This is a genomic window from Streptomyces laurentii (assembly GCF_040635425.1).
Taxonomy (GTDB): domain Bacteria; phylum Actinomycetota; class Actinomycetes; order Streptomycetales; family Streptomycetaceae; genus Streptomyces; species Streptomyces laurentii.
Map to the genome: position 1 here is coordinate 112,711 of NZ_JBEYHT010000008.1, position 54,061 is coordinate 166,771.

Genomic DNA, 54,061 nt, shown 5'->3' on the forward strand with positions numbered 1-54,061 from the left:
GGCTGCGGGTGCCCGAGGACCTGTCCGTCGTCGGCTACGACGACGTGATGATCGCCCGCTGGTCGAGCCCGGGGCTCACCACCGTCCACCAGCCGCTGCGCGAGATGGGCGAGGAGGCGGTGCAGATGCTGCTCCGGCTCCGGGCCGGCGAGCCCTCGGTGACCCGCATGGAACTGGCGACCAGCCTCGTCGTCCGCAAGAGCACCGCCCCGCCGCCGGACCGCACCGTCCCGCTCGCGCCGCCGCCGGCCCACAGCACGCTGTGAGCGGCGGGGACGGGGGCATGGCCGGGGGTACGGGGTCGGGTACGGGTCCGCGCCCGGACGCGGTGAGCCGTACGGCAGCCGTCCCGGCCCCGGTCGCGGCCCCGGCCCCGTCCTCCACCCCCTCCCGCCGACATGCCGCGCCTCCGCCCCCGCCCTACTCTCGGTTCATGCCCCGCCGCCACATCCATGTGACCGGAGCGGCCGACGCCCCGCTCCGGGCGGCGCTGCGCGCGCTCCGCGGCGAACTGGGCGTCCCCGACGCCTTCCCCGCCGACGTCCAGGCGGAGGCGGAAGCGGCGGCCAAGGCACCCCGGCTGCCCGGCGAGGACGCCACCGACCTGCCGCTCTTCACCATCGACCCGCCCGGCTCCACCGACCTCGACCAGGCCATGCACCTGGCCCGCCGGTCCGGCGGCGGCTACCGCGTCCACTACGCCATCGCCGACATCGCCGCCTTCGTCACCCCCGGCGGCGCCCTCGACGCCGAGGCCCAGCGGCGCGTCCTCACCCTCTACTTCCCCGACGGCAAGGTGCCCCTCCACCCCACTGTCCTCTCCGAGGGCGCCGCCAGCCTCCTCCCCGGCGAACCCCGCCCCGCCCTGCTCTGGCGCATCGACCTCGACGCCGACGGTCGCCGGGTCGCCACCGACGTCCGCCGCGCCCTCGTCCGCAGCGCCGCCCGGCTCGACTACGCCGAGGCGCAGCGCCGTATCGACACCGGTACCGCGCCCGAGTCCCTGGCCCTGCTCCGCGAGATCGGCTCGCTGCGCGCGCTCCTGGAGACCGAACGCGGCGGGATCTCCCTCGACGTCCCTGAACAGGAGATCGTCGAGCACGGCCACACGTACACCCTCGCCTACCGCGCCCCGCTGCCCGCCGACGGCTGGAACGCCCAGATCTCCCTCCTCACCGGCATGGCCGCCGCCGACCTCATGACCGCCGCCGGCACCGGCATCCTGCGCACCCTGCCCACCGCCCCGATCGGCGCCGTCGCCCGGCTGCGCCGCTCCGCGCACGCGCTCGGCGTCGACTGGCCGCACCACGTCCCGTACGCGGACGTCGTCCGCGCCCTCGACCCCGCCGACCCGCGCCACGCCGCCTTCCTCCAGGAGTGCACCACCCTGCTGCGCGGCGCCGGCTACACCGTCTTCACCGACGGCGCCGTGCCCACGCCCGCCGTGCACGCGGCCGTCGCCGACGAGTACACGCACTGCACCGCGCCACTGCGCCGGCTCGTCGACCGGTACGCGGGCGAGCTGTGCGTGGCAGCCGTCGCCGGGCAGGAACCGCCCGAGTGGGTCCGCGCCGCGCTGCCCGGCCTGCCCGCCCGCATGGCGTCCGGCGCACGCCGCGCCGGCGCCGTCGAACGCGAGAGCGTCGACATCGTCGAGGCCGCGCTGCTCAGCGGACGGATCGGGGAACTCTTCGACGCGTACGTGATCGACGTCAAGGAGAACCGGCCCGCCGTCGGCACCGTCCACCTCGACATGCCCGCCGTCGTCGCCCGCATCGAGGGCGGCGACCGGCCGCTGCCGCTGGGGGAGTGGCTGCGGGTCAGGCTGACGCAGGCGGACCCGGGACGGGCGAAGGTGCTGTTCGCGCCCGCGTGACCGTCTCCGCGAGCGCCTGGCCGAGTGCCTGTCCGAGAGCGCGGTGGAGCGCGGCGGAGTCGTCGGCGTGCAGGCGCACGAGCCGTACGGGACGGGGCGCGCCGAACAGCCGGGGCACGTCGACCGGCCCGGTCAGCTCCAGCGTGAGCGAGGTCCGCGAGCCGACGGGCAGGTTCAGCTCGCCGTCGGCCTTCTCGTGCGAGAACAGCGACTCACGCCGTACGGAAGCGATCCGCTCCAGCGGAATCCGTACGTCCACGTGGCCCGCCTGCCGCACCCGCAGCGCCCCGCCGTCCAGTACGTGCGGACGGGTCACGGAGGCCGCGTGCAGACCGAGCACGAACACCACCGTGTACACGTCGAGGACGAGGAAGACGGCGTGCACGACGGGCAGGCCCACCAGCAGATACGCCATGCCGGCGGTCTCGACCACGCAGACGAAGGCGAGGCCGTACATCATCGCCGCCTGATCCCGCGCGTACGGGAACGCCCGCGCGCCCTCGCCCCCGACCCCGTGCGGCCGCCGCGCGACCCACCGGCCGAGGCTCGCGAGCAGCCGCAGCTCGTGCCCGGCCAGCCGCAGCACCGGCTCGGGCACGGTCGCGCGCACGGCGTCCCGCGCGGACCCGTCGCGCCGCCACCGCCGCAGGAACCCGACCAGATGCTCGCCCAGGACCAGGCCCACGGCCGCCTCGGCGGCGACGAGAACGGGCACCGGGACCCGTACCCCGGCCACCAGACAGACCACCAGGGCCAGCTCGCCGGGCAGGACGGCGCAGGCGACGTACGCCCCGTACCGCTTCACGCCGCACGCTCCGCGGCGAGCCGCAGCGCCTGCCGTACGGCGGCGGCCTGGGCGGGCGCGAGATCCGCGAACAGCACGTCCGCGAACCCGTCGCCCGGCACCTCCACCGCCATCCCCGCCGGAATGATCCCGGCGAGGGCCTCGGCCGTCTCGGCGACCCGGGGGTCGTCGGGCGCGGCGTCGGCGAGCGCGTCGAGCCGGGCGTACAGCGCGGCGGCGGCGTCGCCGGCGGTGGCCCGCAGCAGCTCCACCATCCGGGCCCGCTCCGCCTCCGGCACCATGGTGTCGAGCAGGGTCAGCATCTCCCGGTCCCAGGCCGCCGTCGGCGACCCGGCCGCCACTCCGGGATGTCCCAGCTCGCCCAGCTCCGTCAGCCACTCGGCCAGCTCCGGCGACACCGGCCCGTCCGCCGGCAGCCGCCCCGCCCGCGCCTGTGCGAGCAGCTCCGCGAGCCGCGCCCGCCGCTCCCGGACCACCCGCTCCTGCCGCGCCAGGTCCGCGTCCAGTTCCTCCAGCACGTCCACCAGCTCCCGCCCCTCGTCGCCCGCCAGCACGTCCCCGACCTCGTCGAGCCCGAGCCCCAGCTCCGCCAGCCGCCGTATCCGCGCGAGCAGCACGGCGTCCCGTATCCCGTACTCCCGGTACCCGTTCGCCCGCCGTCCCGGCTCGGGCAGCAGCCCCAGCCGGTGGTAATGCCGCACGGCCCGCGGGGTCACCCCGACGAGCGCGGCGATCTCGCCGATCCGCATGCCCTCAGTAGAAACGCTGACGCTGCGACAAGGTCAAGCACCTTCCGCGCCCGCCCCGCGCACGATCGAGGAAACGACAGCCGATCCCGGGGAGGACGGGTGCCCCGGTGCCCGACGATCACAGCATGACTGCCACGCCGCACGAACCACTGACACCGGCGGACATCCTGCTGGAGGGCTTTCTGGCGCTGAAGACGCCGGAGGGCTTCCGGGCGGAGCTGATCGAAGACGAGATCGTCGTGACGCCGCCGCCGGACGGGGACCATGAGCTGTACATCAGCCGTGTCGTGAATCAGGTGATCCGACACACGCAGATTGTCATGGGCGTCTCGGGCAACAAGGGTTTGACGCTGAATGGAGTGGCCGGCGCGCCAAGAGACCGAGTTATTCCCGACGTCACTTTCGCCCCTCTGGAGCGTGACCTCTTCCGTGGCGCCGACTCATGGATGCCGTGCGACGGAGTCGCCATGCTCCTTGAGGTCACCTCCACCCGAGCGTGCGGAGACCGCGACGTCAAGCGTCGCTGCTACGCCCGTGGAGGCATCCCTCTCTACCTCCTGGTTGACCGGGGCGACTCCACGGTCACGCTGTTCGCCGAGCCGGAGAGCCGCGACTACCAGGCGCATCGGAAGGTCTCCTTCGGCAAGCCCCTCTCCCTCCCCGCCCCCTTCGGCCTCGACCTCGAGACCACCGACTTCCTGTGAAGCGCGCCCGCGGCGCCAGGTAGCATGGTCGACACGGCAGACGAGCCGGGCGGGCGGCCGCGTGGGGATCCTCGGATCCTCCCGAGGAACGTCCGGGCTCCACAGGGCAGGGTGGTGGCTAACGGCCACCCGGGGTGACCCGCGGGACAGTGCCACAGAAAGCAGACCGCCGGGGACCTCGGTCCTCGGTAAGGGTGAAACGGTGGTGTAAGAGACCACCAGCGCCTGAGGTGACTCAGGCGGCTAGGTAAACCCCACCTGGAGCAAGGTCAAAAGGGGACACTCCGGTGTCCCTGCGCGGACGATCGAGGGCTGCCCGCCCGAGTTCGCGGGTAGACCGCACGAGGCCGGCGGCAACGCCGGCCCTAGATGGATGGCCGTCACCCCGACGACCGCGAGGTCCCGGGGTACAGAACCCGGCGTACAGCCCGACTCGTCTGCCCCTCAGGCCTCTGAGCTGCGATATCGCAGGCCAGGGGCCTTTTCTCGTGGAGTCGCGGGCGTAGCCCCCGCCCCGTTTCGTACCGGTCCAAACCGAACCTCGCCGCTACGAAGGTTGCCGTGAAGGTGGCCACGCTGGGCGGCTTGGCGTGGGGGTCAGCTGAGCCGAGGAGGCCCTCCGTGTCATGTGTTCGCGTCTCGATGTCTCCCGTTGCCATCCCGGGGCCGGTGGAATTCTGCTCGTCAAGCCAGGCTTGAATGCCGCCAGGGTTCTGCGCGGGCGCGTCGAACGGGATGATCGAAACAGGGGACGATGTGGCCGGCAGAGCCACCGTGTCAGCGAGGAGTACGGCCACTGAGGGTTCAAGCTCCTCGATCTTGGTCAGGAGTCGCTCAGGGCAGTCAGGGCAGTCAGGGCGGCCAGAGCGTAGCGAGTGTCGCGGGCGAGTCATCGGGGCGTCGGAGGCTTCCGATGTCTGCCGGTCCCGGGGCCGAGCTTCGGTGACGCCTCAGCAGTGGCGGCAGCCTCGGTGTGGGGAAACAGGACGCGCCGTGCTTCCACGAGGTTCGCCGCGAAGCCGTGCGGCTCCCACAGATGGCCGTTCCACCGCTGGATCGCACGGGGCGCATCGGGGTTCAGATGCGATGCCCTCGGGCCGTCGCCGGTCACGAGAGGGACGGCGCGGAGCTGCCCGATCCGCGCGTCGCGACGCTCGGCCCATTGGGAGAGCGGTTCGTCGTCCATGTCCGGAGCGTAGTGGGTCAGGCGATCCGGTGCTCCCAGCGTAGGGAGGGGGCCTGGTCGATCCAGTACCGGTGGGACGCGGGCGTCACATGGAGCCGTACGGAGTCGGTCTCCGGCGCCCCGGCGTCCTGCCAGGCGACGAGCGAACGTTCCACGTCGTCCCACAGGCCCACCGGGCCGCCTTGGCGGACGGTCCAGCTTTCGCCGTCGGCGAGGAACTCGGCGAACGACTCCTTCTCCGGATCGAACAGGTACCTCAAAGGCGAGCCGTCACCGCCCGTCGCGCGGACGAACTGAGCGCCGGGCGCCGCCAACTGCGCGAGGAAGGCGGGCATCCACTCCTCCAGGACCAGAGGGGACACCTGGGTGCGCCGCTCACTGTCCGCGTACGCGGTCCGTGCGGAGAGATCGCCGGCCACGTGAGCCACCGCCTGGGCCCGTGCCTGTATGAAGGAGGAGCGCCCGATGATCGAGCCCTCGGCGGTGCCGTCATCGCCGACGGTCAGTTTCGCGAGGCCGGTTCCCCACGGCCACGAGCCGACTGTGCCGAGGACAACGCCTCCGGGTCTCGTCTGCCTGATCCACGCGTACGGGATGCGGCGGACCGCGCAAGTGGCGATGACCCGGTCGTACGGCGCCCGGTACGGGTGGCCGAGGAGCCCGTCGCCCGTCACCGTCCACGTCGAGAAGCCGGCGGCTTCGAGAGCGGCATCGGCGCGTGCGGCCACCTGTGCGTCGACCTCGACCGTGGCGACGTTGTCCTCGCCGAGGTAGTGGCACATCAAGGCTGTGGAGTAGCCGGTGCCTGTGCCGATTTCCAGGACTCGGTGGCCCGTAGCGAGGTCCAAGGCCTCGATCATGCCGACGACGGTGGCCGGGGCGGTCGACGAGGACGTGGGCACGCCCACGACGGGTTCGCCGGCCTGGTCGGCGGTGAGGTGGCCGTCGAGCTGGGTGGTGAGAGTGTCGACACCGTATGCGATCCTCAGCCACTCGTCCGGGGCCGTGTCGGCGGCGGTGACGGGCCGCCAGGTCCGCCCCTCGTCCAGGAAGACTCCCGGGCGGAGGAACCGCTCGCGGGAGACGGTCTCGACGGCCGCACGCAGCCAAGGGGACTTCAGGACGCCTTCGTTCATGAGCACGGTCGCCATGCGGCGTCGCTCGGATGCCGGGTCGGTCATCGGCGGTCTCCTTGTGCGAGTAGGTCGGCGAAGGCGGAGGACATCGGGAGGCCGGTCTCGGTCTCCAGCCACCCCCACTGTCCGTTGGGGTTCAGTTCCAGCCACCAGTAGTCCCCCGCGCGATCGACCGCGAGGTCGAAGCTTCCCGATACCAGATCCAGTCGGTTCAGGTAGGCGCGCAGTGCCTGACCCAACCGGTCGGGTAGATGCTCCATGGTGTAAGCCAGGGCGCTGTAGTCCTTGCGCCAGTCCAGGAGATCGGAGTCGATACGTACGGCGAACGTATGCCGACCTACGAGCAGTACGCGAACATCGGCGACCTTGTCCACGCGGGCCTGGAACAGATGAGGCGCGACCCGAACGCTGTCGTCGATTTCGTCCGGGGTGACGGGGGCAGCCCATCCCGTCACTGGCACGCCATCACGCGTGTAGGGGGTCCATCGCAGTGTCTTGAAGATCGCCTGCCCCTGACCGTGGACGAACTCGCGGGCCTCGTCCGGGTCGTTGGTGACAAGGGTGGGCGGGATGGTGAAGCCGAGCTGCTGGGCGAGAACGAGCTGAGCGGGTTTGTAGTCGGCTGCGGCAACGTGTAGGGGGTGGTTGACCCAGAGCGTGCCGTCCAGAGCGTAGAGCGTGCCACCGAGTCCGTAGCGGACCTGCGCCGCCGCGAACCGGGAGTCGTCAGCGGACAGGTGGGGAAACGTGGGCCACTCCGGGCGACGCCAGTACACCGACCGGACCCGGGTCACATCAGCGGTTCTCGACGGGGTGCGCACCTGCCCGACCAACGGGGCCGGGCAGGTGCCGAACCGAGCCGAGACCGTGAGGTTTTCGCCGATGTCGGCGGGGTTGAACCGGAGCACCGGCACATCGCGCCGGTTGAGCTCGGTGATCACCATGTCGGCGGTGATGTCGTCCGCCTCGGTGGCCACCAGAACCGGCCTCTCCTCGGTCATGGTCATCAGTCCTGAGTGCTGTCCTGGTCGTGACCCTGGTCGTTCCGGGAGTCCGAGTTCGTCGTCGTGGAGGTCTCGGTGCCGGAGCTGGTGCCGTGCTTGCCCATCTCGACCACCTGCCCGACGCGGTCGCGGAACACCCCGAGCTGCGTCGTGGGGTCGATGGCGACCGTGGCGTGGGGGCGGCGGATGACCGTCGGGTAGGGCGCGAGTCGGCCCGCACCCCACGGCCGCGTGGGGGAGGAGGGTGCGACAGAGGCGGTCATGAGACTCCTTGGGGTGAAGGGTGTGGTGCGGGAAACCGTCTGCGCCAGAGGGCGCGGACGGCGATCTGTGGGTGACGTGGCGGCTCAGGGGCGAGCGGCCTGGATGTTGGCGGCCGCGGTCGTCCACTCGACTCCCGACGCGGGTCGGATGTGCGCGATGCGGACCGTGCCGTGGCTGTGGAGCTCGTGTGTGACGGCGACGAGCACACCCTCCCCATGCGAGGCGATGTCACGGACATGCGTGTTCAGGAGCGGGTGGTGCTCGTAGCCGTCGGCACCGACCGGGTTCACTCCCCAGGCTCCTGCCGGGCCTCGATGCGGCGCATGAATCTCTCCCAGCCGCCGGCCGCCCGTACCCGCAGAGCCCGGCTCGGTGCACCCGGCCGGGGCTCCGGCGGCGTGTACGGACGGCCACTGGCGCCATCGTTCCTGCGGGGCAGTCCGGAGGTTGTCACTCGGCCGCTCCTCTCCGTGGGGAGCCGCCCGGAGGGTCCTTCGGCCTCCGAGCGGCATGTGACCAGTGAACGACGATCCGTTACCTTCTCCCAGAGCGGACCTCGCGCAATACCCGGGCGTTTCCCAGGCGTTGGCGCGTGGCGGGCACGAGTACGTGAAAGGGTTCTCGTGAGGGGGAGACCTATGACGTCGAGGCGTAAGCACCTTGCGGAACGGCGCGCGGCCCGGGGTTACTCTCAGGAGGAATTCGCGGAATTGCGGCGCTTCCGCGCACCGCATGATGAGGGGGGCACGTGCATGAACGACGGCCGGATCTTCCGCGAGGCGTGGATCGACGGTGTGAACAAGCACTATCCTGGCGAGCCGAAGCCCGGCTACGTCACGCCGTGGGACGAGACGCCCGCGTGGGAGCGCGAAGCCGCCGCCGCCGTGTACGGGCAGGTGCGCGACTTCATCGAGGTCAGCGGCGGGCATGCGGCACGGCTCACCCGCGAGCAGAAGAGCCGGTTCGTCGCGATCTGCTGGACCGCCCAGATGTTCAGGCACTTCGAAGACCCGAAGCCCGGATATGTTGCCGACTGGTCCGACCTGCCGGTCTGGCAGCGGGAGACGGACGCGGACATCTTCGAACGCATCGAAGGGACCGTCTGATCTCGGGAGCGACGACGTCCCCGTCCGGGCCGATCCAGGCGGGGCGTCTGGCTACATAGCCATCAAAGTAGCCACGGAAGCACCAGCCCTGCACGTTTGCGCGGGTCATAGCGTTGCGCCGACAGTCCCCGGCGTGCAGCCCGACGCGTCTGCCTCTCTACCCCCGCAAGGGGGTGGAGGATTGTCACCCCCTCTGACCTGCTGTTTTGCGGGCGCGTAGGGGGTTTGTCGCTTCCGGGGCCACACTCTGCCCTTCCTGCCTGTCAGCTCGCTATTTCCGACCTGACTCCGGGTGCCGTGTGGCGATCGTGTGGCGGTGAGCGGCAGGGCGAACGGGCCGTACGGCGGCTGCTCGTGTGGCGCGTTCGCGTATGTCGAGTGCCCCTGGCTTTGCTGCACGGCCAGACGCGTCACACTTTTGGCCAGAAGTCGATCAAGTACCTCTCCACGCCGTATGCGACGCCTTCCAGCCGCGTCACCCGCGCCACCTCGTCCCGGCCGGCGCAATGGACACGAACGCGCCACCACCCTGGCTTGCCCAGCCGGATCAGATGGTTCGACCGCCCCAGGGTCATCGTCCACACCGCGACATCCCCGGTCGTCGACTCGAAGCCGACCTCGCCGCGTTCGTCCCACTCGCCCTCTGCGGCAGGAGGCTCGGAAGCCCACACCCTGACGTCCGCAGCGGCCTTGTGGGTGTGGCCGGCGCTGAACAGATCGAACCGGCGCACGTGCTCCCGGAGAAACACTCCCCACTCGTACTCGTCCCCGAACGGGACGGGCACCGCGCTGTCGTCGGACTCCTGAAACCCGAATCCCCGGAATGCCACCTCAATTTCCAGCAACTCATGGTGAAGCACATCGGGCATGATGTCTCTCCTCCCCGTCGGAGCCTCTCGGTGGACCTGTGTCCGTGGGTCTCATGGGTATATGAGGCTCAGGAACCGTCCTCTGGAATCCGCCACGTTCGACTGTGCCGAAGCCGGATCCGGGTGGGGATCCGGCAGCTATGCGGAGACCATTCGGGCGTCGCGGCCAGGAGGTGCGGCGAACATGGGCTGTCCTGCTCAGAGTTTTTCGACGTTGACGCGTACGACGAGGGTGATCCGTTCGCCGCTCGTGATCGGCCGTACGCCGTGGACGTGGTCGCGGGTGGCGGGGAAGGCGACCAGGGTGCCGAGGGGAGGCTTGATCTCCTGGGGAGGGTGCTCGAAGAACAGCTCGCCCCCGCCGTAGGAGTCAGGGGTGCTGAGGCTGATCACGAGGGTGAGGTCGCCGCCGACGACGGGCTGTCCGTTGGTCCGGGCGCGGTGGCGCTCGATGTCGGTGACCTCGTCGTGGTGGGCGACGAAGCCGACGCCGGGGCCGTAGCGGTAGATGACCGCCGACTGGGTGGGGATGCGCATCGGAGCGATCTCGAAGTGGCCGCGGACGTGGGCGGCGCAGTGGGAGATGACCGCCTCCTCCAGGTGCGTCGGCACCTCGACGTACTCGCTCTTGCGCAGCGTTTCGTCGATGACGCCCTGGTAGGTGCGCGGGCGGGCGGTGTGGTTCTTCACGTGGTCCGTCAGCACTTCGCAGAGGCTGAGCGGGATGGCGCTGTCCTCGACGAGCGGCAAGCGGCTTTTCCATGTCATGAGGTGGTCTCCTTCCACCAACGGGTGCCTTCGGGCGAGTCCTCAAGGACGACGCCCTGCTGGGTGAGCTGGTCGCGGATCGCGTCGGCCTCGGCGAACTCCCGTGCCGCGCGGAGTCGGTCGCGTTCCCTGACGAGGTGATCGATGACGGCGTCGCTCTGGGCGGAGCCGGGGATGTCGAAGCATCCGAAGAGACTGTTCACGTCCTCGATCAGCCGCAGTGCGGTCGGACCGGTCGGCTCTTCCGCGCGGTTCTGCTCGCGGATGTACTGGAACAGGACGGCGAGGGCCCCGGGGGCGTCGAAGTCGTCGTCCAGGCATTCCCGCATCGCCTTCCATGCCTCGGCCGCGCGCGCGGTGTTCGCCGGGCTGTCGGTATGCGCGGGGTCGATGGTCCGGGCGAAGTTCTCGATCCGGCGGCGCGCCCCTCGGGCCTGCTCCAGGGTGGAGTCGTTCAGTTCCATGGAGGAGCGGTAGTGCTGGGAGAGGAAGGCGTAGCGCAGGGTTCGGGCGGACGCCCGGGTGAGGGCGTCGCGGATGGTGAGGAAGTTGCCGGTGCTCTTGGACATCTTGTCGCCGTCGACCCGCAGCAGACCGGTGTGCATCCAGTAGCGGGCCAGGGGCTCGATGCCGGAAGCGGCTTCCATCTGGGCGACTTCGGCTTCGTGGTGCGGGAAGATCAAGTCCACCGCGCCGCCGTGCAGGTCATAGGAAGGCCCGAAGAAGGTCTCGGTGATCGCGGTGTCCTCGATGTGCCAGCCCGGCCGGCCCTGGCCCAGTTCGGTCTCCCAGTACGGCTCGCCGTCCTTGCGGCCTTTCCACAGGGCGAAGTCGCCCGGGTTGCGCTTCTTCGAGTGGTCGTCGATCCGCGATACCGAGTCTTCGGGGCGGAGTTCGGTACGGCCGGAGAGCTTGCCGTACGCGGGGAACGAGGCCAGGTCGAAGTACCAGCCGTCATCGAGCTGATAGGCGTGGCCGCGCTCGATCAGCCGCTTGATCTGGTCCACGATCGCGTCGATGTGGTCGTGGGCCCGCGCGTGGATGTCGACGCGGGTGTTGCCCAGCGCGGCCATGTCCTCCAGGTACTGGTTTTCGAAGTGGGCCGCGATCTCCTCCGGCGGGACACCCTCCTCGGCCGACCGCCGGATGATCTTGTCGTCGACGTCGGTGATGTTCTGGAGGTACGTGACCTCGTACCCGCTCGCCACCAGGTACCGGGCGATGAAGTCGAACTGCGTGTACGTCTTCGCGTGCCCGACGTGGCTGGGGCCGTACACGGTGGGTCCGCACACGAACATCCGCACCTCGGCCTCCCGGTCGGGGCGGAACTCTTCCGTGCGGTTGGTCAGCGTGTTGTGGACCTTGATCGACATCATGCCTCCTGTGTCAGCGGATCACGCAGCGTACTGACGCCCGGACCCATGCGCTCACCGGAACCGGCGCGTTCCCTGAAGGGGATGAATCGCGGGGCCGGCTCATTGGCGAAGACCGCCGCCTCGCCGCCGAGGAGGTGGCGGTTGGCCTCCTGGTACGCCCTGCGCACGGCCTCGATCGCCCCGGGGCTGAGGTCCATCCCGACCGTGTGGCAGAACTCGCTCAGGGCCTCGCACCGCCGCTCCAGGTCGACCATCGACAGGGGGTCGCACTGCTGGGCCTCGATCAGCAGGGTCTCCTGCTCGCTGTTGATCAGGCCCAGGGCGCCAAGAGAGTGCAGCTTCCACTTCATGTTCGGCAGCAGTCGGCCCGAGCGGGCGTACATCCAGTCCACGACTTCGTCCAGCGCCCCGGAGAGAACGAAGTGGCCCGTGGGCACGCCGACCCGCCGCGCCATGCGCAGGGGAATCTCTCGCACGTCCCAGGTGATCCGGTTGTGCAGCCGGTGGGCCTCGTGCCCCAGTCGCTCAAGCCGCTCTTGTGTCTTGCGGGCGATCAGCGCGCCGAAGGCGCTCTCGCGGTCGAACAGCGGCTCGCCCTTGTTGCTGTAGGCGTCGCACTTGTCGCTGTTCCACGTCGTGCGCGGGTCAGCCTCGTACGCGAACAGGAGCTGGTGGACGTTGACTTCCATGCGTCCCCAGGGGACCGGCAGGTGGAAGCTGAACTCGGGGATCCAGGAGGGGAGTCGGTCGCGGACCAGGGTGTAGGTGTCCGCCGGTCGCGGCCTCCACTCGTCCACCTTGAGTGGGACGTCGAGGATGACGGCCAGGTCGAAGTCGGAGTCGGTGCTGAACCGGGTGATGTTGCGGGGTGCGATGGCCGAGGAGGACAGGACGTAGAGCGCCTGGACCTCGGGCATTGTCTTGAGCATGTCGAGCAGTCCCCTGGCCGCAGCGCGGGCCTGGGCTTTCAGGTCTCTCACGAGAACTCCTGGTCAGATGATCGGGCGATCCATTACGGAGCGGAGTGCCGGGACAAGCCCCGGCGCGATGCCGCCGTGGGTGCGCTGGATGTGCGCGAGGGACGGGCTGCTGTTGCCCTCGACGACCACCGGTCCGCCGGGCGTGAGAGCGATGTCCCAGCCGATGAAGGGCACTTGCGGAAAGAGGCGGGCGCACCGCTCGGCCAGCTCACGGACTTCCGTCATGCGGGAGATCCGGTGCTCGGCGAACGGCACCGAGCTGACCGGGTGGCGGGTGTGGGCGTTCAGGTACCGGTCGTAGCCATGGCGGTCGAGTCTGCCGTCGGAGTGGACGCGGATCTGCATGCCGCCGCCGGCCGAGTTGTCCGTGGTGCTCTCGGCACCGCCGAGCTTCAGCATCACGTACAAGACCTCGGCGGCGCCTTCGCGCAGCAGGGTGATCACGCGGAACGTATTGAGGCCGTACGGGTTCAGTACGTCCAGGTCGGAGTGCTGCGTGACGTGTTGCTCCACCAGCCACGTGCCCCACCGCCGTGCGTAGGCCGGCAGATCGAAGGCGCTCTCGCCAGGGCGCGTGATCGTGACGCCGGATCCACCGCTGGAGTAGCGGGAAGGCTTGACCACCACGCGCCCGTGCCCGGAGGCGCGGTCCAGGACCGCAGGCAGGGGCACCGGTTCGCCGTCCGAGGTCATGCCCGCCCGGTGGTCGCCGCTCGCGATCATTGCGGGCTGCGGGATGCCGGCGGAGGCGAGGATCTTCTTGCAGGACGTCTTGTCGTCCAGGTCGATCGTGTCCCGGTTCACGCGGGGGAGGAGACGGTGGAACAGGGCGGTCTCCGGCAGGTACGAGCAGGCCAGCTCGGTGGACACTTCACGCCGGTATCCGCCGTAGCGGAAGTAGTGGAAGGGCAGGCAGCGCCATCGCACGGAGACCGTCACCAGGTCCCCGGCGATGCGGGCCATGCTCTTCTTGTCCTCGTCGCGCAGCATCGCGGGGAGGTGTTCGTCCCGTATCTGCCGCACCTGGTAGGGGAGGAATCGCACACAGGAGACGCGGGGGAGTACGCGGGTGCGGAACCATTCCTCGGTCATGGCCTGGCGGTGATTGAAGCCTCGGTTCGCGGGGCTCTGCATGGTGCACTCCAGATGGGCCCGCCCCGGCCGGCAGCCCGGGTGGGAAGGACACCGGGCAGGGTGTGGAAGAGATGCCGGCCTGGGCGGGGGCTTGGGTGTTCCGCGGGGGTGCCCGCCCCGGTACGCCCTGTGTCGGGGGACTGAGAGGCGTACCGGGGCGAGCGTCCGCTCGGGCGGGCGGGAGAGTTCGGCCGCCCACCGGAGCGGAGTCTGTTACGGGCGGACGGGGCGCATCACGGCGAACGTGACCGGCAGCAACCAGACGCCGGGCAGGCCGTCCAGAACGGCGGCCCTGCGGTCCCGGTCGACTTGCCGCAGATCGCGGATTCGGTGCCAGTGGTCCCCTTGCTGGACCAAGTCACCGACGCGGACGCTCTTGGCGTGAGCGCCGACCACCGAATACCCGAGGGGCGTGCGGTTCACCGGCCGCTCCCGATGGCGTAGACCAGGAGAGCGATCAACCCGCCGACGAAGCAGACGTACGCCATCTCGCCCCGGGTCACCGGACCTCCTTGGCGAGGAGAACATGGCCGCGCCGCTTCAGACTGCCGCTCGCCTCTGCTGGCGGAACCCACACCTGCGGAGCGCTGCCAATGAACTGGCGCCGCACGTCGTAGGCCGTGGTTCCGCCTTCGAACCTTCGTGCTCGGCCGGAGCGTGCGAAGGGCCGGCTGGAACGTATGCCGCCGTCTCCTTCGCTCTCGGCCGTCATGCCGTTCAAGCGCCGCAGCAGGTGGGCGAGGTCGCGCATGTGGGCGTGCAGCGAGAAGGCGGTCGCTCGCGGGCCGGGGGTCGCCGCCAGCAGAGCTGCGGCCTGTCGGCGGAACTCGCCGTCCTCACAACTGTGTTCGCCCGGGGTGTCGAGGTACGCCCGGAGGTGCCGAGTGAGCACCGCCGAGTGGCTGTCGAGGTCGGCACGCGTGATGGTGCCGAGCTGGGACGCGAACGCCTTGGCGGCGATCGCGGCCACGGCGTGGGCGGCCTGGGGCGAGGGTCCTTCCGGGCCCTTGATCCGGGTGTGCGTCATGGCTGTCTCCTGTGCCCTGACGCACCTCGGGGGTGGCACGTCAGTGGGGGTGAAGCTCTGGTTGACGAACTCTGGCGCGAGCCTGATCTCGCATGACGGCACATCAGCGTTCGTCAGGCGTCGCTCCGTTGGCGGATTCAACGAATCTCCCGCCATGAGCAACGATGGCGCACGAGAAACGTTGCGGGCAACCCCTCGAAGTTAGAAACGTTGCTACCTTGCTGACTGGCATATGACAGGAGTGGGGTGCGCTGTAACCTGGCGAGCCACCGAGGAGGTGGGGCATGGCCGAATCCCGGCCGAACGTGCACAGGAGACGATTCGGGTCCGCGTTGCGATCGTTGCGCAGAGCGGCTGGATTCAGCATGGAAGAGGCAGCCACACGCCTCGGTCTGCACGGCAAACCCGCTCTGAGCAAGATCGAGAACGGGAAGCAGCGCGTCTCTGGGATTGGCCTGACCGCGATCTTCGAGATCTACGGGGTGGAGTCGGAGGAGACTCGAGCCAAGGTCAAGGCGATGGCCGCCTTGGCGGCTCCAGGAAAGCGGACGAATCTGCTCGACGAGTACCAGGATGCGATCCGGGAGCCCTTCGAGGACTACTTGCTCCTGGAGGGGCTCGCGGAACGGTCGGAGACTCTCTTCCTTCAGGTGATCCCGGGACTGCTTCAGACTCGCGCGTACGCAACCTCGATTGTTGAGCGAAGCAAAGCGTGGAGTTCAAAGCGGGAAGTCGACCGCTTCGTCGACCTCCGACTGCGCCGTCAAGCGGTCCTGACTCGGGAGAATCCGCTGAACTTGTGGTGCATCCTGGATGAAGCTGTGTTGCATCGCGCGGTAGGCGGCCCGGAGGTCATGAGGGATCAGCTCGAATCGCTGTTGAGGGTGACGGAGGAGCATGAGCACGTAGGCATACAGGTACTCCCCTTCGGCGCCGGAGCCCACGCGGCCCCCGACGGCTCGTTCCAGCTTCTAGGATTCCAGATGGGGTCGCCGGTTGTTGTGGTCGAGACTCGGACAACCAGCGTGTACCTGGAAGAAGATGCAGACGTGGAGCGGTACCAGTCCGCGTTTGACGACCTCCGCGCGCAGGCGCTTGACCTGCATGGATCTCGTCACCTCATTCAGCAACTGATCAAGGACGCCAAGACATGATGACCAACGTCGACCTGAGTAACGCCCAGTGGGCGAAGAGCGACCTGTCCAGCGGTGGCGACAACTGCCTCGAAGTGGCTTTCGTCGGCGATGTGGTGGCGCTGCGCGACTCCAAGGACGTCGGCAAGGAAGGCGCTTCCGTCCTGGTCATCAGCCGTGAGGACTACGCGCTCTACACGCAGTCCGTGCAGGCCGGCCAAGCCAACCTTTTGCCGTAGTAGGTAGCGCCAGGCCTCATAGGTGAAGCCCCCCGGCCGCGAGGCCAGGGGGCTTTCTTGTGTCGCCGTGAGGCGGCTCTCATCCTTGTTCTCCCGCGGCTTCCGCAGCCTGCCCCTCCCGCCGGGCGCGAGCGGGGTGCCGTTTCGGAGAGGGGCAGGAGACGAACGTTCTTCCAGCTGCCTACTCGCAGCCCACGCCGTCGCCGTCGCGGTCGAGATGGCGTGCGTACCCGGGGTCGCCTCGGTGGATCGGGGCGGCTCCCGCAGCGCGGACCGCGGTGCAGTTCTTGTAGTAGACGCTTGCGCTTCCGCCTCCCCCCGTGCTTGAGGAGCTACCCGAGGAAGAGCCGCCCGAGGAGGAGTCGTCGGAGGTGTACGAGTCGTCTTCGTCCGGGCTCGGGGCGGGCTTGGGGTGCAGCTCGGTGTCCGGTGTGCTCGGGCACTTGGTGCCGGGCGCGGTGACCTTGAGGTATGCGGTCGTGGTCTTCGGGTGCTGGACCCTCTCGCCTGCCTCGGGCTCCTGGAAGCAGACGGTCCAGTCGTCGACGGAGGCGGGGAGGGAGACGTCGGTGTACGCGCTCTGGGTCTCGATGCGCCGGAGGTGCAGCGGCTTGAGCGTGTCGGACGCCGTGGCGAAGGTCTGGCCCGCGACCTTCGGCATGTTCGGGTACGGAATCGGCTCGCCGTCCTTGGTCGGGCACGGGTCCTCTGTGCGGACCACTCCGAAGTCGAGGGTGGGCATCGTGCCGGCCTTCTTGCCCGCGGGGGTCTGGAAACAGACTTTCCAGTTGTCGCCGTCCCCCTGCCCGGCATCTGCGTCGGAAGCGTCGTGCGAGACGGCGGCGTACCCGACCTTGTACGCGGCGGCCTTCGCCTGCTTGAGGTTCTGGCCGACGTAGTTCGGTGCTTCGGACGGGCTGGGGGTCGGAGTGGGCGTCGGCGACGCACTGGCGCTCCGGGAGTCGACCGGCTTCGGCTTGGCGTCCGCCTCGGCCTTCTCCGGCGGGTCGCTGAGGAAGGGAACGAGGAACCACAGGCCGGCGAGGACGGTGGCGACGATCTTCTGCCCCTTCCCCCACCGGCTGGTCCACGCGAGCGCGATACCGCCGGGCGGGAAGACGACCAGGGCCGCGATGACGAGCGCCGGGTGATGCCACCAGCGCCTGGCCGGTGCCGGGGAATACGGATTCGGGGGATGACCGTATGGCGGGGGCTGCTGGGGAGAGCCGTAGCCGGGCGGCGGCATCGACATCGTGTGCTCCTGGGCGACGTGAAGTTGAGCGCTCAACGTACACAGGAGATTCGCACTCTGTACGCGAATCTACTGAAATGAGATGACCGGCGTCAGGGCTTCAACGAGAACCAGGAGCGGACACCCCTCGGGCCCGGTGCGGGAGTCTCGCGCTACGGGCTGAGTCACGCCGGAAGCCGTGCCTGGAGTGCCGCCCGGCGGGGTCGCGCATTGCTAGTCCGCCCCCGACTCGGGCTTCGCCAGGGAGCGTTCCGCGACGCGGTGGAGGTGGGTGGCGAAGACCTCGGGGGCGGCCGGGGTGAGGGTGCGGAGGGCGACCATCGCCGTGATGATGACGTCGCAGAGTTCGGCCTCGACGTCCTGCCAGGTGTGGCTGTGGCCCTTGCGCGGGTTCTGGCCGGTCGCGCCGATCACCGCCTGGGCCGTCTCGCCGACCTCCTCGGACAGTTTGAGGACCCGCAGCAGCACCTCCTGGCCGGGCGGCAGGGTCTGATGGGCCGTGAGCCAGGCGTGCAGGCGGGTCACGGTGTCCCACGGGTCCAGGGCGTCGGGGATCACCGGAGTCTCCGGGCGGTCCGGGGCGCCGGTCCCTTCGGCTGCTTCAACTGCCTCGACTGCGTCGATTGCCTTGGTGGGGTCGTCGCTCATGGGGGCAAGCTTCCCAGCCCATGCCCCGCCCCTCACCCCCGTCCGATGTACGGCATCGTCGTCGCCATCACCGTCGCGAACTGCACGTTCGCCTCCAGCGGCAGCCCCGCCATGTGCACCACCGTCGCCGCCACGTCCGCCGTGTCCATCAGCGGCTCCGCCGCCGTCTCGCCGTTGGCCTGCAGGACGCCGGCCGCCATCCGGGCCGTCATGTCCGTGGCCGCGTTGCCGATGTCGATCTGCCCGCACGCGATCCGGTACGGACGGCCGTCCAGGGACAGGGATTTCGTCAGGCCCGTCAACGCGTGCTTCGTCGCCGTGTACCCGATCGAGTGAGGGCGTGGGACGTGCGCCGAGATCGATCCGTTGTTGATGATCCGGCCACCCTGCGGGGACTGTTCCTTCATCGTCCGGAACGCCGCCTGCGCGCACAGGAACGCGCCCGTCAGGTTGACGTCCACGATCGCCCGCCAGGTCGCCGGGTCCAGATCCTCGACCGGGGTGCCGCCGCCGGCGAAGGTACCCGCGTTGTTGAACAGCAGGTCCACCCGGCCGAACCGGCCCCGTACCGCCTCGAACAGGGCTGTGACCTGCTCCGATGACGTCACGTCCGTCGGGACGACCAGCCCCCGGCCGGGCGGCAGCGCCGCGGCCGTCTCCTCCAGGGGCGCCCGCCGGCGGCCCGCGAGGGCCACCGACCAGCCCGCCTTCGCGAGGGCCCGCGCCACGCTCCGGCCGATGCCCGACCCCGCTCCCGTCACCACCGCGATGCTCATGGCCGCGCAGCGTACGGCACCGCGCGCACTTCATTCTCACTCGTCCGACACGCGGATGTCCCGCTCGCGACGACACGAGGTCGCTCCGCGTGACTGCAATATCGGAAGGACACCATCCGTCTGGGGAGGGGAACATGACCGACCATCAGACCCACGCCGACGCGTTCCGCGCCGCCGCCCGGAATCTCGGGCGCCGTCGCTTCCTGACCACCACCGGCGCCGCCGCCGCGCTCGCCTTCGCCGTCAACCTGCCGGCCGCCGGTACGGCCGCCGCGGCGGAACTCGACCCCCGCCGCATCCGGGAGGACCCGTTCACCCTCGGGGTGGCCTCCGGAGACCCGCTGCCCGGCTCCGTCCTGTTGTGGACGAAGCTCGCCCCGCGCCCGTACGAGACGGGGAACGGCCTGCCCGCCGGCACGCGGGTCACCGTGCGCTGGGAGATCGCCCGGGACGAGCGCTTCACCAAGGGCGTACGGCGCGGGACCGCGCTCGCGCACCCGGAGTTCGACCACACCGTCCACGTCGAGGTCGACGGCCTGGCGTCCGGCCGCCCGTACTTCTACCGGTTCCGCGCCGGCTCCTGGACCAGCCCGGTCGGCCGGACCCGCACCGCGCCCTCGGCCAGTGCCCGGACCACCTCGCTCCGGCTGGCGGCCGTGTCCTGCCAGGCGTACCACGAGGGCTACTTCACGGCCTACCGCCACCTCGCGGCCGAGGACGTCGACGTCGTGTTCCACCTCGGCGACTACCTCTACGAGTACGCCGTCACCGCCGCCGGCGGCGCCCGCGGCTACACCGACCGCACGCTGCCGGACGTCTTCAACCGGGAGACCGTCTCCCTGGAGGACTACCGGCTGCGCTACGCCCTCTACAAGACCGACGCCGACCTCAAGGCCGCGCACGCGGCCCATCCCTTCGCCGTCACCTGGGACGACCACGAGACCGAGAACAACTACGCGGGGGACACGCCCGAGGACAACGGGCCGTCCGACGCGTTCCTGATCCGCCGCGCCGCCGCCTACCGCGCGTACTGGGAGAACCAGCCGCTGCGCCGGCCGCAGCGCCCCACCGGCCCCGACATGAAGCTGTACCGGCGGCTGCGGTTCGGGCGGCTCGCGCAGTTCGACATCCTGGACACCCGCCAGTACCGCTCCGACCAGGCGTACGGGGACGGCTGGCAGACGCCCGGGCCCGAGTCCGAGAACCCGGCGCGCAGCATGACCGGCGGCACCCAGGAGCGCTGGCTCATCGAAGGCTGGCGCAATTCCCGCGCCCGCTGGAACGTCGTCCCCCAGCAGGTCCTCTTCTCCGAGCGGCGCAGCGTGCCGAACCCCGCGTTCAAGCTCTCCATGGACTCCTGGGACGGCTACCCGGCCTCCCGGCAGCGGATCCTGGCCGGGGCGCTGGCGACCGGCATCGACAACCTGATGGTGCTCACCGGCGACGTCCACGTCTCGTACGCGCTCGACATCAAGGCGGACTTCCGCGACCCTGCCTCCCGGACCGTCGGCACCGAGATCGTCGCCACCTCCATCAGCAGCGGCCTCAACGGCGCCGACCGGCCCTCCAACTACGACTCCCTCACCGCCGCCAACCCGCACATGCGCTTCTTCCACGGGCGGCGCGGCTATGTGACGGTCGCGCTGGGGGAGCGGGAGGCCCGCGCCGACTTCCGTACCGTCGCCTCGGTGACCACCCCGGGCGCGCCCGTCACCACCGCCGCGTCCTTCGTCACTCAGGCGGGGCGGCCCGGTCTGCACGCGGTCTGATTGGGCCGGGCCCGTACCCGGCGTGATTGGGCCGGGCCCGTACCCGGCGTGATCGGGCCGGGCTCGCATCCGGTGTGATGCGGGCCCGGCCGTATCCCCCTTCGAACCGTTCCGGGGCCCACCTACGATAGGGAAGGTTTCAACAAAACGAGCGGATAGCGGACAAGCGAGCGGGCGGGGGAACGATGGAGGAGCACATACCGGGAAGCGGCGGCCGGTCCACGGCGAAGGGGGCCCCGGACCCCACGGTCCTGGAGCCCTCGGTCCCGAAGTCCCGGGTCCCGGAGCCCTCGTCCGTCACCGGACCGGTCGTCGCCTCGCCCGCCGCGCGGCGGGCCGGGCTGCTCCTCGTCCTCGTGCTCGGCGGTCTCACCGCCCTCCCCCCGCTGTCCATGGACATGTACCTGCCGGCCCTGCCGGAGGTCACCGAGGTGCTGCGGGCCCCCGCCGCCACCGTCCAGCTCACCCTCACCGCCTGCCTGGCCGGCATGGCCGCCGGCCAGCTCGTCGTCGGCCCCATGAGCGACAAGTGGGGCCGCCGCCGGCCGCTGCTCGTCGGCATGGTGCTGTACGTCCTCGCCACCGCCGTCTGCGCCTTCGCCCCCACCGTCGAGCTGCTCATCGGCTTCCGGTTGCTCCAGGGCCTCGCGGGCGCCGCCGGCATCGTCATCGCACGCGCCGTCGTCCGTGACCTGTACGACGGCGTCGAGATGGCCCGCTTCTTCTCCACCCTCATGCTGGTCTCCGGTGCCGCGCCGATCGTCGCGCCCCTCATCGGCGGCCAGATCCTGCGGATCACCGACTGGCGGGGCGTCTTCCACGTCCTCGCCGCCGTCGGTCTCCTGCTCACCCTCGCCGTCTGGCGCTTCCTCGGCGAGACCCTGCCGCCCGCACGCCGCCACACGGGCGGCATCGGCCATGCCCTGCGCACCATGCGCGGGCTGCTCGCGGACCGCGTCTTCACCGGCTACACCCTGGCCGGCGGGCTCGCCTTCGCCGTGCTCTTCTCGTACATCTCCGCCTCGCCGTTCGTCGTCCAGGAGATCTACGGGGCCTCGCCGCAGACCTTCAGCCTGCTCTTCGGACTCAACTCGGTCGGGCTCGTCGCCGTCGGCCAGATCAACGGCAAGCTGCTCGTCGGCCGGGTCAGCCTCGACAAGGTCCTCGGCGTCGGCCTCGCCGTCATCCTGTGCGCGGCCCTCGCGCTGCTCGCCCTGACCAGCGGCGTGTTCGGCGACCCGGGGCTCGTGCCGATCGCCGCCGGACTGTTCGTGATGATGTCCGCGATGGGCCTCGCGACGCCCAACACCAACGCCCTGGCCCTTATGCGCACCCCGCACGCCGCCGGCTCCGCCGCCGCGCTGCTCGGCACCTCCTCCTTCCTCATCGGCGCGGTCGCGTCCCCGCTGGTCGGCATCGCCGGCGAGGACACCGCCGTCCCCATGGCCGTCGTCCAGGTCGCCTGCGCCCTCGGCGCGCTCGCCTGCTTCCTGCTGCTGTGCCGTCCGTGGGCGTCCCGCCCCGGGCGCGCCGCTTCCACGAGCTGACCCGGCGATGTGACGATCGTCGGCATGTGTCATTACTGCGGCTGCCGTGACATCCCCCTGATCAAGGAGTTCATCGCCGAGCACGAGGCCGTCACCGACCTCGCGGGCGACGCCGTCCGGGCGCTGGAGGCCGACGACCGCGACCGCGACCGGACCCTGGTGGCGGAGATGACCGCCCGGCCGTACACGCACTGGGCGGGCGAGGAGCAGGGCCTGTTCACGAAGATGGGGGAGAACGAGGAGTACGCCGCCTACATCGGCGCCCTCGTTCGCGAGCACCGCGAACTGGCCGTCTTCCTCGCCTCCCTCGACCTCGACACCGCCGAGCAGCGGTCCGCCTTCGTCCACGCCGTCGACGAGCTCCACGAGCACATCGCCAAGGAGGAGGACGGCCTCTTCCCCGCCTCCCTCACCGAGCTCACCGGCGACCAGTGGAACCGCTCCATGGCCGCCTGGCGCGCCGTCCACGCCGCCGACCCCGGCGGCACCGCCTCCGACCCCGGCGGCACCGCCTCCGGCACCGACGGCCCCGGCTCCGAAGGCCCCGCCCCCACCGCCTGACGTGGCGGAACGGCCGGACGGCGCCCGTCTGGACCCGCCTAGACTGGTCGGGTGAACGTCTCCGCCCCCTCCGCCGACTCCCTGCGCGCCGCGCTCGCCGCCGTCCTCGACGGGCTGCCGCCCCGGCAGGCCGCGCAGGCCGTCGACCGGCTGATCGCCAACTACCGGGGGACCACCCCGACCGACGCGCCCGTGCTGCGCGACCGGTCCGACGTCGCCGCCTACGCCGCGTACCGCATGCCGGCCACCTTCGAGGCGGTACGGAGTGCCCTCGGCGCCCTCGCGGACGCCGCGCCCGACTGGGCGCCGCGCACCCACACCGACCTCGGCGGCGGCACCGGCGCGGCGAGCTGGGCCGTCGCGGAGATCTGGGAGGGCGACGCCCGCACCACCGTCCTCGACTGGGCCGAGCCGGCGCTGAAGCTCGGCGCGGAACTCGCCCGGGGCGTGTTCGACGCGGAGTGGCGGCGCGAGCGGATCGGCACGGCGCTGAAGCTCGCCGACGACACGGATCTGGTGACCGTCTCGTACGTCCTCAACGAACTCACCGAGGCCGACCGCGCCACCCTCGTCGCCGAGGCGGCCCGGGTCGGGCGGGCCGTCGTCATCGTCGAGCCCGGCACCCCCGACGGCTACGAGCGGATCATCGCCGCCCGCACTCTTCTCGTCGAGGCCGGTTTCTCCGTCGCGGCGCCCTGCCCGCACAGCGGCGCCTGCCCGATCGTGCCGGGCACCGACTGGTGCCACTTCGCCGCCCGGGTCAGCCGCTCCTCTCTGCACCGGAAGGTCAAGGGCGGTTCGCTGCCGTACGAGGACGAGAAGTTCGCGTACGTCGCCGCCACCCGGTTCCCGGTGACCCCGGCGCCCGCCCGGATCACCCGCCGGCCGCAGATCCGCAAGGGCCAGGTCCTGCTGGACCTGTGCGGCCCCGACGGGCTCGGCCGCGAGACCGTCACCAAGCGGCACGGGCCCCTGTACAAGCAGGCCCGTGACGCGGAGTGGGGCGACGTCTGGCCGCCGGAGGACCGGGACTAGAACCGGTTCCAAGAGCTAGACGCGCAGCTCCTGGGTGCAGCACTTGACGCTGCCGCCGCCCTTGAGCAGCTCGCTCAGGTCCATCCCGATCGGCTCGAACCCGCGCGCCCGCAGCGGCGCGTACAGGCCCACCGCCGCCTGGGGGAGGAGGACGTGCCGTCCGTCGCTGACCGCGTTCAGGCCGAGGACGGCGGCGTCCTCGTCGGTGACCTTCAGGGCGTCCGGGAACAGCCGCTCCAGGACCGCCCGGCTGCCGCGCGAGAAGGCCTCCGGGAAGTACATGATCTCGTCGCGCGCGTCGTCGAGCACGCACAGCGCCGTGTCCAGGTGGTAGTAGCGCGGGTCGACCAGCTCCAGGCCGATCACGGGGCGGCCGAAGAACTCCTGGGCCTCGTCCGCCGCCAGCGGACTGGACCTGAAGCCCCGGCCGGCCAGGATCCACGAGGCGGTGACGGCGAAGTCGCCCTCGCCCTCGTTGACGTGCTCGGGCAGCCGGAGGTCGAGGTCCGCGTAACCGTGCGCGCGGAACCAGTCCAGATGCGCCGACGCCTCCTCCGAACGCTCCGGATAGGCGAACTTGGCGCCGAGCACCCGGCCGTCCACCACGGTCGCGCCGTTCGCGGCGAAGACCATGTCCGGCAGGCCCCGGGACGGCGTCAGGATCTCGACGGTGTGGCCGAGCGCGAGATAGCGGTCGCGCAGGTCCTCCCACTGCGCGACGGCCAGCGGGACGTCGACCGGCTTCGTGGGATCCATCCAGGGGTTGATGGAGTACGTCACCTTGAAGTGCGCGGGTGGGCACATCAGATAACGGCGGGGCGAGGCCTCGCGCGGAGTGTGGCGCAATGAGGGCTCCTCTACGTCGCTGAGCGCTGATCGTTGGAGCCCATGGTCCGCTGTCAGGGCGGCGAGCGCAGTGGACCGTTCGGGTGATTCGCATGAGGGTCCGGCAGACGGATGGCGAACACGGGGTAGGCGAGATGTCCACGGCGTGGCGAGACGTCGCGTCTCGGTGCTTTGGTACGTTGGCGGCATGCCCGACACCCAGGCCTCCGAGCAGTCCTCCGAGCAGTCCTCCGAGCGGTCTCCCGAGCCGGCCGCCCGCGACGCCAAGGCCCCTGACGTCAAGGTCCCTGACGCCAAGGTCCCCGACGCCTCCCGCCGCAGCGAGCGCTCCCGCCGCGCCATCTACGACGCCGCCCTCGCCCTCGTCTCCGAGAACGGCTACGCCCGGACCACCGTCGAGGGCATCGCCGCCCGCGCCGGTGTCGGCAAGCAGACGATCTACCGCTGGTGGCCCTCCGGCACCAAGGCCGCCGTCCTCCTGGAGGCGTTCCTCGACCTCGCGAGCCACACGGCCGAGGAGGCGGGCGGCGGGGCGGGCGCCGACCTCCCCGACACCGGCGACCTGGCCGCCGACCTCAAGCTGGTGCTGCGCGCCACGGTCGACGAGCTGACCGACTCCGCCTTCGAGCGGGCCACCCGCGCCCTGGCCGCCGAGGGCATCGTCGACGCGGCCCTCGGTGCCGAGTTCACCGCCCGGCTGCTCGAACCCCAGCTCCAGGCGTACATCCGCCGGATCGAGTCCGCCCAGGCCGCCGGCTCCGTCGACCCGGCCGTCGACCCCCGGATCGCCGTCGAACTCTTCGTCGGCCCGCTGCACCATCGCTGGCTGCACCGCACCCTGCCGCTCACCCACGACTACGCCGACGCCCTCGTCGACCACGCCCTGAGCGGCCTCGCCCCGCGCCCCTGAGCCGCTTCCGTACCACCCGACCCGCGTTCGTCATGTCCCCCTCACGCACCCGGTTCCCGACTCCGGTCACCCGGAGCGCGGGATGGTGGGACCATGGATCCGTACGGGCGAGCATGGCCGGCACGAGGTGTGAGGGGATAGATGGGCGACGGCATCGGCCGCAACCGCGGCACGGAGAGCAGACTCGCGCAATGGCTGCGCAAGCGCCCGCGGCGGAGTGCGGCCGGAGCCGAGCACGACCGCGAGAACGACCGCGGGACGATGCTCCTGGCCGCCGCCGCCGCAGGGCTGCCGCTCGCCCCCGCCGCGCACCCCGTGGGCTACCGCTGCTCCTGTGAGCGGATCGGCTGTCCGACCCCCGGCCGGCACCCCGTCTCCTTCGCCTGGCAGACCCAGTCGACCACCGACCGCGCCCAGATCGAGCGCTGGGTACAGGGGATGCCCGAGGCGAACTTCATCACCGCCACCGGCATGGTCCACGACGTGCTCGACGTGCCCCTCCCGGCCGGCCGCGCCGCCCTGGAGCGGCTGCTCGCCGAGGGTGTCGAGGTCGGCCCGGTCGTCGTCTCCGACGCCGCCGAGGACCGGCCGGACGAGGGCCGCATGCTCTTCTTCACCGCCACCCGCGGCACGCCCGAGGACGAGGACGAGTGGTGGCCGTGCGAGCTGGACTGCCATCCGGAGACCATGGACGAGCATCCGGGGCTGCGCTGGCACTGCCGCGGTTCGTACGTGCTCGTCCCGCCGTCCCGGCTCCCCGGCGACGAGGCCAGTCAGCCGGTGCTCACCTGGCTGCGCGGCCCCGGGCACGCCCTGCCCGACCCGCTGAACCTGCTGGAAGCCCTCACCGACGCCTGTGCCCGGCACGCGGCGGCGCAGGAGGCCCAGGGCGCGGCCCCCGAGGTCGCCTGGCCGCTGACCCGCTGAGCCCCCGGACGGCAAGGGGGGCGGTGTTACGAGCCCTCGGCCGCCGTCACGCCCTGGAGCCGGGTCAGCACGGTGACCCCGCCGCGCTCCGCGCCCGCGGGCTTCACCAGCGCCGTCTGGCTGGACACCCACCGCTTGGTGACCGTGTTCTTGACCTCGCCGGTCATCAGCGCCTTGACGTCCTGGCCGACCTTGGGCCGGTAGCCCGCCGCGGCCGTCTGCCGCTCGTAGTAGCGGGTGGCGAAGAAGACCAGCGCGCCGCCGTCCTCGGTGGCCAGCGCCAGCGGGGCGAAGTCGCCGCGGCTCTCGGCCTGGTCGACGTACTGGGTGACGAGCCCGGTCCGGGTGGCCGCCTTCTTCCGCTGGTCCCGCCACAGGGTGGTGTGCGTCCCGGGCGCGAACGGCCCCGGCTGCCCGTCCTTGAGGAACGCCACGTACCGCTCGCCCAGGACACCCGGCGCGACGGCGGCCTCCGTGGAGGTGGCGGCGACCGGCACCGCGTACCCCTGGTCCTGCCGGAAGGCGGGTACCCGGTCGGCGGTCATGATCGACAGGTAGGCGGCCTTCCACTGCTGGGCGGCGCTGTCGCGGACGAAGACGAGGAGCCAGCGGTTGTCGCCGGCGCCCTGGTCGGTGTCGCGGTTGGAGTCGGTGTCCGCGAGGAAGAAGCGCGGCCAGCCGGCCTTGCGCGGGATGACGAACTTCGTGTCGGTGAATTCGAGCGGCCGGTGGTTCGCGTTGCCGTTCGGGCTGGTGACCTTGCGCGAGCGCAGGCCCGCCTGGTTGATCTCCCCGAACGGACCGGTGACCCGGCCCGCGTCGCGGGTCGGGTCGTAGGCCTTGTCGGCCGCGTTGAAGGCGACGGCGAAGTCCTTCAGCGCCTGCTCGGCCTCGGCGGGCGTGGCCGCCGGGATCAGCGCGCTCTCGCCGTGCACCGTCACACAGCCGCTCGTGGTCAGGGTGAGCAGGGCCGCCGCGGCCGCCGCGAGCACGGTGCTCCCCGGCCGCCGCGTGGATCCCCGCCGTACGCGCCGTACGCGCCGTGCGCGCGGGACGAGCTGTAGGGGCGTGTCAGCCGGCTGCTTCCGCCGCCCGGTTCGCCTCAGCCTTCTCATCGGTCTCGGTCGCCTTCTGCTTCGCCACCCGCTTGGACGTCCCCGACCCTATCGGGGCCAGGAAGAAGAAGAGCGTCGGGACCAGATACAGCGCCCACACCGTGACCTGAAGGACCGTCGGGTCCGGCTGGAAGTTGAACACGCCCTTCAGCAGCGTGCCGTACCAGCTGTCCGGCGGGATGGTCTCGGAGATGTCGAACGCCTTGTTCTGCAGACCGCCGAGGAAGCGGCCCTCCTGGAGGTCGTGCACGCCGTACGCGAGGACGCCGGCCGCCACCACGACCAGCATGCCGCCGGTCCAGGTGAAGAACTTGGCCAGGTTGATCTTCAGCGCGCCGCGGTAGAACAGCCAGCCGAGCAGCACCGCCGTGAGCAGCCCGAGGAGCGCGCCGGCCAGCGGCTCGTACGAGCCGTCCGTGGAGGTCCGCACGGACGTCCACATGAACAGCGCCGTCTCCAGGCCCTCGCGGCCGACGGCCAGGAACGCGGTCGCGACGAGCGCGCCCGTGCCCATCTGGAGCGCCGCGTCCAGCTTGCCGTGCAGCTCCGTCTTGAGGTGCCGCGCGGTGCGCCGCATCCAGAAGACCATCCAGGTCACGAGTCCGACGGCGAGGATCGACAGCGAGCCGCCGAGCAGCTCCTGCGCCTCGAAGGTCAGTTCCTGCGAACCGAACTCGAGCCCGGCGCCGAAGGCGAGCGCGACCGTGACCGCGACCGCGATGCCGGTCCACACGGGCTTGAGCGCGTCGCGGCGGCCGGTCTTGACCAGGTAGGCGATGAGGATGCAGACCACCAGGCTGGCCTCGAGACCCTCCCGCAGACCGATCAGATAGTTACCGAGCATGTCGGTGTCCTTTCCGAGTGACGAGAGGGGGGTTACGCCGTGGCGGGCGTCGAGGGCCGCGCGGACGCGGCAGGCTTCGCGGGCTGTACGGGCTTCGCGGTGAAGAGCGCCCGGCCCCACCAGTCGTCCTTGTCGCGGACGCCCGGGGGCACCGCGAACACGGCCGAACCCACGTGCTGGATGTACTGGTTGAGCGCGTCGTGGCGGGCCAGCTGGGTCTGCACCGGCACGAAGCCGGTGCGCACGTCGCGCTGGTACGCCAGGAAGAACAGGCCCGCGTCGAGCCGGCCGAGGCCGTCCGACCCGTCCGTGAAGGAGTAGCCGCGGCGCAGCAGCGTCGCGCCGCCGTTGGCGTCGGGGTGCGCGAGGCGGACGTGCGCGGTCGGCTTCATGGCCTTCAGGAACGGCTCGTCGTGCTCCTTGGCCTTGCCGGGCGCCGCGCCTTCCTTCTTGTCGCGGCCGAACACGTCCTCCTGCTCGGACAGCGGGGCCCGGTCCCAGGTCTCGATGTTCATCCGGATGCGGCGGGCGACCAGGTACGAGCCGCCGGTCATCCAGCCGTCCGCGTCCCGTGCGTCCTTGTCGGCCACCCACACGTGCCGCGCGAGCCGGTCGGTCTCGGTGCCCGCGATGTTGCGGGTGCCGTCCTTGAAGCCGAAGAGGTTGCGCGGGGTCTGCGCGTCCGGGGTCGTCGACGACGTCTTGCCGAAGCCGAGCTGGGACCAGCGCACCGCGACCTTGCCGAAGCCGATCCGGGCCAGGTTGCGGATGGCGTGTACGGCGACCTGCGGGTCGTCCGCGCAGGCCTGGACGCACAGGTCGCCGCCGCTGCGGGCCGGGTCCAGGTTGTCGCCGGGGAACTTGGGCAGGTCCGCCAGAGCCGCCGGACGGTGGCCGGCGAGGCCGAAGCGGCCGTCGAAGAGCGAGGGGCCGAAGCCGATGGTGAGGGTGAGCCGGGACGGCTTGAGGCCGAGCGCCTCGCCGGTGTCGTCCGGCGGGGCCTCCGGCAGACCGCCGTACGCGCCCTCGCCGACCTCACGGCCCGCGGTCATCCGCTCGGCGGCCCGGGTCCAGTCCTTGAGCAGCTGTATGAGCTCCTCGCGGTCCTTCGTCTTCACGTCGAAGGCGGCGAAGTGCAGCCGGTCCTGGACGGCGGTGGCGATACCGGCCTGGTGGGCGCCGTGGAAGGGGACGGCCTCGCCGGTGTCGGCGACGGGAGCGGTCTCGTCGCCCCGGCCGCGGGCCAGGGCGACGGCCCCGCCCGCCGCGGCGGCGCCGAGCGCGAGCCCGGCCCCGCCCCAGCCTATGACCGAGCGGCGGGACGGCGTGCCGCCCTCCGCCGGTCCGGAGGCCTTCTCGGTGGCCTTCTCGGTGGCGTCGTGTCCGGCGCCCGTGGGGGTCTGCTCGCTCATGCCTGGGTTCCTCGCTTCCGCTTCCCGACTACCGTCCGCCGCCGTTTACTTCACGACCGCCGCGGCGAGCTTGGAGAGCGGCTCCGCCAGCGCGTTGACGGCGTCCGACAGCTCCTTGCGCTGTTCCTTGGAGACCTTCTCGTAGGAGGTGAAGGCGTAGCCGGTCTTGTCCGCGCGGTAGGTGTCGAGCAGCTCGTTCAGGGCCCCGAACTGCTTGTCCAGCTCGGTGACCAGCGCGGGGTCGTTCTTCTGCGCGACCGGCTTCAGCAGGTCGAAGGACTTCTGCGCGCCCTCGACGTTGCCCTTGAAGTCGACGAGGTCGGTGTGCGAGTAGCGCTCCTCCTCGCCGGTGACCTTGCCGGTGGCGACCTCGTCGAGCAGCTCCTTGGCGCCGTTGGCCATGGAGGTCGGGGTGATGTCGGCCGTGCCGACCCGCTTCACCCAGTCGGCGAGGTCCTTGTCGAGGAGGTCGGCGAGCTGCTTCTCGCGGTCGCCGATCTTCTTGTCCTGCCACAGCGCCTTCTCCAGGCGGTGCCAGCCGGTCCAGTCCTTCACCGGGTCCTGGCCGGCCTCCAGGCCGTCCTCACGGACGTCGACCTTCGGGTCGATGTCGCCGAAGGACTCGGCGACCGGCTCGGTGCGCTCCCAGCCGATGCGGGACTCGGCGTACGCCTTCTTCGCGGCCTCGACGTCACCGGCCCGGACGGCGTCGGTGAACACCTTCACCTTGGGCAGCGTCTCGTCGGCCTGCGCCTGCACGTACTGGCGGTAGCCGGCGACGGCGGCGTCCATCTCGGGGGAGCGCTTGGCCGTGGCCTTGCCGCCGGTGACGGTGACCTTCTGGCGGATGCCGTCGCCCTTCATGCCGGGCTTGCAGGCGATCTCGTAGTCGCCGGCCTTGATCTCGGCGGTGATGGTGGCCTTGGTGCCGGGGCCGATGTTCTCGCGCTCGGCCACGATGCGGTCGTCCGGGTAGAGGACGTAGACCTCGGTGACCTTGCTGCCGCGGTTCTCCACGTTCAGCGTGACGTGACCGGCCGGGAAGTCCTTCTTCGCGACCTCGCAGGAGTCGTCCTTGGCGATCACCTGGATCGCGCCCTCGCCACCCTTGGCGTCGCTTTTCTGGGCGCAGCCGGTGACGGCGGCCAGGGTCGCCGCGGTCGCGGCGGCGGTGACGACGGAGAGACGGACGGCTCGCATGCGGGGCTCCACTCGGGGACGGCTCTGCTGGATAAGTCGGAATAGTGAGGCAGACCTAACTTAACCGAGGCTTACCTGAGCTGAGCCCCCTGGGTCCGTGATTCAGCTCTCAGCAGGGGAAATGGCCGCCCGCCCTTGTCACGACGGGCTCACGGCCCGGTCAAGGCACAGTCAAGGAGTGGGGGGAAGGGGTGGATTGAGGATGATTCACCCCCTTTGGGGCCGGCGGTGTCGACAGGGAGGGCGAGCGCCCGGCCGGAGGGTTCCCGGATGGTTCAATGCCGGGCATGGACACGACCGCGACCGCTCACGGGGCCCGCCGCCCCGCCGGTACCGCCACCGCTGCCGGTACCGACATCGACATCCTGCGGGTCTTCTGCACGGCCGACGGCCGGAACGGCAACCGGCTCGGCGTCGTACGCGAGGGGCGCGCGTACCCCGACGAGGCGTCCCGGCAGGCGCTCGCCAAGGAGCTGGGCTTCAGCGAGACCGTGTTCGTGGACGACCCGGAGCGCGGGAACGTCGACATCTACACCCCGGGCACCCGGCTGCCCTTCGCCGGCCATCCGCTCGTCGGCGCCGCCTGGCTGCTCGACCTGGAGGTCGTCCGCCCGCCCGCCGGAGAGGTGTGGGTCCGCGGCGACGGCGAGTTCACCTGGATCGAGGCGCGCGCGGAGTGGGCGCCGCCGCGCACGCTCCGGCGGTACGCGACGGCCGAGGAGGTCGAGGGCCTCGACGTCCCGGAGCCGGGGGAGTGGATCTACGCCTGGGCCTGGGAGGACGAGTCCGCCGGCCGGATCCGCGCCCGGGGCTTCCCGGGGCGCGGGGACGGCGTCGACGAGGACGAGGCCACCGGCGCGGCGGCCCTGCTGCTCACCGCCGAGCTGGGCCGGGCGCTCAACATCGTCCAGGGCCGGGGCTCGCAGATGCTCACGGCTCCCGGCCCGGACGGCGTCGTCGAACTGGGCGGCCGGGTCCGCCTCGAAGGCACCCTGACCCGCTGAATCCGATACGGGGCGGTCTTCCGCCGTTCCGGTGGGTCAGGCGCTCAGCGAGAACTCGCCCGACAGCTCCCGGAACATCGCCCCGTTGAAGTCGAACGCCCGCTTGCACTCGTCGACGATCCGCCGCTTCTCCAGCTCGTCGGCGGCGACGGCGTCGAGCAGTTCCCGGTAGGCCCGCTTGAAGGCGGCCGGGTTCGGGATCGCGTCGAAGACGTAGAACCGCACCCCGTCGCCCTTGCGCGCGAAGCCCCAGGCGCGCTCCGCCCGGTCGCGGATGATCTGGCCGCCGGACAGGTCGCCCAGGTAGCGGGTGTAGTGATGGGCCACGTACCCGCCCGGCCAGTCGCGGGCGCACTCGGCGATCCGCGCCGCGTACGCCCGGGTGGCCGGCAGTGCCGAGACCCCGGCCCGCCAGTCGGCCCCGCGCAGATGCGCGAGATCCCGCTCCAGCGCCTCCGTACGGAACAGCTCCGGCTGGACGAAGGGGCCCGCGACCGGATCGGGCCGCAGGGCCCCGGCGCCGTCCTCCAGCGCCCGGTAGACGAACCAGAGCTGCTCCGTGTAGCGCGTGTACGCGTCGACACCGAGGCGGCCGCCGAGGAGGTCGGTCATGAACCCCGACGTCTCGGCCTCCGTGTGCTGCTCGTGCGAGGCCGTGCGGATGAGCGTCGAGAAGGGCGTGGTCAAGACGTGCCTCCGGGACCGTAGGGGTCGAAGAACCACCGTGATCGTGCCGACTCGGGCCGTCCCCGGTCAACCGGTTCCCGACAACCTGTCGGTAAAAACGCTACCCCTCGGCCGGATCACGGCAAGGTGAGGATCTCCGCCCCGGTCTCCGTCACCACCAGGGTGTGCTCGAACTGCGCGGTCCGCTTCCGGTCCTTGGTCACCACGGTCCAGCCGTCGTCCCACAGGTCGTAGTCGTGGCTGCCGAGGGTCAGCATCGGCTCGATGGTGAAGGTCATGCCCGTCTTGATCACCGTGGTGTGGTGCGGCGAGTCGTAGTGCGGCACGATCAGGCCCGAGTGGAACGCCGTGCTGATGCCGTGCCCGGTGAAGTCGCGCACGACGCCGTAGCCGAAGCGCTTGGCGTACGACTCGATGACCCGGCCGATGATGTTGATCTGGCGGCCCGGCCGGACCGCCTTGATGGCCCGGTTCAGCGATTCCCGGGTCCGCTCGACGAGCAGCCGCGACTCCTCGTCGACGTCGCCGCACAGGTAGGTGGCGTTGTTGTCGCCGTGCACCCCGCCGATGTACGCGGTGACGTCGAGGTTGACGATGTCGCCGTCCTTCAGGACGGTCGAGTCGGGGATGCCGTGGCAGATGACCTCGTTGACCGAGGTGCACAGCGACTTCGGGAAGCCGCGGTAGCCGAGCGTCGACGGATAGGCCCCGTGGTCGCACAGGAACTCGTGCGCCACCCGGTCCAGCTCGTCGGTGGTGACACCCGGGGCGATGATCTTCGCGGCCTCCTCCATCGCCTGTGCGGCGAGGCGGCCGGCGATCCGCATCCGCTCGATGGTGTCGGCGTCCTGCACCTCGGGTCCGGTGTACGGAGCGGGCGCGGGCTTGCCGACGTACTCGGGGCGGCGGATGGACCCCGGAACGGCACGGTGGGGGGACAGCTCCCCCGGTACGAGAAGCGACTGGCCAGACATGTCAGCGAGTCTAACTACCGTGTACGGGGCAGCATGGTGACGGAGGAAGGAGCCGAGATGGCCCTGTTCAAGAAGCGCACGGTCGGCAAGCCGGGCGAGTGGTACTACTGCCTGGAGCACAAGAAGGTCGAGGAAGGGCCCGAGTGCCCGGCCAAGAACCGCTTCGGCCCCTACGCCGGCCGTGAGGAGGCCGCCCACGCCATGGAGAGCGCGAAGGAACGCAACCTGGAATGGGACACGGACCCCCGCTGGCACGACAAGGCGGGCAAGGGCGACGAAGAGCCGGGCGACTGACGAGGCCGCGGGCTTCCCGGGCCCGGCCCAGCGGCTTCCCGGGCGCGGCCTAGCCGCCGGGGAATCGCGCGGTGGCCAGGACCGTGCCGTCCGGGGCCAGCAGCCGGGCGCCGGTCGCCGACGCCGGGTCGGTCCCGGCCGGCGCGCCCCAGTAGCCGTAGCCGTCGTGGAGCCGGAACGAGCCCACCGGCACCGTGGACCCGTCGGCCCGGACGAGCACGCAGCGCACCGGGCCCGCGCCCGCGCCGGGCAGCTCGACCGTCATGTAGACCCAGCCTGTGGCGCCCGCGCCGGCCGGATGGGCGTAGATCCGGCCCACCTCGTGGCCGCCGCCCGGGGCGACCAGGGCCGCCTCGTGCAGGGCCGCCGGCACCCGCTGGGCCACCACCGCCGCCGGGCCCTCCACCGCGGTGCCGACCGCCCAGCCGCCGAACGCGCAGGCCACCGCCGCGGCCGCGCCGGCCGCCGCGAGCCGCAGCCGCCGGGCCCGCAGCCGGGTCCGGGACGGGTGAGCCGGGGCCCGGGCCGGGGCCTCGGCCCCGGGGGCCTCCGACGCCTCCGGGGCCACGCCCAGCGCCCGTACCACCCGGCTCTCGAACCCGACCGGAGGCTCGGCCTCCGGCAGCAGTGCGAGCAGCCCGTCGCCGACGGCGTTCAGCCGCTCCACGTACTCCCGGCAGTCCGGGCAGCGGTCCAGATGGGCGACGGCCTCGGCCCGCTCCCGGGCCGGCAGGGCGCCGAGCGCCAGCTCCGCGTCGAGCTCGCGCAGCCGCGCGCACGCGGGGCCGCGACCGCGCTCGCTCCCGTTCCCGTTCCCGTTCCCGGTCATGTCCGCCACCTCCCCTCGGGCTGCTCATCGGGCTCCAGGAGGGCCCGGACCTTGAGCGTTCCCGTCCGGATGCGGGTCTTGGCCGTGCCGAGCGGGATGTCCTCCGCACCGGCGACCTCCCGCGCGGTCATCCCGTAGATCCCGGCCATCACCAGCGCCCGGGCCTGTTCCCGGGGCAGCTCCGCAACCGCCCGCCGGACCCGCGCCGCGCTGTCGTCGGCGAGCGCGCGCCGTTCGGGGGTGTCGGTGACGACGCCGAGCAGCGCGTCCAGGTCCTCCGGGGCGACCGGGCTGGCCCGCCGGGCACGGATCGCGTCGACGGCCAGGTGGTGGGCGATGGCCGTCAGCCAGGTCCGTACCGAACCGCGCCGCGGGTCGTACATCTGGGCGTGCCGCCAGGCCCGCTCGAAGGTCTGCTGGGCGATGTCCTCGGCGAGCTGCGGATCGCCCACGACGGCCACCGCCACACCGAAGACCGCCCGCTGGAAACGGCGCACGAAGGCCACCGCGATCTCGGGGTCGCCCGTCGGCAGCCCGGAGAGCAGGGCTTCGTCGCTGGTCCGCCCCAGCGGACCGAACGGTGGGCTGGTGTGCCGCATACCGGTGATACGTCTCATCGCGCCAAAGGGATTTCCTCCCGCCAGAGCCATTGTCCGCCGGTTCGCGGGACCCGGGGCAATCCCGTGGGGCGCCGGGGCCGTATCCCCCTCAGGGGGTACGACACGGAGGACCGATCATGAAGGACACCATCCACACCCTCCTCCCGAACACCCGGCGGCGCATGGTCTTCGGCCTCACCGCCGCGGGCATGACCGCCCTGCTCGCCGCCTGCGGAGCGAACAACGGCAGCGGCGGCACCACGACCACCACCCCGCCGCCGTCCGCGGCCGCCGGGACCCCGGTCGCGGCGAAGCTCGTCGACTTCCACATCACGCTCTCGACGCACCGGTTCACGGCCGGCCCGTACACCTTCACCGCCAAGAACGACGGCAAGACCGAGCACGCCCTGGAGGTCGAGGGCAACGGTGCCGACCACCGCACCCCGGGGATCATGCCGGGGCACTCGGCGACCCTCACCGTGAACCTGAAGTCCGGCACGTACGAGGTCTACTGCCCGATCGACGGGCACAAGGAGCTCGGTATGAAGACGGACATCACGGTCGGCGCCGCGCACGCCGCGGTGAACAAGGCCCCGGAGCACAGCCCGGCCCAGACCCCGGCGCCGAGCAATGGCTACTGACCCGCGGGCCGTGACCGTGCTCGTCCTGCGTCTCGCCGGCGCGGGCCTCACGGGCGCCATGGCCGCCATCCATCTGCGCCTGTGGGCCGACGGCTACCGGGAGCTCGCCGCCATCGGCCCGCTCTTCCTGCTGAACGGGATCCTCGGCGGTCTGCTCGCACTCGCCCTGCTCGCCGCCCCGGCCCGGCTGCTCCGGCCGGTCGCCGGCCTCACCGCGGCCTTCGTCGCGGGCACGCTGGGCGCGCTGTTCCTGAGCCTGACCGTCGGCCTGTTCGGGTTCACCGAGTCCTGGCGGGCCGAGTTCGTCACCGCGGCCGTCGTCGTCGAGGCGGCGGCCGTCGCCGTGCTGACGGCCCTGGCGGTGGCCGCGCGCCACCGCCCCCGTTGAGCGGCCGGAGGCCGGGTCACGCGGTGGCCGCGGCCGCCTCCTGCTGCGCCTTGCGGGCCAGCGCGTCCGCGTCCGTCTCCGCGTCGTACGCGAGCAGCTTCGGCAGCGTGAGGCACAGCAGCCCCACCGACGCCACGCACGCCAGACCGCCCGACCAGATCGACGCCCGGGTGCCCGTCCAGCCGGCCAGGGAGCCCGCCCGGACCTGCCCCAGCTGCGGGCCGACGCTGTACGAGAGGAGCTCGATGCCCGCGAGCCGGCCGCGCAGCTCCTCCGGGATGGTCTGGTTCCAGATCGTGGCCCGGCCGAGCCCGCTCAGCATGTCGCCGGCGCCCGCGACCGCCAGGCACAGCAGCACCAGCCACACGTTCCCGAACCAGCCGGCCGCCGCGATGGCCGCGCCCCAGACGGTCGCCCCGGCCACCACCAGGAGCCCGTGCCGCCGGACCCGCGAGGTCCAGCCGCTGGTCACCCCGAGCACCAGCGAGCCCACCGCGCCGGCCGCGTACATGAGGCCGAGCGACCACTCGGCGTGCAGCTCGTCCGCCAGGAACGGGAAGATCGTGTTCGGGAACGCGAAGAACATCGCCGCCAGGTCGATCGCGTACGTGCCGAGCAGCACCGGCCGCGACCACGCGTACCGCGCGCCCTCGGCGATCCCGCGCAGCGACGGCTTGTCGGCGTCGTGCGCGGCCGGCGCGGGCGAGAGCCCCCGGCACAGCAGCACCGACACCAGATAGCCGGCCACGGTCACCCCGTACGCGGCGGCGTGCCCCGCGTACGCCACCACCAGGCCCGCGAGCGCCGGGCCCGCGATCGAACCGACCTGCCAGCGCAGCGAGTTGAGCGCGGCCGCCGCGGTCTGCTGCTCGTGCGGAACGATCCGGGCGAGCAGCGAGTCGAGCGCCGGCCGCTGGAGCCCGGTGAGCGCCGACACGGCGGCCGCGACCACGTACAGCGGCCACAGCAGGGGGTGCGGGAGCAGCGCGTTCAGCAGCAGGATCAGGGCGAGGAGCCCGAGGCCCGCCTCCGTCGCCACGATCACCTTGCGCCGGTCGACGGCGTCCGCGAGCGCCCCGCCGTACAGCCCGAAGACCACCAGCGGGACCAGCTCCACGGCGCCCATCGCGCCGACGGCGAAGGGGGAGCCGGTCAGTTCCTTGATCTGGAGCGGCAGTGCGATCAGCGCCATGAAGGACGCGAAGACGGTGATGGTGCCCTGCACCAGCAGCAGGCGGAAGTCGGCGGAGGCGCGCCAGGGCGCGAGGTCGGGAAGCAGGGCGGCGAGTCGTCTCACGGTGGGTCATGCTCGGTGGCCCGCAGGGCGCGGGGCAACCGATTAACGCCCGCCGCTTCCAGGCCCCGAGGTCCCGGCGCCTGATGGGGCGGGATCCGTCCTCACCAGCGGTCCGGCGGCGGGGCGGTCAGATGGTCGGCGAGCCGGGACAGCCGGTCGCGGAAGCGGAGCCGGCCGCTCCGAGGGGCGGGCGGCAGACAGTTCTCCCCGGTCGCCGCGCTCACCAGGTGCTGCACGGTGTCCAGATCGACCCCCGCGTCCGCCGTCACCGTCAGCGTCTCGTGCGCGAGCCCGCCCACCTCCGGGTCGCCGTGGTCCAGGGACAGCACCGTCGCCCCCGCCCGCCGCGCGTCGTGCACCCGCTCCAGGAGCCCCTCGCCCGGCCGCGCCGGCGCCACCATCAGCAGCGTCGCGCCCCGCCCCGCCGACGCGATCCGGCCGAGCCCGACCGCCAGGTGCGCCGGGTCGCCGGGCCGGACCCGGTGGCGTACGAGCGTGGGCGCCAGCTCCGGCCGGCCGGACCAGACGGACTCGTCGACGAGGTGCGCGGCCAGGTGCCACGGCTCGTACTCCTCCGTGCCGACGAGCAGCAGCCCGCCGCCGTGCGACACGACCGAGGAGCGGAGGGAACCGGCGAAGTGGCGGGCGGCCGCCGGCCACTGCGTACCGGCGAGCACTTCGCGCAGCAGCGCGACACGTACGGCGTCCATGGCCCCGCATGCTGCCCCGGGCCGGTGTCCGCGCGCGGGCGGTTCGGGGCGGACTCACCCGGACGGGTCCGCGCCCGGCGACCGGTCAGTAATGTCGGGGCCATGACTTCCTCCACCAGCCCCATCCCCGTCCCTGCCGGCTCCAGCCCCGAGACCGCGAGCGCCAAGCCCGCGCCGAAGGACCCCTGGGACCTCCCCGACGTCTCCGGGCTCGTCGTCGGCGTCCTCGGCGGCACCGGCGACCAGGGCCGCGGCCTCGCCTACCGCCTCGCCAAGGCCGGCCAGCGAGTGGTCATCGGCTCCCGCGCGGCCGACCGCGCCGAGGCCGCCGCCGCCGAGCTGGGCCTCGGCGTCGAGGGCGCGGACAACGCCGCGTGCGCCCGCCGCAGCGACATCGTGATCGTCGCCGTGCCGTGGGACGGGCACGCCGCGACCCTGGAGGCGCTGCGCGAGGAACTGGCCGGCAAGCTCGTCGTCGACTGCGTGAACCCGCTCGGCTTCGACAAGAAGGGCGCCTACGCGCTCAAGCCCGCCGAGGGCTCCGCCGCCGAGCAGGCCGCCGCGCTGCTGCCCGGCTCGCGGGTGACGGCCGCCTTCCACCACCTGTCGGCGGTGCTGCTCCAGGACGCCTCGGTCGACGCCATCGACACCGATGTGATGGTGCTCGGCGAGGAGCGCGCCGACGTGGAGATCGTGCAGGCCCTGGCGGGCCGGATCCCCGGCATGCGCGGCATCTTCGCGGGCCGGCTGCGCAACGCCCACCAGGTCGAATCGCTGGTCGCCAACCTGATCTCGGTCAACCGCCGCTACAAGGCGCACGCGGGCCTGCGCGTCACAGACGTCTGATCCGGAGCGCGCTCCGGAGCGGGTGCTTCGGAGCGTCCGCTCCGACCGGAGGGCCGCGCGCGGCGCGCGAGGGGCATGGGGGACACTGGACGGGCACATCACCCGTATGCGGACGGACAGGAGCCGACCCATGCCCCGCCTTGCCCTCTACGCCCTGATCGTCTGCGCGCTCGCCGTGGCCGCGGCCGTCCTCTCCTTCGTCCAGGGCAACCTGATCGGCATCGTCTGGGTGCTGCTCGCGGGCCTGTCGTCGAACATGGCGTGGTTCTACATCAAGCGCTCCCGCATGGCCGGCGCGGGCGCCGAGCAGCAGGCCTGACACCCGCCGTGGTGGCGGGTCAGACGCGGCAGAACTCCGGGGCCGGCTCCCAGAACCGGTAGAGGGCCGAACCGCAGACGCGGGACAGCTCCGGCACGCCGAGCGTCTGCAGCAGGGTGTTGATCGTGCCGAAGAACGCGCTGTGGAGCGGCGGGACGAACAGCAGCGCGACGATGATGAAGAAGCCGTAGGGCGCGTACGGCTCGACCCGCCGCTTGATCCCGTACGACAGCCAGGGCTCGATCACCCCGTAGCCGTCCAGGCCCGGCACCGGCAGCAGATTCAGCAGCGAGGCCGTGACCTGCAGGAACGCCAGGAACGCGAGCGCGTACTGGAACGGCCGCGGCACCCCGTCGAGCGCGTGCAGCCAGAACGGCGCGGTGCACACGACGGCGAACAGGACGTTGGTGAGCGGGCCGGCCGCCGAGATCAGACTGTGCTTCCAGCGGCCGTGCACCCGGCCCCGGTCGATGAACACCGCGCCGCCCGGCAGACCGATGCCGCCCAGCATCAGGAACAGCACCGGGATGACGATGCTCAGCCACGCGTGGGTGTACGCGAGCGGGTTCAGGGTCAGATAGCCGCGGGCGCCGACCGTGATGTCCCCGCCGTGCAGCGCGGTGCGGGCGTGCGCGTACTCGTGGAGACAGAGCGAGACGATCCACGCCGAGGTGACGAAGAGGAACACCGCGATGGCCGGGGAGGCCGCGAAGTCCGTCCACACGGCCCAGCCGGTGACGGCCATGACCGCGAGGATCGCCAGGAAGACGGGGCTGACACGCCGCTCGTCGTGGCGAGGGGTGGTCGTGGACATGAGGGGTCTCCCGGGTGCGGTGGGGCGTCGGTCGTCGCGTACGTGCCGGAAACGTACCGGGTCGTGCCGCGGGTTCCTGCCCTGGACGGCCTTTCCGTACCCGCCGCTCACGGAGAATGGCCCCGTGCGCTATTCGGTCCTCGGCCCCACCCGGGCCCACACGTCAGACGGAACGCAGGGACGTACGGCCCCGTCGGGCGCCCCGGCGCCCGGTGCCGACGCGTCCGCCCCGCCCGCCGGGGACGGGGCGCCGGTGGCCGTCGGCGGCCCGCGGGTGCGCGCGCTGCTCACCGTGCTCGCGCTGCGGGCCGGGCGGCCGGTGCCGGTCGGGGTGCTCGTCGACGAGGTGTGGGGCGCCGAACCGCCCGCCGACGCCGTCGCCGCGCTCCAGGCCCTGGTCGGCAGGCTGCGCCGGGCCCTCGGCCACGAGCGGGTGGTGTCCGCCGACGGCGGCTACCGGCTGGCCGCCGCACCCGAGGACGTCGACGCCCACCGCTTCACCCGGCTCGCCGCCGACGGCGTACGGGAACTGGACGCGGGCCGCCCCGGCCGCGCCGCCGCCCTCCTCGACGAGGCCCTGGCGCTGTGGACCGGCCCGGCCCTCGCCGACCTGCCCGACCGCGCGGCCGAGGCCGCCCGCTGGGAGGCCCGCCGGCTCGGCGCCCGCCGGGCCAGGCTCGCCGCCGCGCTCGCGCTCGGCGAGGGCGACGCCGTCCTGCCGGAGCTGGACGCGCTGGGCGCGGAGCACCCGCTCGACGAACCGCTCCAGGCGCTGCGGATCCGCGCGCTGACCGCGGCGGGGCGGCCGGCCGAGGCGCTGGCGGTGTACGAGACGGTACGGCGCGGGCTCGCGGACCGTCTCGGCGCCGACCCGTCGCCCGAACTGCGCGGCCTGCACGCCGCGTTGCTGAAGGGGCGGGCCGCCGGACGGTCCACCACGGCCGGGCCCGGACCCGGCGGCCGGGGCGGCGGCAATCTGCGCGCCCGCCTCACCAGCTTCGTCGGCCGCGAGGACGACCTCGCCGCCCTCCACGACGCCCTCGGCGGCACCCGGCTCGTCACCCTCCTCGGACCCGGCGGCGCCGGCAAGACCCGCCTCTCCCAGGAGGCCGCCGAACGGGCCGCCGGGCAGTGGCCCGACGGCGCCTGGTTCGTCGAACTCGCCCCCGTCACCGACCCGGAGGCCGTCACCGAAGCCGTCCTCGACGCGCTCGGCGCCCGCGAGACCGTGCTGCGCGGCGCCGGTGCCGAGGAGCTCCGCCACCCCGAGGACGCGGCCGGCCGGCTCGTCGAACACTGCGCGGGCCGCCGCCTGTTGCTGCTCCTGGACAACTGCGAGCACGTGGTGGGCGCGGTCGCGGAACTGGTGGAGCGGGTCCTCGCCCGCTGCCCGGGCGTGACAGTGCTCGCGACGAGCCGCGAACCCCTCGGCGTACCCGGCGAGTCGACGCTCCCCGTCGGGCCGCTGCCGCGCGACACCGCCGTCCGGCTCTTCGGCGAGCGCGGCGCGGCCGTGCGGCCCGGCTTCCGGGTGACCGACGACGAGGCCGCCGCGGACGAGATCGTCCGCCGCCTCGACGGGCTGCCGCTCGCCATCGAACTGGCCGCCGCCCGGCTGCGGTTGCTCACCCCGCGCCAGATCGCCGACCGGCTCGACGACCGGTTCCGGCTGCTGACCTCCGGCGCCCGGACGGTCCTGCCGCGCCAGCAGACCCTGCGCGCGGTCGTCGACTGGTCCTGGGACCTCCTCGACGCCCCCGAACGCGCCGTCCTGCGGCGCCTCGCGGTCTTCACCGGCGGCTGCGACCTGGAGGCGGCCGAGGACGTGTGCGCCGGCCCGGCCGTGGGGGAAGGCGCCGGCCCCGGCGCCGTCGGTGCCGTCGCTGCCTCCGACGTCCTCGACCTGCTCGGCTCGCTCGTCGACAAGTCGCTCGTGGTCGCCGCCGAGGACGGCACCGGCATGCGCTACGGCCTCCTGGAGACCGTCGCCGAGTACGCGGCCGAACGGCTCGACGAGGCCGGTGAGCGCGAGGCCGCCGAACGCCGTCACCTCGTCCACTACCGCGAGTTCGCCCGCCGCACCGACCCCGAGCTGCGCACCGGCCGGCAGGCCGCCGCGATGGCCCGGTTCGCCGCCGAGTACGGCAACCTGCGCACCGCGCTGCGGACCGCCGTACGGCTGCGCGACGAGCACGAGGGCCTGATCCTCGTGCACGCGCTGCTCTGGTACTGGACCATGCGCGACCTGCGCGCCGACGCCCTGCACTGGGCCGAGGCCGTCGCCGCGCTCGGCCCCGACCCCTTCGGGCCGTCCGCCGCCCCCGTCGTCCCCCTGTACGAGCCGTGCACGGCCGCCCCGCCGCCGCTCGGCGAGGACCAGCTGTGGGAGGCCCGGCGCGGGGTGCGGCTGATCGAACTGCTCAACATGGACTACGAGACCGGGTTCTGGGTCAGCCCCGACGGCCTCGCCCGGCTGCGGCTGATCACCGGCGCCTACCCGCCCGGCCTGCCGCAGATCTGCCGGCTGCCCGGCTCCCTCACCGTGTTCGCCATGATCCTCACCAGCGAGACCGGCCATATGCACGCGGCCCTCGACGCCAACGTCGACACCTGCCGCCGCCTCGGCCACGAATGGGAACTCGCCAACGCGCTCCAGACGCGGGCCAACCTGCTCGCCAACCGTGCCGTGTGGGCCGGCCGCGCGGCGGCCGACGCCGACGAGGCCCTGGAGATCTTCGTCCGGCTCGACGACGCCTGGGGCGCGGCCGAAGCGCTGTCCTCGCGGGGCGAGGCGCGCGAGCGGAGGCTCGAATTCGCGGGCGCCGCCGAGGACTTCGAGGCCGCCATCGAGTACGCGCGGCGGATCGGGGCGCAGTCCCAGATGGGGCTGCTGCGCGCCCGCTACGCCGACATGCTGGCCGAGACCGGCCGCCGGGAGGACGCCGAACGCATCCTGCGCGAGGTGGTGGAGGGCGAGTACAGCCGCAGCCATCCGCCGACGCTGGCCGCCCGGATCTTCCTGGCGATCCTGCTCGCCCGTACCGGCCGCACCGGCGAGGCGCGGGGGTATCTGACGCAGCTCCTCGAGGAGTTCAACACGGAGGCCTTCTCGCTCTTCGAAGGGTTCACCATCGGCACCCTGGCCTGGGTGGACGACCTCGACGGCGACTACGCCGCCGGTCTCGTCCGGGCCCGGCAGGCGTACGACAGCGCGCTGAGCGCCCTGTCGCGGACGGTGGCCCCCGAGATGCCGGCGGCCCATCTCCTCACCGCCGCCTGGGCGCTGGCCGGGCTCGGCGGGCGGGAGCGGGCCCGGGCCGCGGCGATGCTCCTCGGCGCGTACGAGCGGCTGCAGCCGCCCCAGCATCTGGCGCACCCGGTCGAACGGGAGAACCGGGAGCGGGCGACCGCCCTCACCCGGACGGCGCTCGCCGACGACGCCGCGTTCGAGGCCGCGCACGCCGAAGGCGGCGTCCTCACCCTGGAGGACGCCGCCGCTCTGCTCGCCCGAGCCGTCGACGCGATACGGGAGTGATCCGGCCCCGGCCGCGTACGCGCTGTCGTCGTGCCCCCGTCCTGGACCGTTCAGGTCAGGTCTTCTTACGGAACTTGGCGACCGCGAGCGGGGCCATGACCGCGGTGATGGCGACCGACCAGCCCAGCGTCATCCACACCGAGTGGGCGAGCGGGCCGCCGTTGATCAGGGCGCGGGAGGAGTCGGCCAGGGCCGACAGCGGGTTGTAGTCGGTGAAGGCCTGCAGCCAGCCGGGCATCGTGGTCGGCGGCGCGAAGATCGACGAGCCGAACTGGAGCGGCATCAGCACGATCATCGCCATGCCCTGGACGGCCTGCGCCGTCTTCATCGTCAGCCCGAGCAGGATGAAGATCCACATCAGGGAGGCGCCGAACACCATCGACAGGCCGATGGCGCCGAACAGTCCGAGGACCGAGGTGTGGATCTGCAGCCCGAGCAGGAAGCCCATGCCGAGCAGGATCGCGGTGGCGATCAGCATGCGGCCGATCTCGACGACGATCTTCGCGATGAGGACGGACGAGCGGGCGATGGGCATGGTCCGGAACCGGTCCATGACGCCCTTCTTGAAGTCGTCGTTGATGCCGGTGCCGACGCCCATCGCGATGTTCATGCCCATCATGGCCATCAGGCCGGGCACGACGTAGTTGACGTACGCGTCGTTGTTGCCCTTGCCGGCGATCGCGCCGCCGAAGACGTACACGAAGAGCAGTACGAACACGATCGGCATGAAGACGGCGTCGAACATCGACTCCGGGTCCTGCTTGATCTGGAGCATGTTGCGGCGGGCGAGGGCGCCGATGTGGCGGAGGTTGGCCCGCAGGCCGATCCGGCCGTCGTCGGCGCGGGTGCCGGAGCCGGGACCGGGGTCGGAACCGGCTCTGGACGAGGGCCGCTTGGCGAGCGAGGAGGTGGAGGCGGACGCGGGGCCGCGGCCGTCCGCGGGGGACTGGGGCAGGGTGCCGGCGCTCATGCGGCGATCTCCTCGGTGATCGTGTCGGACGGGACGGACGGGGCGGCCTCGGACGTCTTCTCGCCGGTGATGGCGAGGAACACCTCGTCGAGGCTGGGCAGTTGGGTGCCGATGTCGGCGATGCCGAAGCCGCGGGCGCCGAACAGTCCCACGACGGCGGTCAGTTGCTCGTCGGTGAGGATTGGTACGTCGAGCGTGCCCGTGCCGTCCTCGACGGTGGCACCGGCCGGGCCGTCGAGCCCGGTCTCGCGCAGCGCCGCCGCCATGGCGGGCAGGTCGGCCGGGTCGGCCGGACGGATGCGCAGGGTGCGGCCGGCGACCCGGGTCTTCAGCTCGTCGACCCCGCCGCTGGCGACGACCCGGCCGCGGTCGATGACGGTCAGCTCGGAGGCCAGCTGCTCGGCCTCCTCCATGTACTGGGTGGTGAGCAGCACGGTCGCGCCGTCGGCGACCATGCGCTGCACCTCCTCCCAGACCTCGTTGCGGGTGCGCGGGTCCAGGCCGGTGGTGGGCTCGTCCAGGTAGAGCACGGCGGGCCGGCCGATCATCGAGGCGGCCAGGTCCAGCCGGCGCCGCATGCCGCCGGAGTACGTCATGGCCGGGCGCTTGGCGGCCTCGGTGAGCGAGAAGCGCTCCAGCATCGCGTCGGCGCGGCGGCGGGCCTCGGCGCGGGAGAGATCGAGCAGCCGCCCGATCATGTACAGGTTCTCCCGGCCGGACAGCTTCTCGTCGACCGAGGCGTACTGGCCGGTCAGCCCGATGGTGCGGCGCAGCTGGCGCGGCTGGCGCACCACGTCGTACCCGGCGACGACGGCCGTCCCGGCGTCCGGGACGATCAGCGTGGACAGGCAGCGGACCAGGGTCGTCTTGCCGGCGCCGTTGGGGCCGAGGACCCCGAGGACGGTGCCCTCGCGGACGTCCAGGTCGATCCCGTCGACGGCCTTCGTCGCGCCGAAGTGCTTCACGAGGCCCCGTACCTCGATGGCGTGGGTGTGTGATCGCGTCATGTCCCCAAGGGAACCGGGGCTCACCGACAGGCCGCCGACAACCGGCCGACACCCCTGCCGGCAGGCACCGACAACCGCAGACAGCCACCGACAGCCACCGGCAGCCGCGGACAAGCGCCGACAAGGCGACGCGCGCATCCGTGTGTACCGACGCGGACAGCCCGCCGACGGGGGACGGTCGGCGGGCTGTCGTGGTGCCGGGAGTGGCTCGGGTGCCGCCGAAGCGGCGGGTGGAACCAGTAGGACTAGTGGAAGGTGTGCTCCTCGGCGGGGAACGCCCCGCCGGACACGTCCTCCGCGAAGGCCCGGGCGGCGTCGCCGAGGGTCTCGCGCAGGTTGGCGTACTGCTTGGTGAAGCGCGGCACCTTGCCGCCGGTCAGCCCGGCCATGTCGGTCCACACGAGGACCTGCGCGTCCGTGCCGGCGCCCGCGCCGATGCCGATGGTCGGGATGTGCAGCGAGCGGGTGACCTCGGCGGCCAGCTCGGCCGGGACCAGCTCCAGGACGACGGCGAAGGCGCCCGCGTCCTGGGCGGCCTTGGCGTCGCGCAGCAGCTGGTGCGCGGACTCGTCGCCGCGGCCCTGTACCCGGTAGCCCATGGTGTTGACGGACTGCGGGGTCAGGCCGAGGTGGGACATGACCGGGATGCCGGACCGGACCAGCAGCTCGGTCTGCGGCAGCGAGCGCTCGCCGCCCTCCAGCTTGATCGCGCCGACGCCCGCCTCCTTGATCAGCCGGGTGGCGTTGCGCAGGGCCTGGACGGGCCCTTCCTGGTACGAGCCGAAGGTCAGGTCGGCGACGACCAGGGCACGCCGGGTGCCGCGGACGACGGCGGCGGACAGGAAGGTCATCTCGTCCATCGTGACGGGCACGGTGGTGTCGTAGCCGAGATGACAGTTGCCCATGGAGTCGCCGACGAGGATCACCGGGATGCCGGCCTCGTCGAAGACGGAGGCGGTCATCGCGTCGTAGGCGGTGAGCATGGGCCACTTCTCGCCCCGCGTCTTGGCGGCGGCGATGTCGTGGACGGTGATACGGCGGGTGCCTTTCCCTCCGTACAGCGCCTTGCTGCTGTCGGCGGGCGGTTTCTGGGCAGCCTGAAGCGTCATGGTGAACGGCTCCTCTGTTGTCATCTCGAGGCGCCCTGTGGCGTCCCCGGACCACATCCATGGTGGCACTCGGCGGGGCGGCCGGGGAAGCGGGGCGGCCGGGCGGAGTGGAGTGGCGCTGTTCACACGGGTCCGGCGGCTTCGGTCCGCCGGCGGCTTCGGCCCGGTGGGCAAAGACTCCGTCAGCAGAATTCGATACGAGACGGTCTCGTATCGAAATAGTACTAAGGTGAGGGCCATGTCTCAGCCGACCTCTGTCTCCGCCGTTCCCGGAGCGCCCCGCGTCCCGGAGGCCGTGCACCGCCGCCGCTGGGCGATTCTCGGTGTGCTCATGCTCAGCCTGCTGATCGTCGTTCTCGACAACTCGATCCTCAACGTCGCCGTCAAGACGATCGCCAGCCCCGCTCCCACCGGCATCGGTGCCACGCAGAGCGAGCTGGAATGGGCCATCAACTCGTACACGCTCGTCTTCGCGGGCCTGCTCTTCACCTCCGGCCTGCTCGGCGACCGGCTCGGCCGCAAGAAGGTCCTGCTGTTCGGCATAGCCGTCTTCGGCATCGCCTCCGCGCTCGCCGCCCAGTCCGGCAGCCCGGGCGAGCTGGTCGCCTTCCGGGCCCTGATGGGCCTCGGTGCCGCGTTCGTGATGCCCGCCACCCTCGCCGTCCTCATGAACGTCTTCGAGCGCGAGGAGCAGCCCAAGGCCATCGGTATCTGGGCCGGCAGCGTCGGCCTCGCCATCGCCATCGGCCCCATCACCGGCGGTGCCCTCCTGGAGCACTTCTGGTGGGGCTCGATCTTCCTGGTCAACGTGCCCGTGGTGATCCTCGCCCTGGTCCTGATGATCTGGCTGGTGCCCGACTCCAAGGACCCGAAGCCCGGCCGCGTCGACCTGCCCGGCGTACTGCTGTCCGTCCTCGGTCTCGTCCTGCTGGTCTACGGCATCATCCGCGGCGGCGAGCTGGCCAGCTTCACCGATGTCACCGTGCTGCTCCCGGCGCTCGCGGGCCTCGCCGTCCTCACCGGTTTCGTGCTGTACGAGAAGCGCGCCGCGCACCCCGCGCTCGACGTCTCGTACTTCCGCAAGCCCGCCTTCTCGGCCGCCGTCGCCGCCATCGCGCTGGTGTTCTTCGCCCTCATGGGCGTGACCTTCTTCTCCGCGTTCTACCTGCAGAGCGTGCGCGGCTACAGCGCCCTGGAATCGGGTCTGCTCATCCTGCCGCTCGCCATCGCCCAGATGATCTTCGCGCCGCGCGCCCGGCACGTCGTCGACCGCTTCGGCGCCAAGGCCGTGTGCACGACGGGCATGCTCGCCGTCGCCGTCGGTCTGGCCGCGTTCGCCTTCTTCGACGCGGACACGCCGGTCTGGGTCCTGGAGATCTTCTTCTTCCTCCAGGGCGCCGGCATGGCGCACATCATGCCGCCGGTCACCGTCGCCGTGATGCAGGCGCTGCCGCGCGAGAAGGCCGGCTCCGGTTCCGCCATCAACAACACCTTCCGCCAGGTCGGCGGCGCGCTCGGGGTGGCCGTCCTCGGCTCCGTCCTGTCCAGCACGTACCGCGGCGAGATCGACAGCCACCTCGCCGGGCTCCCGGCGGACCTGCGCGAGAAGGCGGGCGAGTCCATCGAGGCGACGCTCGGCGTCGCGCAGCACCTCGGCCCGGCCGGCCGCGGCCTGGTCACGCCCGCGTACGACGCCTTCCTCGACGCCATGCACGTGACGGCGATGGGCTCGGCCGGTGTCGCCGTCCTGGGCGCGATCGTCGTCGCGCTCTTCCTGCCCGGCCGCACCCCGTCCGGGCCGGTTCCGGCCGGTGCCGTCCCGGGCGCCCGCGCGGAAGCGGGAGAATCGGTTCCGAGGTAGACGGCAGGTCAGGCGGAGGAGGCGGAACGGACGTGTCGCAGGAGACGACGGGGGCGGGGACGACCGGCCCGGCGGCGGTCACGGCGCGGCTCGCGGCAGCACCGGACGGGACGGCGGTACGGGGCGAGGCCGCGGCCATGACCCCGGCCGCCGGGGCCGCCCCCGTCCCCGCGCCCTCCGAGTGTCCCGGCGACGCGGCCCCGTGCGGCGGCCGCCGGGGCCGGCCGCGCAGCGAGGCCGTGGAACGGGCCATTTTCGACGCGGCGGTCGGGATGCTGGAGCACGGCGTCCCGCTCGCCGACCTGTCCATCGAGAAGCTCGCCCGTACCGCCGGGGTCGGCAAGGCCACCATCTACCGCCGCTGGCCCGGCAAGGAAGCCCTGCTCATCGACCTGCTCCGGTCCCTGGAACTCCCCGAACCGGACCTGCCCGGCACCTCCGCCCGCGACGACCTCGTCACGCTCCTGGAGAGCCTGCGGCAACGCGGCATGTTCAAGCGCTCCAACGCGCTGCTGCACAACGTGTTCTCGCAGATGCAGATGTATCCGAAGCTCTGGGACGCGTACCAGCGCACCGTCATCGAACCGCGCCGCCGGATGTCCCTCGACGCCATCCGGCGCGGCATGGCGAACGGCGAGATCCGCCCCGACCTCGACGTCGAACTCGTCAACGACCTCGTCACCGGCCCCCTGCTGCTCCGCTCGGTCATCCGGCCCGGCTCGCCGCTGGAGCCCGGCCTCGCCGAACAGATCGTCGACACCGTTCTGGAGGGTGTCCGTCCAGCCGTCCGTCCGGCCGTCTGACCCGCGGTCTGTCCGGCGGTCCGCCCGGTCGTCCGGCCGGCGGTCCGTCCGGTCGTCCGACCGGGCGGCGCGCCGAAGGTGCCGGCGGCGGCGCCGGGGCGACACCCCGGACGAATGTGCGCGTTCTGTCACAGGCGTACGCACCGCACCACCTGCAGGAACCCGCCACGCGCGTTCGTTCGTCCCTCGATGAGTACGACCGGCGCGGAATCGCCTAGGGTCGGGACCGGGTCGGACAGCAAGGCAGTGAGGACGGCGGCGATGACGCGCGTGGACATGACGGGGACCGAAAGCGGCGGCACGCCGGACCACCACGACTCCGCCCTCCCGCCCGCCGATACTCCCGGACCGGGTAGCCGCCTCGCGCGGCTGCGCCACGACCGCGGCATCTGGCGCCGGGGCGTGATCCTGGCCGTCTGCGCGGTCCTGGTCGCGCTGGTGATGGCTCTTCACTCCGACATCCCGAACCGCGTCGGCAACCTCGGCAGTCTCATCGAGACCTTCCTGCCCTGGTTCGGCGTGTTCGTCCCGGTGATCCTGGTCCTCGCCCTGCTGCGCCGCTCCGCGACGGCGCTGATCGCGCTGATCCTGCCGGCCGTGGTCTGGCTCAACCTCTTCGGCGGACTCGTCGTCGACAAGTCCGCCGACGGCGGCGACCTCACCGTCGTGAGCCACAACGTCAACGCCGACAACCCCGACCCCGGCGAGACGGCCCGTCAGATCGCCGGATCCGGCGTCGACGTGGTGGCCCTGGAAGAGCTCAAGAGCGACATGGTGCCGGCGTACGAGCGGGGCCTGGCCGCCACGTACCCGTACCACTCCGTCCAGGGCACCGTCGGCCTGTGGAGCAAGCACCCGCTGCGCGGCGCCAAGCCCGTCGACATCCGCCTCGGCTGGACCCGCGCCCTGCGCGCCACCGTCGCCGCGCCGTCCGGCGACATCGCCGTCTACGTCGCCCATCTGCCCTCCGTACGGGTCAAGATGAACGCCGGCTTCACCGCCTCCCAGCGCGACACCAGCGCCGACGCCCTGGGCGCGGCGATCTCCCGGGACCCGAACCCGCGCGTCGTGCTCCTCGGCGACCTCAACGGCACCATGAACGACCGCGCCCTGACCGCCGTCACCTCGCAGCTCCGGTCCACCCAGGGCGCGGCGGGCGACGGCTTCGGCTTCAGCTGGCCGGCCTCGTTCCCGATGGCCCGGATCGACCAGATCCTGGTCCGGGGCGTCGAGCCGCTGTCCTCGTGGACCCTCCCGGAGACCCGCAGCGACCACCTTCCGGTGGCCGCGCGTCTGCGTTTCTAGGGCGGACGGAACGGCCCGCCCTCGCCGGTCAGTTCACCGCGTCGAGCTTCGCCCGCTGCTCCGCCGTGAGGTCGAGGTCGACGGCCCCCAGGTTCTCCTCCAGCTGGGCGAGCGACGAGGCGCCGATGAGCGGGATGACCGGGATGTCCCCGCCCATCAGCCAGGACAGCACCACCTGGTTGACGGTGGCGCCGGTCTCCGCAGCCACCTCGCGGACCGCCGCGAGACGCGGCTCGGTGCCCGCGTGCGCGAAGCCGGGGCCGAGCGGCTTGTCGTCCCGTACGTACGCGCCCGCGATCAGCGGTGAGTACGCGACCTGCGTCAGCTCCGGGGTGGCCCGCAGATAGCTGAGCAGATCGCCGCTCACCAGGCCCTGGTTCCCGTCGGGCGAACGCAGGCTCGGGATGTCGGTGCGCTGGCGCAGATAGCTGTGGTGGTGCTGGAGGACCTCGTAGCCGGGCAGGCCGGCCGCCGCGGCGAGGGCGCGGGCGCGTTCGACGCGCCAGGCCCAGTGGTTGCTGGCGCCGAGCAGACCGGCGACCCCGTCCGCGACCACGTCGGCGAAGCCCTGGACGGTCTCCTCCAGCGGGGTGTGCTCGTCCATGATGTGCGCGTACAGCAGGTGGATCCGCTCGACGCCGAGCCGCTCGCGACTGCGCTCCGAGGACTCCCGGATGACCTTGGCGGACAGGCCCTCCACGTCCCGGCTGAAGCCGGAGGCGGGCTGGTTGGGGCGGGCGCCCAGCTTGGTGGCGACGGTGAACTCGTCCCCGACGTTACGGCTCCTCAGCCAGCGGCCGACCAGCTCCTCGCTCTCGCCGCCCTGGGTGCCGTTGACCCAGAACGCGTAGTTGTTGGAGGTGTCGACGAACGTGCCGCCGACCTCGGCGAACCGGTCGAGGAGCGCGAAGGCGGTGTCCTCGTCGACGAGGGTGCCGAAGTTCATGGCCCCGAGGCTCAGCACGCTGACCTCTCGGCGGGTGGCGGGGGAGTTCCCGATGACGCGGTACTTCATGGGGGTTCAGCCTTTCCGGGGTGTCGCTGGTTGCCGGTTGCCGGTTGCGGGTCGCTGGTCGCTCGGCTCGTACGCGAGAGGCCGGCCGCGGGGCGGGCGCCCGGGATCCGGCCGTGGCGGCGGCCGTCGGCAGGGAACACCACCGCCACCGAGTGGTGGACAACGCGAAAGACGGACGATTGCTTCCCGGTCGGCATGTGCGGAATCCCCTTGTCCCGTCAGGGAGTTGGAGAATCCTCCTCGTCTCGCCTGCTCCTCGTCGGGCCGGTGGTCCGCCCAGCGACGACCGTGACGAGGTCGTACGCCCCCTCGGCGGCGGCCGCGCCGATGAGGACGAGTCCGGCGCAGGGGCCGCCCGTGAAGTGGTAGGCGTTCACGGCGGTGACGATCCGGCCGTCCCGGTCCCGGCCGGCGGCCGCCATCGAGTGCCGGTCACCCCGGCAACGGGTGCGCGCGACCTGGGCGGCCGCCTCGACGAGTGCGTGGTCGACGGGGTGGATGGGTGCGGTCATGGGGCTGCCTTCACGGGGGGAGGGTCAGGTGCGTGCCGACGTACGGCGCACTCCCCGTCCTCCCTCAACCGCGTCTCTCCCGCCACTGGTTGGTGATCGGAAGCCGGCGGTCCTTGCCGAAGCCCTTCGCGGAGATCTTGGTGCCCGGCGGGTACTGGCGGCGCTTGTACTCGGCCGTGTCGACCATCCGCAGCGTGCGCGTGACCAGTTCCTCGTCGAAGCCCGCCGCGACGATCTCGTCGCGGCCCCGGTCGCGGTCGACGTACAGCTCCAGGACCCGGTCGAGGACGTCGTAGTCGGGCAGCGAGTCCGTGTCGACCTGGCCGGGGCGGAGTTCGGCGCTCGGGGGCTTGGTGAGGGTGTGCTCCGGGATGGGCGGGGCCTCGCCGCGCGCCTCGGCCGTGGCGTTGCGCCAGCGGGCGAGGCGGTAGACGTCGGATTTGTAGACGTCCTTGATGGGCCCGTACGCGCCGACCGCGTCGCCGTACAGCGTCGAATACCCCACCGCCAGCTCGGACTTGTTGCCGGGCGCGAGGACGAGATGGCCCTCCTGGTTGGACAGCCCCATCAGCAGCGTGCCGCGCAGCCGGGCCTGCAGGTTCTCCTCGGCGAGCCCGGTCAGGCCGAGCGCGCCCATGTACGCGTCGAACATCGGCTCGATCGAGACGGTACGGAAGGGGAGCCCGGTACGGTGGGCCAGCTCGGCGGCGTCGTCGCGGGAGTGGCCCGAGGAGTACGCGGACGGCATCGACACCCCGTACACCTGCGCGGCTCCGAGGGCGTCGCAGGCGATCGCGGCGACCAGCGCCGAGTCGATCCCGCCGGACAGACCGATGAGGACGGACCGGAACCCGTTCTTGGTGACGTACGCGCGCAGTCCCGTCACCAGCGCCGCGTACACCTCCGCGAGATCGTCGAGCGGCTCGGCCACCCCGCCGGTCTCGGCCGGCGCGTACGCGGGCGACGGCTCGGCCGGCAGCACCGCCCGCTCGATCCGCAGCCCGTCGTCCACGACGCTCCCGGGCTCGGGCGCCGCGGGGTCGGTGGCCGGCAGGTCGAGGTCGATGAGGAGGGAGGTCTCGGTGAACTGCGGGGCGCGCGCCAGGACTTCGCCCTCCGCGTCGACGACGATCGAGTCGCCGTCGAAGACCAGCTCGTCCTGGCCGCCGGTCATCGCCACGTACGCCGTGGCACAGCCGGCCTCCCGCGCCCGGGTGCGGACCAGCGCGAGGCGGGTGTCGTCCTTGTTCCGCTCGTACGGCGAGGCGTTGACCGACAGGAGCAGCCCGGCGCGCGCGGCCCGCGCCGCCGGCACCCGGCCGCCGTCCTGCCACAGGTCCTCGC

At 72.0% G+C, this 54,061-nt stretch carries 56 protein-coding genes, 1 other RNA gene and 1 pseudogene (2 of these 58 running past the window's edge); 23 read left to right on the forward strand and 35 right to left on the reverse strand.

Features of this window, described 5'->3' with window-relative positions:
• Positions 1 to 266: the 3' end of a LacI family DNA-binding transcriptional regulator gene (locus ABZ693_RS07870; protein WP_359874559.1), read on the forward strand. It extends 805 nt beyond the left edge of the window; the window shows 266 of its 1,071 coding nt (coding positions 806–1,071); its start codon lies beyond the left edge, outside the window; it ends in the stop codon at positions 264 to 266.
• A gap of 167 nt (positions 267 to 433) precedes the next feature.
• On the forward strand, positions 434 to 1,876 hold the full coding sequence (locus ABZ693_RS07875) for an RNB domain-containing ribonuclease (RefSeq protein WP_359874561.1): 1,443 nt from the start codon (positions 434 to 436) through the stop codon (positions 1,874 to 1,876).
• Here ABZ693_RS07875 and ABZ693_RS07880 read toward each other — a convergent pair.
• Both ABZ693_RS07880 and ABZ693_RS07885 read right to left on the reverse strand, forming a co-directional pair.
• On the reverse strand, positions 1,821 to 2,681 hold the full coding sequence (locus ABZ693_RS07880) for a hypothetical protein (RefSeq protein ID WP_359874563.1): 861 nt from the start codon (positions 2,679 to 2,681) through the stop codon (positions 1,821 to 1,823). The genes ABZ693_RS07875 and ABZ693_RS07880 overlap by 56 nt on opposite strands.
• Positions 2,678 to 3,430, reverse strand: coding sequence for a MerR family transcriptional regulator (locus ABZ693_RS07885; RefSeq protein ID WP_359874565.1), 753 nt, complete (start codon positions 3,428 to 3,430; stop codon positions 2,678 to 2,680). The genes ABZ693_RS07880 and ABZ693_RS07885 overlap by 4 nt, the downstream gene beginning before the upstream one ends.
• Positions 3,431 to 3,555: 125 nt before the next feature.
• Here ABZ693_RS07885 and ABZ693_RS07890 point away from each other — a divergent pair, with 125 nt between their 5' ends.
• Complete coding sequence (locus ABZ693_RS07890; RefSeq protein ID WP_359874568.1) at positions 3,556 to 4,134, forward strand: Uma2 family endonuclease; 579 nt, start codon at positions 3,556 to 3,558, stop codon at positions 4,132 to 4,134.
• 41 nt (positions 4,135 to 4,175) lie between these two features.
• An RNA gene (gene rnpB, locus ABZ693_RS07895) (RNase P RNA component class A) lies at positions 4,176 to 4,574 on the forward strand.
• Between the two features lie 449 nt (positions 4,575 to 5,023).
• Here the strand turns inward: rnpB and ABZ693_RS07900 are convergent.
• From ABZ693_RS07900 to ABZ693_RS07920, 5 genes are all read right to left on the reverse strand, one after another.
• A complete protein-coding gene (locus ABZ693_RS07900) occupies positions 5,024 to 5,320 on the reverse strand; it encodes a DUF6087 family protein (RefSeq protein ID WP_359874570.1) in 297 nt (98 codons plus the stop codon).
• A gap of 17 nt (positions 5,321 to 5,337) precedes the next feature.
• Positions 5,338 to 6,501 carry an ATP-grasp peptide maturase system methyltransferase gene (gene tgmC, locus ABZ693_RS07905; RefSeq protein ID WP_359874572.1) on the reverse strand — a complete coding sequence of 388 codons (1,164 nt, stop codon included), beginning with the start codon at positions 6,499 to 6,501 and terminating at the stop codon, positions 5,338 to 5,340.
• On the reverse strand, positions 6,498 to 7,457 hold the full coding sequence (gene tgmB, locus ABZ693_RS07910; protein ID WP_359874725.1) for an ATP-grasp ribosomal peptide maturase: 960 nt from the start codon (positions 7,455 to 7,457) through the stop codon (positions 6,498 to 6,500). Before tgmB ends, tgmC begins: the two co-directional genes overlap by 4 nt.
• 5 nt (positions 7,458 to 7,462) lie before the next feature.
• Positions 7,463 to 7,723, reverse strand: coding sequence for a putative ATP-grasp-modified RiPP (tgmA, locus tag ABZ693_RS07915; RefSeq protein ID WP_359874574.1), 261 nt, complete (start codon positions 7,721 to 7,723; stop codon positions 7,463 to 7,465).
• A gap of 84 nt (positions 7,724 to 7,807) precedes the next feature.
• The gene (locus tag ABZ693_RS07920) at positions 7,808 to 8,014 is read right to left on the reverse strand and encodes a hypothetical protein (RefSeq protein WP_359874576.1); all 207 of its coding nucleotides are present in this window, start codon (positions 8,012 to 8,014) and stop codon (positions 7,808 to 7,810) included.
• Positions 8,015 to 8,476: 462 nt separating this feature from the next.
• Between ABZ693_RS07920 and ABZ693_RS07925 the strand changes: the two genes are divergently transcribed.
• On the forward strand, positions 8,477 to 8,830 hold the full coding sequence (locus tag ABZ693_RS07925; RefSeq protein ID WP_359874578.1) for a hypothetical protein: 354 nt from the start codon (positions 8,477 to 8,479) through the stop codon (positions 8,828 to 8,830).
• A 410-nt stretch (positions 8,831 to 9,240) separates the two neighbouring features.
• Here the strand turns inward: ABZ693_RS07925 and ABZ693_RS07930 are convergent, their stop codons facing one another.
• The 7 genes from ABZ693_RS07930 to ABZ693_RS07960 form a co-directional block, all read right to left on the reverse strand.
• Complete coding sequence (locus ABZ693_RS07930; protein WP_359874580.1) at positions 9,241 to 9,699, reverse strand: hypothetical protein; 459 nt, start codon at positions 9,697 to 9,699, stop codon at positions 9,241 to 9,243.
• A gap of 198 nt (positions 9,700 to 9,897) precedes the next feature.
• Positions 9,898 to 10,467: a 2OG-Fe(II) oxygenase gene (locus ABZ693_RS07935; RefSeq protein WP_359874582.1), complete on the reverse strand. Its 570-nt coding sequence runs from the start codon at positions 10,465 to 10,467 to the stop codon at positions 9,898 to 9,900.
• Positions 10,464 to 11,843, reverse strand: a complete 1,380-nt coding sequence (gene cysS / locus ABZ693_RS07940) for a cysteine--tRNA ligase (RefSeq protein ID WP_359874584.1) — start codon at positions 11,841 to 11,843, stop codon at positions 10,464 to 10,466. Before cysS ends, ABZ693_RS07935 begins: the two co-directional genes overlap by 4 nt.
• Complete coding sequence (locus ABZ693_RS07945; protein ID WP_359874585.1) at positions 11,840 to 12,823, reverse strand: hypothetical protein; 984 nt, start codon at positions 12,821 to 12,823, stop codon at positions 11,840 to 11,842. The genes cysS and ABZ693_RS07945 overlap by 4 nt, the downstream gene beginning before the upstream one ends.
• A 12-nt stretch (positions 12,824 to 12,835) precedes the next feature.
• Positions 12,836 to 13,957, reverse strand: coding sequence for a sugar-transfer associated ATP-grasp domain-containing protein (locus tag ABZ693_RS07950; RefSeq protein WP_359874587.1), 1,122 nt, complete (start codon positions 13,955 to 13,957; stop codon positions 12,836 to 12,838).
• A 213-nt stretch (positions 13,958 to 14,170) separates the two neighbouring features.
• The gene (locus ABZ693_RS07955; RefSeq protein WP_359874589.1) at positions 14,171 to 14,380 is read right to left on the reverse strand and encodes a ubiquitin family protein; all 210 of its coding nucleotides are present in this window, start codon (positions 14,378 to 14,380) and stop codon (positions 14,171 to 14,173) included.
• A 76-nt stretch (positions 14,381 to 14,456) separates the two neighbouring features.
• Positions 14,457 to 14,984, reverse strand: a complete 528-nt coding sequence (locus ABZ693_RS07960; protein WP_359874591.1) for a hypothetical protein — start codon at positions 14,982 to 14,984, stop codon at positions 14,457 to 14,459.
• 284 nt (positions 14,985 to 15,268) lie between these two features.
• Between ABZ693_RS07960 and ABZ693_RS07965 the strand changes: the two genes are divergently transcribed.
• Together ABZ693_RS07965 and ABZ693_RS07970 are read left to right on the forward strand one after the other, a co-directional pair.
• Entirely contained in the window at positions 15,269 to 16,138 is an 870-nt protein-coding gene (locus ABZ693_RS07965) for a helix-turn-helix domain-containing protein (protein ID WP_359874593.1), read from the forward strand.
• Entirely contained in the window at positions 16,135 to 16,356 is a 222-nt protein-coding gene (locus tag ABZ693_RS07970; protein ID WP_359874595.1) for a DUF397 domain-containing protein, read from the forward strand. Before ABZ693_RS07965 ends, ABZ693_RS07970 begins: the two co-directional genes overlap by 4 nt.
• Before the next feature lie 181 nt (positions 16,357 to 16,537).
• Here ABZ693_RS07970 and ABZ693_RS07975 read toward each other — a convergent pair whose 3' ends face one another.
• The 3 genes from ABZ693_RS07975 to ABZ693_RS07985 all read right to left on the reverse strand — a co-directional run bounded on the left by ABZ693_RS07975 (position 16,538) and on the right by ABZ693_RS07985 (position 19,032).
• Positions 16,538 to 17,644, reverse strand: a complete 1,107-nt coding sequence (locus tag ABZ693_RS07975) for an excalibur calcium-binding domain-containing protein (protein WP_359874597.1) — start codon at positions 17,642 to 17,644, stop codon at positions 16,538 to 16,540.
• Positions 17,645 to 17,821: 177 nt separating this feature from the next.
• Complete coding sequence (locus tag ABZ693_RS07980) at positions 17,822 to 18,256, reverse strand: MazG-like family protein (protein ID WP_359874599.1); 435 nt, start codon at positions 18,254 to 18,256, stop codon at positions 17,822 to 17,824.
• A gap of 32 nt (positions 18,257 to 18,288) precedes the next feature.
• Complete coding sequence (locus ABZ693_RS07985; RefSeq protein ID WP_359874601.1) at positions 18,289 to 19,032, reverse strand: SDR family oxidoreductase; 744 nt, start codon at positions 19,030 to 19,032, stop codon at positions 18,289 to 18,291.
• A 134-nt stretch (positions 19,033 to 19,166) separates the two neighbouring features.
• Between ABZ693_RS07985 and ABZ693_RS07990 the strand changes: the two genes are divergently transcribed.
• The 4 genes from ABZ693_RS07990 (at position 19,167) to ABZ693_RS08005 (ending at position 23,944) form a co-directional block, all read left to right on the forward strand.
• The gene (locus tag ABZ693_RS07990; RefSeq protein ID WP_359874603.1) at positions 19,167 to 20,801 is read left to right on the forward strand and encodes an alkaline phosphatase D family protein; all 1,635 of its coding nucleotides are present in this window, start codon (positions 19,167 to 19,169) and stop codon (positions 20,799 to 20,801) included.
• 185 nt (positions 20,802 to 20,986) lie between these two features.
• Positions 20,987 to 22,348 carry a Bcr/CflA family multidrug efflux MFS transporter gene (locus tag ABZ693_RS07995; RefSeq protein ID WP_359874605.1) on the forward strand — a complete coding sequence of 454 codons (1,362 nt, stop codon included), beginning with the start codon at positions 20,987 to 20,989 and terminating at the stop codon, positions 22,346 to 22,348.
• 24 nt (positions 22,349 to 22,372) lie between these two features.
• Positions 22,373 to 22,909 carry a hemerythrin domain-containing protein gene (locus ABZ693_RS08000; RefSeq protein WP_359874607.1) on the forward strand — a complete coding sequence of 179 codons (537 nt, stop codon included), beginning with the start codon at positions 22,373 to 22,375 and terminating at the stop codon, positions 22,907 to 22,909.
• A 51-nt stretch (positions 22,910 to 22,960) separates the two neighbouring features.
• Positions 22,961 to 23,944 (forward strand): small ribosomal subunit Rsm22 family protein, encoded by a 984-nt coding sequence (locus ABZ693_RS08005; RefSeq protein WP_359874609.1) that lies wholly within the window; start codon positions 22,961 to 22,963, stop codon positions 23,942 to 23,944.
• A 15-nt stretch (positions 23,945 to 23,959) separates the two neighbouring features.
• Here ABZ693_RS08005 and ddaH read toward each other — a convergent pair whose 3' ends face one another.
• Entirely contained in the window at positions 23,960 to 24,790 is an 831-nt protein-coding gene (gene ddaH / locus ABZ693_RS08010; protein WP_359874611.1) for a dimethylargininase, read from the reverse strand.
• A 187-nt stretch (positions 24,791 to 24,977) separates the two neighbouring features.
• Here ddaH and ABZ693_RS08015 point away from each other — a divergent pair, with 187 nt between their 5' ends.
• Entirely contained in the window at positions 24,978 to 25,700 is a 723-nt protein-coding gene (locus ABZ693_RS08015; RefSeq protein WP_359874613.1) for a TetR/AcrR family transcriptional regulator, read from the forward strand.
• 141 nt (positions 25,701 to 25,841) lie between these two features.
• Positions 25,842 to 26,627 carry a bifunctional DNA primase/polymerase gene (locus ABZ693_RS08020; RefSeq protein ID WP_359874615.1) on the forward strand — a complete coding sequence of 262 codons (786 nt, stop codon included), beginning with the start codon at positions 25,842 to 25,844 and terminating at the stop codon, positions 26,625 to 26,627.
• A gap of 26 nt (positions 26,628 to 26,653) precedes the next feature.
• Here ABZ693_RS08020 and ABZ693_RS08025 read toward each other — a convergent pair whose 3' ends face one another.
• The 4 genes from ABZ693_RS08025 to efeO all read right to left on the reverse strand — a co-directional run bounded on the left by ABZ693_RS08025 (position 26,654) and on the right by efeO (position 31,198).
• Positions 26,654 to 27,619, reverse strand: coding sequence for an SCO2278 family lipoprotein (locus ABZ693_RS08025; protein WP_359874617.1), 966 nt, complete (start codon positions 27,617 to 27,619; stop codon positions 26,654 to 26,656).
• Positions 27,620 to 27,698: 79 nt separating this feature from the next.
• Positions 27,699 to 28,586 (reverse strand): iron uptake transporter permease EfeU, encoded by an 888-nt coding sequence (gene efeU / locus ABZ693_RS08030; protein WP_359874619.1) that lies wholly within the window; start codon positions 28,584 to 28,586, stop codon positions 27,699 to 27,701.
• Positions 28,587 to 28,618: 32 nt separating this feature from the next.
• Positions 28,619 to 29,998 carry an iron uptake transporter deferrochelatase/peroxidase subunit gene (gene efeB / locus ABZ693_RS08035; protein WP_359874621.1) on the reverse strand — a complete coding sequence of 460 codons (1,380 nt, stop codon included), beginning with the start codon at positions 29,996 to 29,998 and terminating at the stop codon, positions 28,619 to 28,621.
• Positions 29,999 to 30,043: 45 nt separating this feature from the next.
• Positions 30,044 to 31,198 (reverse strand): iron uptake system protein EfeO, encoded by a 1,155-nt coding sequence (efeO, locus tag ABZ693_RS08040; RefSeq protein ID WP_359874623.1) that lies wholly within the window; start codon positions 31,196 to 31,198, stop codon positions 30,044 to 30,046.
• 287 nt (positions 31,199 to 31,485) lie between these two features.
• Here efeO and ABZ693_RS08045 point away from each other — a divergent pair, with 287 nt between their 5' ends.
• Complete coding sequence (locus tag ABZ693_RS08045) at positions 31,486 to 32,202, forward strand: PhzF family phenazine biosynthesis protein (RefSeq protein ID WP_359874625.1); 717 nt, start codon at positions 31,486 to 31,488, stop codon at positions 32,200 to 32,202.
• A 36-nt stretch (positions 32,203 to 32,238) separates the two neighbouring features.
• Here the strand turns inward: ABZ693_RS08045 and ABZ693_RS08050 are convergent, their stop codons facing one another.
• Both ABZ693_RS08050 and map read right to left on the reverse strand, forming a co-directional pair.
• Positions 32,239 to 32,889, reverse strand: coding sequence for a biliverdin-producing heme oxygenase (locus ABZ693_RS08050; protein ID WP_359874627.1), 651 nt, complete (start codon positions 32,887 to 32,889; stop codon positions 32,239 to 32,241).
• A 116-nt stretch (positions 32,890 to 33,005) separates the two neighbouring features.
• Positions 33,006 to 33,863, reverse strand: a complete 858-nt coding sequence (gene map, locus ABZ693_RS08055) for a type I methionyl aminopeptidase (RefSeq protein ID WP_359874629.1) — start codon at positions 33,861 to 33,863, stop codon at positions 33,006 to 33,008.
• 57 nt (positions 33,864 to 33,920) lie between these two features.
• Here map and ABZ693_RS08060 point away from each other — a divergent pair, with 57 nt between their 5' ends.
• The gene (locus ABZ693_RS08060; RefSeq protein ID WP_359874631.1) at positions 33,921 to 34,157 is read left to right on the forward strand and encodes a hypothetical protein; all 237 of its coding nucleotides are present in this window, start codon (positions 33,921 to 33,923) and stop codon (positions 34,155 to 34,157) included.
• 49 nt (positions 34,158 to 34,206) lie between these two features.
• Here the strand turns inward: ABZ693_RS08060 and ABZ693_RS08065 are convergent, their stop codons facing one another.
• Together ABZ693_RS08065 and ABZ693_RS08070 are read right to left on the reverse strand one after the other, a co-directional pair.
• Entirely contained in the window at positions 34,207 to 34,986 is a 780-nt protein-coding gene (locus ABZ693_RS08065) for a cupin domain-containing protein (protein ID WP_359874633.1), read from the reverse strand.
• Entirely contained in the window at positions 34,983 to 35,603 is a 621-nt protein-coding gene (locus ABZ693_RS08070) for an RNA polymerase sigma factor (RefSeq protein WP_359874635.1), read from the reverse strand. Before ABZ693_RS08070 ends, ABZ693_RS08065 begins: the two co-directional genes overlap by 4 nt.
• A 119-nt stretch (positions 35,604 to 35,722) precedes the next feature.
• Here ABZ693_RS08070 and ABZ693_RS08075 point away from each other — a divergent pair, with 119 nt between their 5' ends.
• Entirely contained in the window at positions 35,723 to 36,226 is a 504-nt protein-coding gene (locus tag ABZ693_RS08075; RefSeq protein ID WP_359874637.1) for a sulfocyanin-like copper-binding protein, read from the forward strand.
• The gene (locus tag ABZ693_RS08080) at positions 36,216 to 36,614 is read left to right on the forward strand and encodes a hypothetical protein (RefSeq protein ID WP_359874639.1); all 399 of its coding nucleotides are present in this window, start codon (positions 36,216 to 36,218) and stop codon (positions 36,612 to 36,614) included. Before ABZ693_RS08075 ends, ABZ693_RS08080 begins: the two co-directional genes overlap by 11 nt.
• Positions 36,615 to 36,630: 16 nt before the next feature.
• Here ABZ693_RS08080 and ABZ693_RS08085 read toward each other — a convergent pair whose 3' ends face one another.
• Complete coding sequence (locus ABZ693_RS08085) at positions 36,631 to 37,911, reverse strand: MFS transporter (RefSeq protein WP_359874641.1); 1,281 nt, start codon at positions 37,909 to 37,911, stop codon at positions 36,631 to 36,633.
• A gap of 101 nt (positions 37,912 to 38,012) precedes the next feature.
• Positions 38,013 to 38,621 (reverse strand): hypothetical protein, encoded by a 609-nt coding sequence (locus ABZ693_RS08090; RefSeq protein WP_359874643.1) that lies wholly within the window; start codon positions 38,619 to 38,621, stop codon positions 38,013 to 38,015.
• A 102-nt stretch (positions 38,622 to 38,723) separates the two neighbouring features.
• On the opposite strand from ABZ693_RS08090, the gene npdG reads away from it, so the two are divergent.
• Positions 38,724 to 39,467, forward strand: coding sequence for an NADPH-dependent F420 reductase (npdG, locus tag ABZ693_RS08095; RefSeq protein ID WP_359874645.1), 744 nt, complete (start codon positions 38,724 to 38,726; stop codon positions 39,465 to 39,467).
• Positions 39,468 to 39,597: 130 nt separating this feature from the next.
• Positions 39,598 to 39,786: a hypothetical protein gene (locus ABZ693_RS08100; RefSeq protein WP_359874648.1), complete on the forward strand. Its 189-nt coding sequence runs from the start codon at positions 39,598 to 39,600 to the stop codon at positions 39,784 to 39,786.
• Between the two features lie 19 nt (positions 39,787 to 39,805).
• On the opposite strand, the gene ABZ693_RS08105 is transcribed toward ABZ693_RS08100, so the two are convergent.
• Positions 39,806 to 40,600 carry a site-2 protease family protein gene (locus tag ABZ693_RS08105; protein WP_359874650.1) on the reverse strand — a complete coding sequence of 265 codons (795 nt, stop codon included), beginning with the start codon at positions 40,598 to 40,600 and terminating at the stop codon, positions 39,806 to 39,808.
• A gap of 124 nt (positions 40,601 to 40,724) precedes the next feature.
• Between ABZ693_RS08105 and ABZ693_RS08110 the strand changes: the two genes are divergently transcribed.
• Positions 40,725 to 44,135 (forward strand): AfsR/SARP family transcriptional regulator, encoded by a 3,411-nt coding sequence (locus ABZ693_RS08110; protein ID WP_435842366.1) that lies wholly within the window; start codon positions 40,725 to 40,727, stop codon positions 44,133 to 44,135.
• A gap of 55 nt (positions 44,136 to 44,190) precedes the next feature.
• Here ABZ693_RS08110 and ABZ693_RS08115 read toward each other — a convergent pair whose 3' ends face one another.
• The 3 genes from ABZ693_RS08115 to panB all read right to left on the reverse strand — a co-directional run bounded on the left by ABZ693_RS08115 (position 44,191) and on the right by panB (position 47,221).
• Complete coding sequence (locus tag ABZ693_RS08115) at positions 44,191 to 45,105, reverse strand: ABC transporter permease (protein WP_359874652.1); 915 nt, start codon at positions 45,103 to 45,105, stop codon at positions 44,191 to 44,193.
• Positions 45,102 to 46,112: an ATP-binding cassette domain-containing protein gene (locus tag ABZ693_RS08120; protein ID WP_359874654.1), complete on the reverse strand. Its 1,011-nt coding sequence runs from the start codon at positions 46,110 to 46,112 to the stop codon at positions 45,102 to 45,104. The genes ABZ693_RS08115 and ABZ693_RS08120 overlap by 4 nt, the downstream gene beginning before the upstream one ends.
• A 245-nt stretch (positions 46,113 to 46,357) precedes the next feature.
• Positions 46,358 to 47,221, reverse strand: coding sequence for a 3-methyl-2-oxobutanoate hydroxymethyltransferase (gene panB, locus ABZ693_RS08125; protein WP_359874656.1), 864 nt, complete (start codon positions 47,219 to 47,221; stop codon positions 46,358 to 46,360).
• Between the two features lie 238 nt (positions 47,222 to 47,459).
• Between panB and ABZ693_RS08130 the strand changes: the two genes are divergently transcribed.
• From ABZ693_RS08130 to ABZ693_RS08140, 3 genes are all read left to right on the forward strand, one after another.
• Positions 47,460 to 49,082 (forward strand): MFS transporter, encoded by a 1,623-nt coding sequence (locus ABZ693_RS08130; protein WP_359874658.1) that lies wholly within the window; start codon positions 47,460 to 47,462, stop codon positions 49,080 to 49,082.
• A 137-nt stretch (positions 49,083 to 49,219) separates the two neighbouring features.
• Positions 49,220 to 49,885, forward strand: coding sequence for a TetR/AcrR family transcriptional regulator (locus tag ABZ693_RS08135; protein WP_435842368.1), 666 nt, complete (start codon positions 49,220 to 49,222; stop codon positions 49,883 to 49,885).
• A gap of 261 nt (positions 49,886 to 50,146) precedes the next feature.
• Positions 50,147 to 51,190 (forward strand): endonuclease/exonuclease/phosphatase family protein, encoded by a 1,044-nt coding sequence (locus tag ABZ693_RS08140; RefSeq protein ID WP_359874663.1) that lies wholly within the window; start codon positions 50,147 to 50,149, stop codon positions 51,188 to 51,190.
• A 28-nt stretch (positions 51,191 to 51,218) separates the two neighbouring features.
• On the opposite strand, the gene ABZ693_RS08145 is transcribed toward ABZ693_RS08140, so the two are convergent.
• From ABZ693_RS08145 to ABZ693_RS08155, 3 genes and pseudogenes are all read right to left on the reverse strand, one after another.
• Entirely contained in the window at positions 51,219 to 52,205 is a 987-nt protein-coding gene (locus ABZ693_RS08145; RefSeq protein WP_359874665.1) for an aldo/keto reductase, read from the reverse strand.
• A gap of 278 nt (positions 52,206 to 52,483) precedes the next feature.
• Positions 52,484 to 52,717: pseudogene (locus ABZ693_RS08150) on the reverse strand (cytidine/deoxycytidylate deaminase family protein); the annotation flags it as partial.
• A gap of 64 nt (positions 52,718 to 52,781) precedes the next feature.
• Positions 52,782 to 54,061 carry the 3' portion of an NAD+ synthase gene (locus tag ABZ693_RS08155; protein ID WP_359874667.1) on the reverse strand. 493 nt of this gene lie beyond the right edge of the window, so 1,280 of the gene's 1,773 nt are visible here — the last part of the coding sequence; its start codon lies off the right edge, out of view; its stop codon occupies positions 52,782 to 52,784.

Coding starts and splice junctions, on each gene's coding strand:
- ABZ693_RS08090 (WP_359874643.1), bottom strand. CDS start 38,621: ATGGACGCCGTACGTGTCGCGCTGCTGCGCGAAGTGCTCGCCGGTACG.
- ABZ693_RS08145 (WP_359874665.1), bottom strand. CDS start 52,205: ATGAAGTACCGCGTCATCGGGAACTCCCCCGCCACCCGCCGAGAGGTC.
- ABZ693_RS08045 (WP_359874625.1), top strand. CDS start 31,486: ATGGACACGACCGCGACCGCTCACGGGGCCCGCCGCCCCGCCGGTACC.
- tgmA (WP_359874574.1), bottom strand. CDS start 7,723: ATGACCGCCTCTGTCGCACCCTCCTCCCCCACGCGGCCGTGGGGTGCG.
- ABZ693_RS07890 (WP_359874568.1), top strand. CDS start 3,556: ATGACTGCCACGCCGCACGAACCACTGACACCGGCGGACATCCTGCTG.
- ABZ693_RS08060 (WP_359874631.1), top strand. CDS start 33,921: ATGGCCCTGTTCAAGAAGCGCACGGTCGGCAAGCCGGGCGAGTGGTAC.
- ABZ693_RS07900 (WP_359874570.1), bottom strand. CDS start 5,320: ATGGACGACGAACCGCTCTCCCAATGGGCCGAGCGTCGCGACGCGCGG.
- ABZ693_RS07935 (WP_359874582.1), bottom strand. CDS start 10,467: ATGACATGGAAAAGCCGCTTGCCGCTCGTCGAGGACAGCGCCATCCCG.
- ABZ693_RS07980 (WP_359874599.1), bottom strand. CDS start 18,256: ATGAGCGACGACCCCACCAAGGCAATCGACGCAGTCGAGGCAGTTGAA.
- ABZ693_RS08115 (WP_359874652.1), bottom strand. CDS start 45,105: ATGAGCGCCGGCACCCTGCCCCAGTCCCCCGCGGACGGCCGCGGCCCC.
- ABZ693_RS07995 (WP_359874605.1), top strand. CDS start 20,987: ATGGAGGAGCACATACCGGGAAGCGGCGGCCGGTCCACGGCGAAGGGG.
- ABZ693_RS08000 (WP_359874607.1), top strand. CDS start 22,373: ATGTGTCATTACTGCGGCTGCCGTGACATCCCCCTGATCAAGGAGTTC.
- ABZ693_RS08130 (WP_359874658.1), top strand. CDS start 47,460: ATGTCTCAGCCGACCTCTGTCTCCGCCGTTCCCGGAGCGCCCCGCGTC.
- ABZ693_RS08080 (WP_359874639.1), top strand. CDS start 36,216: ATGGCTACTGACCCGCGGGCCGTGACCGTGCTCGTCCTGCGTCTCGCC.
- efeB (WP_359874621.1), bottom strand. CDS start 29,998: ATGAGCGAGCAGACCCCCACGGGCGCCGGACACGACGCCACCGAGAAG.
- ABZ693_RS08075 (WP_359874637.1), top strand. CDS start 35,723: ATGAAGGACACCATCCACACCCTCCTCCCGAACACCCGGCGGCGCATG.
- ABZ693_RS08135 (WP_435842368.1), top strand. CDS start 49,220: ATGACCCCGGCCGCCGGGGCCGCCCCCGTCCCCGCGCCCTCCGAGTGT.
- ABZ693_RS07990 (WP_359874603.1), top strand. CDS start 19,167: ATGACCGACCATCAGACCCACGCCGACGCGTTCCGCGCCGCCGCCCGG.
- ABZ693_RS08140 (WP_359874663.1), top strand. CDS start 50,147: ATGACGCGCGTGGACATGACGGGGACCGAAAGCGGCGGCACGCCGGAC.
- npdG (WP_359874645.1), top strand. CDS start 38,724: ATGACTTCCTCCACCAGCCCCATCCCCGTCCCTGCCGGCTCCAGCCCC.
- ABZ693_RS07875 (WP_359874561.1), top strand. CDS start 434: ATGCCCCGCCGCCACATCCATGTGACCGGAGCGGCCGACGCCCCGCTC.
- map (WP_359874629.1), bottom strand. CDS start 33,863: ATGTCTGGCCAGTCGCTTCTCGTACCGGGGGAGCTGTCCCCCCACCGT.
- ABZ693_RS07960 (WP_359874591.1), bottom strand. CDS start 14,984: ATGACGCACACCCGGATCAAGGGCCCGGAAGGACCCTCGCCCCAGGCC.
- ABZ693_RS07885 (WP_359874565.1), bottom strand. CDS start 3,430: ATGCGGATCGGCGAGATCGCCGCGCTCGTCGGGGTGACCCCGCGGGCC.
- ABZ693_RS08020 (WP_359874615.1), top strand. CDS start 25,842: ATGGGCGACGGCATCGGCCGCAACCGCGGCACGGAGAGCAGACTCGCG.
- cysS (WP_359874584.1), bottom strand. CDS start 11,843: ATGATGTCGATCAAGGTCCACAACACGCTGACCAACCGCACGGAAGAG.
- ABZ693_RS08120 (WP_359874654.1), bottom strand. CDS start 46,112: ATGACGCGATCACACACCCACGCCATCGAGGTACGGGGCCTCGTGAAG.
- ABZ693_RS07985 (WP_359874601.1), bottom strand. CDS start 19,032: ATGAGCATCGCGGTGGTGACGGGAGCGGGGTCGGGCATCGGCCGGAGC.
- tgmB (WP_359874725.1), bottom strand. CDS start 7,457: ATGACCGAGGAGAGGCCGGTTCTGGTGGCCACCGAGGCGGACGACATC.
- ABZ693_RS07970 (WP_359874595.1), top strand. CDS start 16,135: ATGATGACCAACGTCGACCTGAGTAACGCCCAGTGGGCGAAGAGCGAC.
- tgmC (WP_359874572.1), bottom strand. CDS start 6,501: ATGACCGACCCGGCATCCGAGCGACGCCGCATGGCGACCGTGCTCATG.
- ABZ693_RS07950 (WP_359874587.1), bottom strand. CDS start 13,957: ATGCAGAGCCCCGCGAACCGAGGCTTCAATCACCGCCAGGCCATGACC.
- ABZ693_RS07925 (WP_359874578.1), top strand. CDS start 8,477: ATGAACGACGGCCGGATCTTCCGCGAGGCGTGGATCGACGGTGTGAAC.
- panB (WP_359874656.1), bottom strand. CDS start 47,221: ATGACGCTTCAGGCTGCCCAGAAACCGCCCGCCGACAGCAGCAAGGCG.
- ABZ693_RS08105 (WP_359874650.1), bottom strand. CDS start 40,600: ATGTCCACGACCACCCCTCGCCACGACGAGCGGCGTGTCAGCCCCGTC.
- ABZ693_RS08065 (WP_359874633.1), bottom strand. CDS start 34,986: ATGACCGGGAACGGGAACGGGAACGGGAGCGAGCGCGGTCGCGGCCCC.
- ABZ693_RS08070 (WP_359874635.1), bottom strand. CDS start 35,603: ATGAGACGTATCACCGGTATGCGGCACACCAGCCCACCGTTCGGTCCG.
- ABZ693_RS07930 (WP_359874580.1), bottom strand. CDS start 9,699: ATGCCCGATGTGCTTCACCATGAGTTGCTGGAAATTGAGGTGGCATTC.
- ABZ693_RS07965 (WP_359874593.1), top strand. CDS start 15,269: ATGGCCGAATCCCGGCCGAACGTGCACAGGAGACGATTCGGGTCCGCG.
- efeO (WP_359874623.1), bottom strand. CDS start 31,198: ATGCGAGCCGTCCGTCTCTCCGTCGTCACCGCCGCCGCGACCGCGGCG.
- efeU (WP_359874619.1), bottom strand. CDS start 28,586: ATGCTCGGTAACTATCTGATCGGTCTGCGGGAGGGTCTCGAGGCCAGC.
- ABZ693_RS08015 (WP_359874613.1), top strand. CDS start 24,978: ATGCCCGACACCCAGGCCTCCGAGCAGTCCTCCGAGCAGTCCTCCGAG.
- ABZ693_RS08100 (WP_359874648.1), top strand. CDS start 39,598: ATGCCCCGCCTTGCCCTCTACGCCCTGATCGTCTGCGCGCTCGCCGTG.